At 61.7% G+C, this 53,291-nt stretch carries 45 protein-coding genes and 3 tRNA genes (1 of these 48 cut by a window edge); 21 read left to right on the forward strand and 27 right to left on the reverse strand.

The genetic code is table 11. The annotated features are described in order from the left end of the window. The 5 genes from JMJ54_RS04900 to edd all read right to left on the reverse strand — a co-directional run. Window positions 1-755, reverse strand: the 5' portion of a protein-coding gene (locus JMJ54_RS04900) for an ABC transporter substrate-binding protein (protein WP_238999857.1). The gene continues 490 nt to the left of window position 1, outside the view; the window shows 755 of its 1,245 coding nt (coding positions 1-755); it begins with the start codon at window positions 753-755; its stop codon lies off the left edge, out of view. Between the two features lie 227 nt (window positions 756-982). After that, the gene (locus tag JMJ54_RS04905) at window positions 983-2,047 is read right to left on the reverse strand and encodes a porin (protein WP_203536805.1); all 1,065 of its coding nucleotides are present in this window, start codon (window positions 2,045-2,047) and stop codon (window positions 983-985) included. Window positions 2,048-2,440: 393 nt separating this feature from the next. Continuing rightward, window positions 2,441-3,445, reverse strand: a complete 1,005-nt coding sequence (gene gap, locus JMJ54_RS04910) for a type I glyceraldehyde-3-phosphate dehydrogenase (protein ID WP_203536806.1) — start codon at window positions 3,443-3,445, stop codon at window positions 2,441-2,443. A 212-nt stretch (window positions 3,446-3,657) separates the two neighbouring features. Next, window positions 3,658-4,281: a bifunctional 4-hydroxy-2-oxoglutarate aldolase/2-dehydro-3-deoxy-phosphogluconate aldolase gene (gene eda / locus JMJ54_RS04915; RefSeq protein ID WP_203536807.1), complete on the reverse strand. Its 624-nt coding sequence runs from the start codon at window positions 4,279-4,281 to the stop codon at window positions 3,658-3,660. A gap of 66 nt (window positions 4,282-4,347) precedes the next feature. Next, complete coding sequence (gene edd, locus JMJ54_RS04920; RefSeq protein ID WP_203536808.1) at window positions 4,348-6,174, reverse strand: phosphogluconate dehydratase; 1,827 nt, start codon at window positions 6,172-6,174, stop codon at window positions 4,348-4,350. Window positions 6,175-6,545: 371 nt separating this feature from the next. Between edd and zwf the strand changes: the two genes are divergently transcribed. The 7 genes from zwf to lpdA all read left to right on the forward strand — a co-directional run bounded on the left by zwf (window position 6,546) and on the right by lpdA (window position 17,808). Next, window positions 6,546-7,997, forward strand: coding sequence for a glucose-6-phosphate dehydrogenase (gene zwf / locus JMJ54_RS04925; RefSeq protein ID WP_203536809.1), 1,452 nt, complete (start codon window positions 6,546-6,548; stop codon window positions 7,995-7,997). 99 nt (window positions 7,998-8,096) lie between these two features. After that, a complete protein-coding gene (gene pgl / locus JMJ54_RS04930) occupies window positions 8,097-8,795 on the forward strand; it encodes a 6-phosphogluconolactonase (protein ID WP_203536810.1) in 699 nt (232 codons plus the stop codon). Window positions 8,796-8,921: 126 nt separating this feature from the next. Beyond that, complete coding sequence (hexR, locus tag JMJ54_RS04935) at window positions 8,922-9,767, forward strand: transcriptional regulator HexR (protein ID WP_203536811.1); 846 nt, start codon at window positions 8,922-8,924, stop codon at window positions 9,765-9,767. A 73-nt stretch (window positions 9,768-9,840) separates the two neighbouring features. Continuing rightward, window positions 9,841-11,487: a glucose-6-phosphate isomerase gene (gene pgi, locus JMJ54_RS04940; protein WP_203536812.1), complete on the forward strand. Its 1,647-nt coding sequence runs from the start codon at window positions 9,841-9,843 to the stop codon at window positions 11,485-11,487. Window positions 11,488-11,551: 64 nt separating this feature from the next. Continuing rightward, window positions 11,552-14,209: a pyruvate dehydrogenase (acetyl-transferring), homodimeric type gene (gene aceE, locus JMJ54_RS04945; RefSeq protein ID WP_203536813.1), complete on the forward strand. Its 2,658-nt coding sequence runs from the start codon at window positions 11,552-11,554 to the stop codon at window positions 14,207-14,209. Window positions 14,210-14,299: 90 nt separating this feature from the next. After that, window positions 14,300-15,940 carry a dihydrolipoyllysine-residue acetyltransferase gene (gene aceF / locus JMJ54_RS04950; protein WP_203536814.1) on the forward strand — a complete coding sequence of 547 codons (1,641 nt, stop codon included), beginning with the start codon at window positions 14,300-14,302 and terminating at the stop codon, window positions 15,938-15,940. Between the two features lie 83 nt (window positions 15,941-16,023). Further along, on the forward strand, window positions 16,024-17,808 hold the full coding sequence (lpdA, locus tag JMJ54_RS04955) for a dihydrolipoyl dehydrogenase (protein ID WP_203536815.1): 1,785 nt from the start codon (window positions 16,024-16,026) through the stop codon (window positions 17,806-17,808). Between the two features lie 82 nt (window positions 17,809-17,890). On the opposite strand, the gene JMJ54_RS19505 is transcribed toward lpdA, so the two are convergent. Next, a complete protein-coding gene (locus JMJ54_RS19505; RefSeq protein WP_203536816.1) occupies window positions 17,891-18,910 on the reverse strand; it encodes an autotransporter outer membrane beta-barrel domain-containing protein in 1,020 nt (339 codons plus the stop codon). Window positions 18,911-19,580: 670 nt separating this feature from the next. On the opposite strand from JMJ54_RS19505, the gene JMJ54_RS04965 reads away from it, so the two are divergent. From JMJ54_RS04965 to JMJ54_RS04995, 7 genes are all read left to right on the forward strand, one after another. Then, entirely contained in the window at window positions 19,581-19,979 is a 399-nt protein-coding gene (locus JMJ54_RS04965) for a hypothetical protein (RefSeq protein ID WP_203536817.1), read from the forward strand. 192 nt (window positions 19,980-20,171) lie between these two features. After that, window positions 20,172-21,899, forward strand: coding sequence for an ABC transporter permease (locus JMJ54_RS04970; protein ID WP_203536818.1), 1,728 nt, complete (start codon window positions 20,172-20,174; stop codon window positions 21,897-21,899). Window positions 21,900-21,913: 14 nt separating this feature from the next. After that, on the forward strand, window positions 21,914-23,203 hold the full coding sequence (locus tag JMJ54_RS04975) for an ABC transporter ATP-binding protein (RefSeq protein ID WP_203536819.1): 1,290 nt from the start codon (window positions 21,914-21,916) through the stop codon (window positions 23,201-23,203). A gap of 72 nt (window positions 23,204-23,275) precedes the next feature. After that, window positions 23,276-23,812, forward strand: coding sequence for a glutathione peroxidase (locus tag JMJ54_RS04980; RefSeq protein WP_238999858.1), 537 nt, complete (start codon window positions 23,276-23,278; stop codon window positions 23,810-23,812). An 80-nt stretch (window positions 23,813-23,892) separates the two neighbouring features. Then, on the forward strand, window positions 23,893-24,105 hold the full coding sequence (locus tag JMJ54_RS04985; protein ID WP_203536820.1) for a DUF4287 domain-containing protein: 213 nt from the start codon (window positions 23,893-23,895) through the stop codon (window positions 24,103-24,105). Between the two features lie 26 nt (window positions 24,106-24,131). Beyond that, a complete protein-coding gene (locus tag JMJ54_RS04990) occupies window positions 24,132-24,557 on the forward strand; it encodes an SRPBCC family protein (protein WP_203536821.1) in 426 nt (141 codons plus the stop codon). Next, the gene (locus JMJ54_RS04995) at window positions 24,554-25,084 is read left to right on the forward strand and encodes an NADPH-dependent FMN reductase (RefSeq protein WP_203536822.1); all 531 of its coding nucleotides are present in this window, start codon (window positions 24,554-24,556) and stop codon (window positions 25,082-25,084) included. Before JMJ54_RS04990 ends, JMJ54_RS04995 begins: the two co-directional genes overlap by 4 nt. A gap of 32 nt (window positions 25,085-25,116) precedes the next feature. Here the strand turns inward: JMJ54_RS04995 and def are convergent, their stop codons facing one another. The 3 genes from def to JMJ54_RS05010 form a co-directional block, all read right to left on the reverse strand. Further along, window positions 25,117-25,653: a peptide deformylase gene (gene def / locus JMJ54_RS05000; RefSeq protein WP_203536823.1), complete on the reverse strand. Its 537-nt coding sequence runs from the start codon at window positions 25,651-25,653 to the stop codon at window positions 25,117-25,119. An 88-nt stretch (window positions 25,654-25,741) separates the two neighbouring features. Further along, window positions 25,742-26,761 carry a threonine aldolase family protein gene (locus tag JMJ54_RS05005; protein WP_203536824.1) on the reverse strand — a complete coding sequence of 340 codons (1,020 nt, stop codon included), beginning with the start codon at window positions 26,759-26,761 and terminating at the stop codon, window positions 25,742-25,744. An 89-nt stretch (window positions 26,762-26,850) separates the two neighbouring features. Next, on the reverse strand, window positions 26,851-28,146 hold the full coding sequence (locus JMJ54_RS05010; protein ID WP_203536825.1) for a DUF445 domain-containing protein: 1,296 nt from the start codon (window positions 28,144-28,146) through the stop codon (window positions 26,851-26,853). Window positions 28,147-28,302: 156 nt separating this feature from the next. On the opposite strand from JMJ54_RS05010, the gene JMJ54_RS05015 reads away from it, so the two are divergent. From JMJ54_RS05015 to JMJ54_RS05030, 4 genes are all read left to right on the forward strand, one after another. Continuing rightward, entirely contained in the window at window positions 28,303-29,085 is a 783-nt protein-coding gene (locus JMJ54_RS05015; protein ID WP_203536826.1) for a 3-hydroxybutyrate dehydrogenase, read from the forward strand. A 28-nt stretch (window positions 29,086-29,113) separates the two neighbouring features. Continuing rightward, window positions 29,114-30,214 (forward strand): patatin-like phospholipase family protein, encoded by a 1,101-nt coding sequence (locus JMJ54_RS05020; RefSeq protein ID WP_203536827.1) that lies wholly within the window; start codon window positions 29,114-29,116, stop codon window positions 30,212-30,214. 100 nt (window positions 30,215-30,314) lie between these two features. Next, window positions 30,315-31,439 carry a Card1-like endonuclease domain-containing protein gene (locus JMJ54_RS05025; protein WP_203536828.1) on the forward strand — a complete coding sequence of 375 codons (1,125 nt, stop codon included), beginning with the start codon at window positions 30,315-30,317 and terminating at the stop codon, window positions 31,437-31,439. Window positions 31,440-31,504: 65 nt separating this feature from the next. Then, the gene (locus JMJ54_RS05030; protein ID WP_203536829.1) at window positions 31,505-31,861 is read left to right on the forward strand and encodes a RidA family protein; all 357 of its coding nucleotides are present in this window, start codon (window positions 31,505-31,507) and stop codon (window positions 31,859-31,861) included. A 71-nt stretch (window positions 31,862-31,932) separates the two neighbouring features. Here the strand turns inward: JMJ54_RS05030 and JMJ54_RS05035 are convergent, their stop codons facing one another. The 9 genes from JMJ54_RS05035 to JMJ54_RS05075 form a co-directional block, all read right to left on the reverse strand. After that, window positions 31,933-32,454: a GFA family protein gene (locus JMJ54_RS05035; protein WP_203536830.1), complete on the reverse strand. Its 522-nt coding sequence runs from the start codon at window positions 32,452-32,454 to the stop codon at window positions 31,933-31,935. A 115-nt stretch (window positions 32,455-32,569) separates the two neighbouring features. Then, on the reverse strand, window positions 32,570-33,550 hold the full coding sequence (locus tag JMJ54_RS05040) for an EamA family transporter (protein WP_203536831.1): 981 nt from the start codon (window positions 33,548-33,550) through the stop codon (window positions 32,570-32,572). A gap of 64 nt (window positions 33,551-33,614) precedes the next feature. Further along, window positions 33,615-34,742 (reverse strand): FAD-dependent oxidoreductase, encoded by a 1,128-nt coding sequence (locus JMJ54_RS05045; protein ID WP_203536832.1) that lies wholly within the window; start codon window positions 34,740-34,742, stop codon window positions 33,615-33,617. Window positions 34,743-34,752: 10 nt separating this feature from the next. After that, the gene (locus JMJ54_RS05050; protein ID WP_203536833.1) at window positions 34,753-35,991 is read right to left on the reverse strand and encodes an MFS transporter; all 1,239 of its coding nucleotides are present in this window, start codon (window positions 35,989-35,991) and stop codon (window positions 34,753-34,755) included. 82 nt (window positions 35,992-36,073) lie between these two features. Next, window positions 36,074-37,279, reverse strand: coding sequence for an ATP-grasp domain-containing protein (locus JMJ54_RS05055; protein ID WP_203536834.1), 1,206 nt, complete (start codon window positions 37,277-37,279; stop codon window positions 36,074-36,076). 10 nt (window positions 37,280-37,289) lie between these two features. After that, window positions 37,290-38,615 (reverse strand): ATP-grasp domain-containing protein, encoded by a 1,326-nt coding sequence (locus JMJ54_RS05060; RefSeq protein WP_203536835.1) that lies wholly within the window; start codon window positions 38,613-38,615, stop codon window positions 37,290-37,292. 15 nt (window positions 38,616-38,630) lie between these two features. Beyond that, window positions 38,631-39,968: an ATP-grasp domain-containing protein gene (locus JMJ54_RS05065; RefSeq protein WP_203536836.1), complete on the reverse strand. Its 1,338-nt coding sequence runs from the start codon at window positions 39,966-39,968 to the stop codon at window positions 38,631-38,633. 277 nt (window positions 39,969-40,245) lie between these two features. Beyond that, complete coding sequence (locus JMJ54_RS05070; protein ID WP_203536837.1) at window positions 40,246-40,998, reverse strand: iron-containing redox enzyme family protein; 753 nt, start codon at window positions 40,996-40,998, stop codon at window positions 40,246-40,248. Window positions 40,999-41,139: 141 nt separating this feature from the next. Next, window positions 41,140-41,427: a 2Fe-2S iron-sulfur cluster-binding protein gene (locus tag JMJ54_RS05075; RefSeq protein WP_203536838.1), complete on the reverse strand. Its 288-nt coding sequence runs from the start codon at window positions 41,425-41,427 to the stop codon at window positions 41,140-41,142. Between the two features lie 401 nt (window positions 41,428-41,828). Between JMJ54_RS05075 and JMJ54_RS05080 the strand changes: the two genes are divergently transcribed. Then, window positions 41,829-42,635 (forward strand): hypothetical protein, encoded by an 807-nt coding sequence (locus JMJ54_RS05080; RefSeq protein ID WP_203536839.1) that lies wholly within the window; start codon window positions 41,829-41,831, stop codon window positions 42,633-42,635. Between the two features lie 125 nt (window positions 42,636-42,760). On the opposite strand, the gene JMJ54_RS05085 is transcribed toward JMJ54_RS05080, so the two are convergent. The 6 genes from JMJ54_RS05085 to JMJ54_RS05110 form a co-directional block, all read right to left on the reverse strand. After that, window positions 42,761-42,836 (reverse strand) — tRNA-Glu (locus JMJ54_RS05085). Between the two features lie 12 nt (window positions 42,837-42,848). Then, window positions 42,849-42,925, reverse strand: a tRNA-Arg gene (locus JMJ54_RS05090). Window positions 42,926-42,966: 41 nt separating this feature from the next. Continuing rightward, window positions 42,967-43,060: transfer RNA gene (locus JMJ54_RS05095), tRNA-Ser, on the reverse strand. A gap of 69 nt (window positions 43,061-43,129) precedes the next feature. Next, window positions 43,130-44,353: an aspartate kinase gene (locus tag JMJ54_RS05100; RefSeq protein ID WP_203536840.1), complete on the reverse strand. Its 1,224-nt coding sequence runs from the start codon at window positions 44,351-44,353 to the stop codon at window positions 43,130-43,132. 150 nt (window positions 44,354-44,503) lie between these two features. Continuing rightward, a complete protein-coding gene (alr, locus tag JMJ54_RS05105; protein WP_203536841.1) occupies window positions 44,504-45,574 on the reverse strand; it encodes an alanine racemase in 1,071 nt (356 codons plus the stop codon). Window positions 45,575-45,605: 31 nt separating this feature from the next. Beyond that, window positions 45,606-46,235 carry a DedA family protein gene (locus JMJ54_RS05110; RefSeq protein ID WP_203536842.1) on the reverse strand — a complete coding sequence of 210 codons (630 nt, stop codon included), beginning with the start codon at window positions 46,233-46,235 and terminating at the stop codon, window positions 45,606-45,608. 174 nt (window positions 46,236-46,409) lie between these two features. Here JMJ54_RS05110 and lplT point away from each other — a divergent pair, with 174 nt between their 5' ends. Beyond that, window positions 46,410-47,702, forward strand: a complete 1,293-nt coding sequence (gene lplT, locus JMJ54_RS05115) for a lysophospholipid transporter LplT (protein WP_203536843.1) — start codon at window positions 46,410-46,412, stop codon at window positions 47,700-47,702. A gap of 113 nt (window positions 47,703-47,815) precedes the next feature. Here lplT and JMJ54_RS05120 read toward each other — a convergent pair whose 3' ends face one another. From JMJ54_RS05120 to JMJ54_RS05130, 3 genes are all read right to left on the reverse strand, one after another. After that, entirely contained in the window at window positions 47,816-49,459 is a 1,644-nt protein-coding gene (locus JMJ54_RS05120) for a tannase/feruloyl esterase family alpha/beta hydrolase (protein ID WP_203536844.1), read from the reverse strand. 79 nt (window positions 49,460-49,538) lie between these two features. Beyond that, complete coding sequence (locus tag JMJ54_RS05125; protein WP_238999859.1) at window positions 49,539-50,852, reverse strand: hemolysin family protein; 1,314 nt, start codon at window positions 50,850-50,852, stop codon at window positions 49,539-49,541. Window positions 50,853-50,936: 84 nt separating this feature from the next. Next, window positions 50,937-52,703, reverse strand: coding sequence for an ATP-binding protein (locus JMJ54_RS05130; RefSeq protein WP_203536845.1), 1,767 nt, complete (start codon window positions 52,701-52,703; stop codon window positions 50,937-50,939). A 123-nt stretch (window positions 52,704-52,826) separates the two neighbouring features. Between JMJ54_RS05130 and JMJ54_RS05135 the strand changes: the two genes are divergently transcribed. After that, window positions 52,827-53,165, forward strand: a complete 339-nt coding sequence (locus JMJ54_RS05135) for a hypothetical protein (RefSeq protein WP_203536846.1) — start codon at window positions 52,827-52,829, stop codon at window positions 53,163-53,165. Window positions 53,166-53,291: the final 126 nt, after the last annotated feature.

Raw genomic sequence — 53,291 nt, forward strand, 5'->3', positions numbered from 1 at the left:
ATCACCATCGACGTGACCAGATTCCACTCACGGCCAGCGCTGGCCTTGTCGGTGTACGGCTTGATCCGCTTGTAGGTCTCGAGCACCTTGACCATGGTCGGGCCCTTCAGCGTGGCCTGATCGAGCTGGACGAAGGCTTTCTTGTAGAAATCCGCGCCGCCGACGCCAAGGGCAACGGTTTCGAACACGGTCGCATCCTGCCACGGCTGGCCACCGTAAGCCACGGGCTGGATGCCCGCCTTCTTCAGGGCATCCGCCACCTTGAAGAACTCGTCCCATGTTGTCGGCGCCTTGACGTTGGCCTTCTTCAGCAGCACCGGATTGACCCACAGCCAGTTGACCCGGTGCACATTGACCGGCGCGGCCACGTACTGACCCTTGTACTTCATCACGTTGGACACGGCCGGCGGCAGCACCTTGTCCCAGCCATCCTTCTTGGCGACGTCATCGATCGACGCCAGAACGCCCTCGGCACCCCACTCCTGAATCGCCGGGCCCTTGATCTGCGCAGCCGCCGGCGGATTGCCGGACACGACGCGCGCCTTCAGCGCGGTCATCGCGTTCTCGCCCGCGCCCCCGGCAACGGCAAAATCCTTCCACTTGTCCCCCTTGGCTTCGAGCATCTTCTTGAGCTCGCCGGCAGCCTTGGCCTCGCCGCCGGAGGTCCACCAGTGCAACACCTCGACCTCGGCCGCATTCGCCGCAAACGCCATTGCCAGGACCGCTACCCCCACCGCCATACGCACAGCTTGCATTCTTATATCTCTCCTCGTCTCAGGCCGCCCATTGGCAGCCTCGCAAGCTAAGCGTAGGCAACATAAGTTATTGCTGATATCAGGTGATCGCCGATCAGGTGCCGAATGTAGGGCAAATACCGTAGGCTACAAATTCAAACGGCGCCCCAGACAGGGCGCCGTAGAAATGAAAAAAGGGCGACCGAAGTCGCCCTTTCTGAACTGGCAAATCGAATCAAACGAATCGATTAGAAGCCGGTCCAGGTACCGAACAGCAGACGGTAGCTGCTGGAATCAGCGTGACCGTTGTTTGCGTAATCAGCACCGATTACACCGTTCTTGTCGTTCCAAGCATAACGACCCTGAACGTAAGCCGAGGTGTTGTTCGACAGCGCGTAGTTCCACTGGCCGTAAACCACTTGGCTCGAGCTGTCTTCCAGCTTGCCCTTGCTACCATCAGCAAGCTTCACGCCATCGACATCGTCGAAGTAGTTGTAAGTCACACCAACGGTGTGCTTGCCAGCCGAGTAGATACCTTGCACGAAGTATTGGTTCTGGTCGCCAGTTTGGCCGCCCCACGAATTTTCCCAACCCTTGTAGCCACCCTTAAGGGTGAAGGCACCGAAGTTATAACCACCGGCCACGAACCAGAACTTGCTCGGGTCTTCTTGGTGAACCAGAACGTCAGCGCCGTTTTGCTTGACCAGCGAGTTTGCAGCAGCTTCTTGGTAACCTGCGTCGATCATGAAACCACCGCCCGAGTAACCGGCGGTCACGTCGAACATGTATTCTTGGTCAACACCGTCAACCTGGTTTTGCTGACCCAGGAACGAGTAGTAACCCGAGAACGAGAAACCACCCCAGTTCGGCGAGTCGTATGCAATCGAGTTGTCTGGGTTGTAAGCAACCAGACCCAGCTCAGCAACGTGCATAGCACCGCCGAGGTTGCCATACGGCCAGTCCAGCTTCAGGTACGACGGGGTGTAGATGCGACCGAAGCGCAGGGTACCCCAATCGCCTTGCCAACCACCCCAAGCTTCACGATTGCCCCAAGTCTTGTCGTTCTGGGCACGGTAGTTTTCAACACCGGTCCAGATCTTCCAGATCACCTTGGAGCCGTTGTCCAGCTTGTCGCTGCCCGAGAAGAACAGACGCGGCTCAACGTCGAGTTCGACTTCATCACGGATGCCGTCGGCATTCGAACCGTGGATATAGATGTCCGATTCGATCGAACCGCCGATGGTGACTTCGGCGAAAGCCGGAGCCGCGAAAGCAGCTGCCAGGGAAGCAGCAACCAGAGCACGTTTGAACATTTATAGGTCTCCTAGATACGAGAGTTGGTTTCTTTCTAATTAGATGAAGAACCAGCCGTAACAGCACGATTTGCGGTACGTCTGACGCAACCTTGCTCTACGGAGCCAGAATAAAAGAATCGACTTGCTACCGGCAAACCTGCTTGCCCTGCCTCCTAAAAACCGTTGCCCACATACAACACGACAAATAAGAAGTCCGCCGTACATGGCTGTTTTATAAGGAATTAGTTACTCCTTCACGTATTGCTTCGCATACAAAAAAGGCCAGATCATATTGCACAATACACCTCGATCGACCCCATCCACTGTCATGCTGCAACCATCGGACTGGCGCCACGCACCCAACAAAAAACCCGCCGAAGCGGGTTTTTTGTTGGGTGCGAAGGCCTGTGCTTACTTGGCAGCCATCACGCGGACCATTTCCAGCACCTTGCTGGAATAGCCCCACTCGTTGTCGTACCAGGCAACCAGCTTCACGAAGGTCTTGTCCAGTGCAATGCCGGCATCGGCGTCGAACGTCGAGGTGCAGGCTTCGCCGCGGAAGTCGGTCGAAACGACCTTCTCGGTGGTGTAACCCAGCACGCCCTTCATCGGGCCTTCCGACGCAGCCTTCACGGCGGCGCAGATTTCTTCGTAGCTCGCTTCCTTGTTCAGCTCGACGGTCAGGTCGACCACCGAAACGTCCGACGTCGGAACGCGGAACGACATGCCGGTCAGCTTGCCCTTCACTTCCGGAATCACCACGCCGACAGCCTTGGCTGCGCCGGTGCTCGACGGAATGATGTTTTCCAGAATGCCGCGACCACCGCGCCAGTCTTTGTTCGACGGGCCGTCAACGGTCTTCTGCGTTGCAGTCGCAGCATGGACGGTCGTCATCAGGCCGCGCTTGATGCCGAAGTTGTCGTTGATGACCTTGGCGATCGGAGCAAGACAGTTGGTGGTGCACGAGGCGTTGGAGATGATGTTCTGGCCGGCGTAGGTGCTGTCGTTCACGCCGTAAACGAACATCGGGGTGTCGTCCTTCGACGGCGCCGACATGATGACCTTCTTCGCGCCGGCGGCGATGTGCTTCTCGGCGGTTTCCTTGGTCAGGAACAGGCCGGTCGATTCGACGACGATATCGGCACCGATCTCGCCCCACTTCAGTTCGGCCGGGTCCTTGACGGCAGTCAGACGGATCGTCTTGCCGTTCACGACCAGATGACCGCCTTCAACCTTCACGTCACCCTTGAACTTGCCATGCACCGAGTCGTACTTGAGCATGTAGGCGAGGTAATCCGGCTCCAACAGGTCGTTGATACCGACGATTTCGATGTCGTCCGCAAAGTTGTAGACAGCAGCACGGAATACCATGCGGCCGATACGGCCGAAACCATTGATACCTACTTTGATAGCCATGGATCATCTCCAGAAATAGAGGATGGAACAGATTGGACGGTCAGAGCATACAAGCACCGGCATAGGGTGCCTTTGTGCCATGACAAGCATCGTACGTACATTAGGGACTTACGCGACCGTCATAGGTAGATGGATCATTGCGCAAGCCCCAGTTTACCAGTCGAAGGAGACGGACAAGGCACTTGCCCGTCCCTTCCGTTGACCTGCGGCGATCAGGGACGCAGCGCGGCCGCTTCGCGGGCGAGTTGGGTGATGCCGGCCCAGTCACCCTTGGCAACCATGTCTTTCGGCGCGAGCCAGGAACCGCCCACGCAACCGACGTTCGGCAGCGCCAGCAGCTTGGCCGCCGATTCCAGCGTCACGCCACCGGTCGGGCAGAACAGGATTTGCGGCAGCGGACCACCCATTGCCTTGAGCATGCCGAGGCTGCCGGCCTGTTCAGCCGGGAACAGCTTGAGCGCATCGAAACCTTCTTCGAGCGCAGCGATGGCTTCGGACGGCGTCATCACGCCCGGCAGCAACTGGATGCCGGCTTCGCGCGCAGCAGCGGCCAGCTTCGGGGTCAGACCCGGCGTAACGGCAAACACGGCGCCAGCGGCCTGCGCCTGGGCGAACTGCTCGGGGCGAACAACGGTACCGACGCCGACGATCGCACCCGGCACGTTTTCGGTGATTGCCTTGACGGCCGCGAGCGCGGCATCGGTCCGCAGGGTCACTTCCAGCACGCGAATACCACCTTCGACCAGCGCCTTGGCCAGCGGCACGGCATGTTCGACGTTCTCGATCACCAGCACCGGCATGACCGAGCACGAACGCATGATTTCACGAATTTGCATGGCAGAATTCCTATGAGTTAAGCGATAAGTGAACGCCGGCCCGATACGGGCCGGCTGGCAATGACATCAGTGCGCGAGGCCCAGGCTCAGCGCACCTTCTTCGGCACCGGTCGCCTGCAGGCGGAAACCGGCAAACAGTTCACGACCCATGCCATGACCGTTCTTGGCCATGTCGGCAGTCGCGCAATCGCGCTTGGCCCATTCGGCCGCGTCAACCTTGGCGACCAGGTCACCGGTCACCGCATCCAGACGGATGACGTCACCGGTACGCACCTTGCCGAGCGGGCCACCCGAGACGACTTCCGGGGTGATGTGGATCGCCGCCGGCACCTTGCCCGACGCGCCCGACATGCGGCCATCGGTCACCAGCGCGACCTTGAAGCCGCGATCCTGCAGCACGCCGAGTGCCGGCGTCAGCTTGTGCAGCTCCGGCATGCCGTTGGCACGCGGCCCCTGGAAACGCAGCACGGCGATGAAGTCTTTCTCGAGTTCGCCCCGCTGGAAAGCAGCCAGCACGTCATCCTGATCATCGAAAACGATGGCCGGCGCTTCGACCACGCGATGTTCCTCGGCGACCGCCGAGACCTTGATCACGGCACGGCCGATATTGCCTTCGAGCACCTTCAGACCGCCGTCCTTGCTGAACGGGTGGGTATGCGGACGCAATACGCTGTCGTCGGCCGACTGCAGCGGCGCCTCGCGCCAGACGGCCTTGCCGTCGTCGCCGAGGAACGGTTCCTGCGAATGGGTACGCAGACCGTGACCGGTGCAGGTCAGTACGTCGTCGTGCAGGAAACCGCCATCGATCAGCTCACGGATCAGGTAACCCATGCCACCGGCCGCGTGGAAGTGGTTCACGTCGGCCGAGCCGTTCGGGTAGACGCGGGCCAGCAGCGGCACGACTTCGGACAGATCGTGGAAATCGTCCCAGTTGATGTTGATGCCGGCCGCCTTGGCGATCGCAACCAGGTGGATCGTGTGATTGGTCGAGCCACCGGTCGCCAGCAGGCCGACGATACCGTTGACGACGGCCTTCTCGTCGATGACCTTGCCGACCGGAAGGAACTCGTTGCCGAGCGCGGTGATCTGCGCAACACGGCGGGCCGCAGCGGCAGTCAGCGCATCGCGCAGCGGAGTATTCGGGTTGACGAAAGCGGCGCCCGGCAGGTGCAGGCCCATCACTTCCATCAGCATCTGGTTCGAGTTGGCGGTACCGAAGAAGGTACACGTACCCGGGCCGTGGTAGCTGCCCTCTTCCGATGCCAGCAGCTCTTCGCGGCCGGCCTTGCCTTCGGCGAACAGCTGGCGAACCTTGGCCTTGTCCTTGTTCGAGATGCCCGAAGTCATCGGGCCCGCAGGCACGAAAATCGCCGGCAGGTGGCCGAACTGCAGTGCACCGATCAAGAGGCCCGGGACGATCTTGTCGCACACCCCCAGACAGAGCATGCCGTCGAAAACGTTGTGCGACAGGCCTACGGCCAGCGACATGGCAATCACGTCGCGGCTGAACAGCGACAGCTCCATGCCCGGCTGGCCCTGCGTGACGCCGTCACACATCGCCGGTGTGCCGCCAGCAAACTGTGCGGTGGCGCCGACTTCATGCACGGCCGCCTTGATGATCGCCGGGTAGGTTTCGAGCGGTTGGTGCGCCGACAGCATGTCGTTGTACGACGAAACGATCGCGATATTCGGCTGACGCATCTCGCGCATCATGATCTTGTCGCCTTCCGGCGCGGCCGCCCAAGCATGCGCCTGGTTGGTACAGGCCAGGCCTTTGCGGACCGGCTCCTTTTGCGCTGCGGCTTCGAGGCGCTGCAAATAGCGGGTGCGGGATTCACGGCTGCGTTCGACGATACGGGCCGTAACTTCGGTAAGACGGGGATGTAATGCCATGACGAACTCCGGTTTGACCGTACCCGATGCACGCGACTGCATAGATCACGGTAGTAAATGCCGCAAGAATTATGGCGTAGTTTTACTACAACCCCCTACCAAACTCAACCATAACTGCTTACCAAGCGGCAATGCCGCAACGCACCATTATCGTGCAACAGCGCGGGTTTGCTGGTTTTTTCAGCAATTGGAGTTCGGGAAATCCCGCAGACGGCCAAAAGCGTTTGCGCCGTTTTTTAGGCATGTAGTAACATTACGAAGTCTTACTACGCCCAGACCTCGGCGCGTACGTCGGCCCCGCCCAACAGGCGCAAGGCAAGCCCATGGACGCGCACGCAGCCGAGTTCAACGAATAACTCAGGAAGGATGCTATGACCCAGATCGACGCGTTCGACATGGTGCTGTTTGGCGGCACCGGTGACCTCGTGATGCGCAAACTGTTGCCGGCGCTGTACCACCAACACCAGGACGGCAACCTGCCCGCCGAAGGTCGCATCGTCTGTCTGGGCCGCAGCGTGCCCGACACCGCAGCCTACGTCGCCAAGGCGCACGCCAAAGCCAAGGATTACCTCGGCTCGCACTACAACGACGCCGACTGGACCGCCTTCGCAGCCCGCATCGAATACCTGAAGATCGACGCCAACAAGCCGGAAGAATTCGGCCTGCTCGCCGACGCACTGAACGAGTTCCCGAAGCGCGCCCGCGTGTTCTATCTGTCGACCGCGCCGGACCTGTTTGCGCCGATCTCGAAGAGCCTGGCCGGCGTCGGCCTGACCAAGGGCAATGCCCGCGTCGTACTGGAAAAGCCGCTCGGCCATGACCTCGAATCGTCGAACAAGATCAACGACGAGGTCGGCGAATACTTCGAAGAGCACCAGATCTACCGGATCGACCACTATCTCGGTAAAGAGCCGGTCCTGAACCTGATTACCCTGCGCTTTGCCAACACCCTGCTCGAACCGCTGTGGCGTCGTGAATGGATCCGCGACGTGCAGATCACCGTTACCGAGCAGGTCGGCGTCGAAACCCGGGCCGACTTCTACGACAAGACCGGCGCGCTGCGCGACATGATCCAGAACCACCTGCTGCAGCTGCTGACCATCGTTGCGATGGAGCCGCCGGCGTCGTACGACGCGGATGCAGTGCGTGACGAGAAGCTCAAAGTGCTGCGCGCCCTCAAGCCGCTGACCGTCGAAGACGTCCACACCAAGGTCGTGCGTGGTCAGTACCGTGCCGGCGCCGTAGGCGGCCAGCCGGTACCGGGCTACCTGAACGAGCCGGATGTACCGGCCGATTCGAAGACCGAGACCTTCGTCGCGCTCAAGGCCGAAATCCAGACCTGGCGCTGGGCCGGCGTACCGTTCTTCCTGCGTACCGGCAAGCGCCTGCAGGAACGCATGGCCGAAATCGTCATCAACTTCCGCGAAGCACCGCACTCGATCTTCGGCAAGATGGGCACGCCGAATCGTCTGGTGATTCAGCTGCAACCGGACGAGTCGATGCGTCTGTACGTGACGGCCAAGGAGCCGGGCAACCAGCTTCGCCTGCGCCCGGTTCACCTTGATCTCGACTTCAAGGAAACCTTCAAGACCCGCAGCCCGGAAGCCTACGAGCGCCTGCTGATGGACGTGATCCGTGGCGATCTGTCGCTGTTCGTCCGTCGCGACGAACAACGCGCCGCCTGGAAGTGGGTCGAACCGATCATCGACACCTGGGAAGCCAGCCCGGATGCGCCCAAGGCCTACACAGCCGGCACCTGGGGCCCGGCGGCCTCGTCGGCCCTGCTGTCGCGCGACGGCCTGTGCTGGCACGAAGAAAGCTGATCACATCCGCGCCCCTGCCACCGGCAGGGGCCTGTCGAATCGGCACACCTCGCCGCAACACTTGCGGCCTACCACCGAATACACGAAACCGAGGTCTCGATGTCCCTGCAATGGCATGAATTCGCATCGAAAGCACAGCTCGACACGGCGCTGGCAAACCACATCGCCGACCGCCTGAAAGCAGCGATCGATGCACGCGGCGCAGCCAGCCTAGCCGTATCCGGCGGGCGCACGCCAGCCGGCATGTTCGCCGCGCTCGCGCAGGCCGCCATCGACTGGCGCCGGGTCAACATTACCCTCGTCGACGAGCGCTGGGTGCAACCCGACCACGCAGACAGCAATGAACGCAGCGTTCGCGAACACCTGCTGCAAGGGCCGGCCGCTCAGGCCCATTTCATTTCGCTGGTCAACGGTGCGGCCACGCCGCACGAAGCGCTGACCGCGATCGAAGCCCGCCTGGCGATTTTCCCCTCCCCGATTGACGTGCTGATTCTCGGCATGGGCGACGACGGCCATACCGCATCGCTGTTCCCGAACGCCGCCGAGCTCGAAGCCGCCTGCGCATCGGAAGCGCAACTGGCTGCGGTGACCCCGCCGGTCGCGCCGCACCAGCGCATCACGCTGACGCTGCCGACGATTGCCAAGGCACGCGAAGTGATCGTGCACATTACCGGCGACAGTAAAAAAGCCCTGCTGCAGACTGCGCTCGGCGAAGACAAGCCGGTGCCGCTGCAGTACCCGATCCGTCGCGTACTCGACCGCGTCACCACGGGCAAGTCGGTGTTCTGGACGGCCTGAACCGTCTGTTACCTACAATGCGCGGGGCCGACAGGGCCCCGCGGCTTTAACCACGTTTGACAGAGACCCCGGCGAGGCCGGCCGCACAGCGCAGCCGAACCGCCGCATGAGTGAGACCCACCGACCATGCTCGAACGTATCAAGACCGTGATCGACACCCTGAGCAAGTCCGAGCGCAAAGTCGCCGAACTGGTGCTGGCTCAGCCGAATCTGGTCGCCAACGCACCGATCGCCCAGATTGCCGACCTCGCCGATGTATCGCAGCCGACGGTCATCCGCTTCTGCCGCAGCCTCAACTGTTCGGGACTGCAGGACTTCAAGCTGCGACTGACGCGCAGCCTCGTTTCGGGCGTGCCCTACGTTCACTCGATGGTCTCGGCCGACGACTCGGCCCATGATCTGGCCAAGAAGCTGTTCGACAACAACATCTCGCACCTGCTGCGCTGCCGGAACGAGCTCGACACCGAAGCCCTCGAGCGCGCGATCAAGGTGCTGGCCAATACCCACAAGATCGAAGTCTGGGGTCAGGGGCAGTCCGGCGCCGTCGCCATCGACGCGCAGAACAAGTTTTTCCGCCTTGGCGTGCCGACGGTCGCCTATACCGACCCGCACATGCACGGCATGAGCGCATCGATGCTCAAGCCCGGCGACGCCGTCGTTGCCGTATCGAACTCGGGCCGTACGCTCGACATGCTGCGCTCGGTCGAAATCGCCCGCGATGCGGGCGCCGACGTCATCGGCATCACCCATTCGAAGTCGCCGCTGGCCAAGCGCTGCAACATCTGCCTGTTCGCCGACACGATGGAAGACCCGGATCTGTACACGCCGATGATCACCCGCATCGTCCATCTGGTGATCATCGACGTGCTAGCCGTCGGCGTCGCGCTCAAGCGCGGCCCGGAACTGATCGACCAGCTGGAAAAAATGAAACGCAACCTGAAGGAAAAACGGGTTCGCGGGCATGACAACTGAACAAGCAGCAGCAAAGACCGCGGCCCACCGCGGCTCCCGTACCGTGAAGAAAAACGTGAGAAGGAAAGAGTCGATGTCGAAGTTGACCCAGTCGCCAGCGTGGCTGGCGCTTGCCGCGCATTACCAGGAAGTGGCTCCGCTGCACATGCGCGAGCTGTTCGAGCAGGATCCGCAGCGCTTCGAGAAATTCTCGATCGAATCCGGCGGCCTGTTCTTCGATTACTCGAAGAACCGCGTCACCGAGCAGACCATGTCGCTGCTGTTCAAGCTGGCCGAGCAATCGGGGCTGAAGGCGCGCATCGAGAAGATGTTCTCCGGTGAAAAGATCAATATCACCGAAGGTCGTGCGGTACTGCACACGGCACTGCGCAACCTCGACAAGAACCCGATTCTGGTCGATGGCGAAGACGTGATGCCCAAGGTCAATGCGGTCAAGGAGAAGATGTTCCAGTTCTCCGACGAAATCCGCTCGGGCGAGCGCACCGGCTACACCGGCAAGGCCTTCACCGACATCGTCAACATCGGCATCGGCGGCTCCGACCTCGGCCCGGTGATGGTCTGCAACGCGCTGAAGGACTTCGGTCACCAGCGCTTGTCCATGCACTTCGTTTCGACCGTCGACGGCGACCAGATCGTCTCGACGCTGAAGCAGCTGAACCCGGAAACGACGCTATTCATCATCGCGTCGAAGACCTTCACGACGCAGGAGACCATCACCAACGCCCGCACCGCGCGCGCCTGGTTCCTCGATCGCGTCGGCAACGAGTCGCACATCGCCAAGCATTTCGTCGCCGTCTCGACCAATGCCAGCGCCGTTGCCGAGTTCGGCATCGACACCAACAACATGTTCGAGTTCTGGGACTGGGTCGGCGGCCGCTATTCGCTGTGGTCGGCCATCGGTCTGCCGATTGCGATCTACCTCGGCAAGCACGATTACCAGGATCTGCTCCACGGTGCCTACACCATGGACGAGCACTTCAAGCACAAGCCGCTCGAACAGAACCTGCCGGTGATCATGGGCATGCTCGGCATCTGGTACGTGAACTTCTTCGGTGCCAATACCCAGCTGATCTCGCCGTACAACCAGTCGCTGCAACGCTTCCCTGCCTATTTGCAGCAGCTGGACATGGAATCGAACGGCAAGAGCGTCGACCTCGACGGCAACCGCGTCGACTATCACACCGGCCCCGTGGTCTGGGGTGATGCCGGCATCAACGGCCAGCACGCCTATTACCAGATGCTGCATCAGGGCTCGCAACTGGTGCCGATCGACTTCATCGCCAGCATCGAGCACCCGGAAATCCCGGAACCGCACAGCACCATCCTGATGGCCAACTACTTCGCCCAGACCGAAGCGTTCATGCGTGGCAAGAACGAAGCCGAAGTGCGCGCCGAGCTGGCTGCCGCCGGCATCACCGGCGAAGCGCAGGACGAGCTTGCACCGCACAAGATTTTCGAAGGCAACCGCCCGACCAACTCGATTCTGGTCCAGCGCCTGACGCCACGCCGTCTCGGCGCACTGATCGCGCTGTACGAACACAAGGTGTTTGTCCAGGGCACGATCTGGAACGTGAACTCGTACGACCAATGGGGCGTCGAACTCGGCAAGCAACTGGCAAAGAAGATCGAAAGCGATCTGGTCACGCCGGGCCTGACCGCGAGCCACGACGCGTCCACCAACGGACTCATCAACTACTACAAGCGGAACGTGCCGCGCTGATCGCGCAGCGCCGAACCGCGACTCACCACTACTAACCTCTTCAGTTTAAAAGGTAGAGACATAAATGGCAGAGCAGCATCACGATCTCGATCCGCAGGAAACACAGGAATGGCTGGAGGCGCTTGACGGCGTCCTGGCCAACGAAGGCGCCGAACGCGCGCATTTCCTCGTCGAGCAGCTTGTCGATCACGCCCGTCAGGATGGCGTGAACATTCCGTATACCGCCACCACCGCGTACATCAACACGGTGCCGGCGCATCTGGAAGCCAAGAGCCCGGGCAACCATGCGTTCGAAGAGCGCATCCGTTCGTACACCCGCTGGAACGCGGCCGCGATGGTCGTCAAGGCCAACAAGCCGGGCAAGGGCGATCCGGGCGGCCACATCACCTCGTTCGCGTCGGCTGCGACGCTGTACGACGTGGGCTGGAACCACTTCTGGCACGCACCGTCTGATAACCACGGCGGCGATCTCGTCTACTTCCAGGGTCACTGCGCGCCGGGCATGTACTCGCGCGCCTTCCTCGAAGGCCGGATCACCGAAGACCAGCTCGACAAGTTCCGCAAGGAAGTCGACGGCGGCGGTCTGTCGTCGTACCCGCACCCGTGGCTGATGCCGAACTTCTGGCAGTTCCCGACCGTGTCGATGGGTCTCGGCCCGATCATGGCGATCTACCAGGCCCGCTTCATGAAGTACCTGGGCGATCGCGGCTTCGAACAGAAGGGCGACCGCAAGGTCTGGTGTTTCTGCGGCGACGGCGAAATGGACGAACCGGAATCGCTCGGCGCGATTTCGCTGGCCGGCCGTGAGAACCTCGACAACCTGATCTTCGTGATCAACTGCAACCTGCAGCGTCTCGACGGTCCGGTGCGCGGCAACAGCAAGATCATCCAGGAACTCGAAGGCGATTTCCGCGGTTCGGGCTGGAACGTCATCAAGGTCGTCTGGGGCTCGGGCTGGGACTCCCTGCTCGCCAAGGACACCAAGGGTCTGCTGCAGCGCCGGATGATGGAAGTCGTCGACGGCGAATACCAGACCTACAAGTCCAAGGACGGCGCCTACGTGCGCGAGAACTTCTTCAACTCCCCGGAGCTGAAGGCACTGGTCTCGAACATGTCCGACGACGACATCTGGCGCCTGACCCGCGGCGGCAACGATCCGCACAAGGTCTACGCCGGCTACAAGGCTGCGGTCGAGCACAAGGGCCAGCCGACGCTGCTGCTGGTCAAGACCGTCAAGGGCTACGGCATGGGCGCGGCGGGCGAATCGCAGAACGTCGCCCACCAGACCAAGAAGCTGTCGGAAGACGACCTGCTGCACCTGCGCGACCGTTTCAAGATTCCGCTCACCGACGAAGAAGCCAAGGCGTGCAAGTTCTACGCACCGCCGGCCGATGCGCCGGAGCTCAAGTACATGCACGAACGCCGCGCGGCGCTCGGCGGCTACCTGCCGGCGCGCAAGCCGGTCGACGAGCCGCTGCAGGTCCCGGGCCTCGATGCGTTCAAGGCGCTGCTCGACTCGTCGGGCGAGCGTGAAAGCTCGACCACGATGGCCTTCGTGCGTCTGCTCGGCACCCTGGTCAAGGACAAGAACATCGGCAAGCGCGTCGTGCCGATCGTGCCGGACGAATCGCGTACCTTCGGCATGGAAGGCATGTTCCGCCAGCTCGGCATCTGGTCGCACGTCGGCCAGCTGTACGCGCCGGAAGACGCCGACCAGCTGATGTTCTACAAGGAGTCGACCACCGGCCAGATCCTGCAGGAAGGCATCAACGAAGCCGGTGCGATGAGCGACTGGATCGCCGCGGCCACCGCCTACGCCAACCACGGCGTGACGATGATCCCGTTCTACATCTACTACTCGATGTTCGGCTTCCAGCGTATCGGTGACCTGGCCTGGGCGGCCGGCGACCTGCGCGCCCGCGGCTTCCTGCTCGGCGGTACCGCCGGCCGGACCACGCTGAACGGCGAAGGCCTGCAGCACCAGGACGGCCACACCCAGCTGTTCGCCGAATACATCCCGAACTGCGTGTCGTACGACCCGACCTTCGCCTACGAACTGGCCGTGATCGTTCAGGACGGCATGAAGCGGATGTATCAGGACCAGGAAAACATCTACTACTACCTGACGCTGATGAACGAGAACTACGCGCACCCGGCGATGCCGGAAGGCGCGGAGGCCGGCATCCTCAAGGGTCTGTACAAATTCCGCCAGGGCGAAGCCGGCAAGCTCAAGGTCCAGCTGATGGGTTCGGGCACGATCTTCCGCGAAGTCATCGCCGCGGCCGATCTGCTCAAGGCCGATTTCGGTGTCGACGCCGACATCTGGTCCGCCACCAGCTTCAACGAGCTGCGCCGCGACGGTATCAACGCTTCGCGCTACAACCTGCTGCATCCGACGGCCGAGCAGCACGTGCCGTACGTGACCCAGTGCCTGAAGGGCGCGGAAGGCCCGGTGATTGCCGCGACCGACTACAAGCGCACCTTCGCCGACCAGGTCCGCGAATACGTACCGAACCGCTTTGTGGTACTCGGCACCGACGGCTACGGCCGCTCGGACAGCCGCGACGCGCTGCGCAGCTTCTTCGAAGTCGACCGCTTCCACGTTGCCGTCGCCGCACTGAAGGCGCTGGCCGACGACGGCAAGATCGGTTACGACAAGGTCGCCGAAGCGATTGCCAAGTACGGCATCAACGCGGATCGTCCGGCCCCCTGGACCGTCTGATTGCATGAGTGAGGCGTCCGGCCGGTGGCCGGACGTGTTTGATCCGAGGCAGGGTCGCGCCCTGCCCCCAACCCCTCACAGGGAACAACAATGAGCAACATCATTGAACTGAAAGTCCCCGATATCGGTGGCCACGACAACGTCGACGTCATCGAAGTGCTGGTCAACGTCGGCGATACCGTCGACGTCGAGCAGTCGCTGATCACGCTGGAAACCGACAAGGCGACGATGGAAGTGCCGGCGACCCACGCCGGTGTCGTCAAGGAAGTGAAGATCAAGGTCGGTGACAAGGTCTCCGAAGGCAGCGTTGTGCTGGTCCTCGAAGTGGCTGCCGCCGCATCGGCACCTGCACCTGCAGCCGCACCGGCCCCGGCAGCAGCACCCGCACCGGTTGCCGCTCCGGCGGCAGCACCGGCCGCTGCGCCTGCAGCAGCCCAGTCCATCGAAGTCCGCGTCCCGGACATCGGCAACTTCGATGTCGTCGAAGTGATCGAGGTCACCGTCAAGGTCGGCGACACCATCGCCGTTGACGACAGCCTCGTCACGCTCGAATCGGACAAGGCCTCGATGGAAGTGCCGTCGACCGCCGCAGGCGTGGTCGAATCGGTCGCCATCAAGGTCGGCGACAAGGTCGCCCAGGGCGCGCTGATCGTCACCGTCAAGGGCGCCGCAGCTGCGGTTGCCGCCCCGGCTGCGGCCGCACCGGCGCCTGCCGCTGCTGCACCGGCACCGGTCGCCGCGCCTGCCCCCGTACCGGCCGCTGCTGCCGTTGCCGTGCCGGCTGCAAAGATCGATGACGCGAGCTTCAGGAAAGCCCACGCCAGCCCGTCGGTGCGCCGTTTCGCCCGCGACCTCGGCGTCGACCTGTCGCGCGTGACGGGCACCGGCCCGAAGGGCCGCATCCTGCACGAAGACGTGCAAGGCTTCGTCAAGTCGGTGATGTCCGGCGCCGCCGCTGCCCCGGCTGCTGCTGCAGCCACCGGTGGTTCGGGCGCGGGCCTGGATCTGCTGCCATGGCCGAAGGTCGATTTCGCCAAGTTCGGCCCGATCGAGACCAAGCCGCTGTCGAAGATCAAGAAGATCTCCGGTGCCAACCTTCACCGCAACTGGGTGGTCATCCCGCACGTCACGTTCAACGACGAGTGCGACATCACCGAGCTTGAGGACTTCCGCAAGACCATCGGCAAGGAATGGGAAAAGGCCGGCCTGAAGCTGTCGCCGCTGGCCTTCATCATCAAGGCCGCCGCCGAAGCACTGAAGGCGTTCCCGGAAATGAACTCGTCGCTCGACGGTGACAACCTGGTGCTGAAGCAGTACTACAACATCGGTTTCGCTGCCGACACGCCGAACGGCCTCGTCGTCCCGGTCATCAAGAATGTAGACCAGAAGGGCCTGAAGCAGATCACCAAGGAGCTGTCCGAACTGTCGGCTCTGGCGCGTGACGGCAAGCTCAAGCCGACCGACATGCAGGGCGCGACGTTCACGATCAGCTCGCTTGGCGGCATCGGTGGCACCAGCTTCACCCCGATCGTCAATGCACCGGAAGTCGCGATCCTCGGCGTCTGCAAGAGCCAGATCAAGCCGGTCTGGAACGGCAAGGAATTCGCGCCGCGCCTGATGTGCCCGCTGTCGCTGTCCTTCGATCACCGCGTGATCGACGGCGCGCAAGCCGGTCGCTTCACCGTGCATCTGGGCAAGCTGCTGGCCGACATCCGTCGTCTGGTCCTGTAATACCCGCTGCCGGCCCACAAGGCCGGCGCCCCTCTCTCTGGCCGGTCGGGTACACCCCGGCCGGCAACTGAATGGAAGCAACCATGAGCACGATTGAACTCAAGGTTCCGGATATCGGCGGCCACGACAACGTCGACATCATCGAAGTTTTCGTCAAGGTCGGCGATACCGTCGCCGTCGAAGACAGCCTGATCACGCTGGAAACCGACAAGGCGACGATGGAAGTCCCGGCAACGCACGCCGGCGTCGTCAAGGAAGTGAAGGTCAAGGTCGGCGACAAGATCTCCGAAGGCGGCCTGATCGCCGTGGTCGAAGTCACCGCAGGTGCGGCAGCGGCAGCACCGGCTCCCGCTCCGGCCCCTGCCGCAGCTGCACCGGCACCCGCAGCGGCCCCGGCCACCGCACCGCAAGCCGGCAGCCACAGCGGTGGCGCCGACATCGAATGCGAAGTGATGGTTCTGGGCGGCGGCCCCGGCGGTTACTCCGCCGCGTTCCGCGCTGCCGACCTCGGCATGACGACCGTCATCGTCGAACGCTTCGCCACACTGGGCGGTGTCTGCCTCAACGTCGGCTGCCTGCCTTCCAAGGCACTGCTGCACAACGCTTTCGTCATCGACGAAGTCGCCCACCTGGCCCAGAACGGCATCAAGTTCGGCGAGCCGGAAATCGATATCGACGCGCTGCGCGGCTACAAGGAAAAGGTCATCGGCCAGCTGACGCGTGGCCTTGCCGGCATGGCCAAGACCCGCAAGGTCGAGACCGTTCGCGGCATCGGTACCTTCATCGATCCGCACCATATCGAAGTGCAACTGACTTCGGGCGCGGGCAAGGAACTGACCGGCGAGAAGAAGATCGTCAAGTTCAACAAGGCCATCATTGCCGCCGGTTCGTCGGTCTTCAAGCTGCCGTTCGTGCCGGACGATCCGCGCGTGGTCGACTCGACCGGCGCGCTCGAGCTGAAGTCGGTACCGGGCAAGATGCTCATCCTTGGCGGCGGCATCATCGGTCTGGAAATGGGCACCGTGTACTCGACGCTGGGTTCGCGTCTGGACGTGGTCGAAATGACCGACGGCCTGATGCAGGGTGCCGACCGCGATCTCGTCAAGGTCTGGACCAAGTGGAACAACCACCGCTTCGACAACATCATGCTCAACACCAGAACGGTTGCGCTGGAAGCCAAGGAAGACGGCATCTGGGCAACCTTCGAAGGTGAAAACGCACCGAAGGAACCGGTCCGTTACGATCTGGTCCTGCACGCCACCGGCCGCGTGCCGAACGGCAAGAAGATCGGCGCCGAGAACGCCGGCGTCATCGTCGATCAGCGTGGCTTCATCAACGTTGACAGCCAGCAGCGCACCAACGTGCCGCACATCTTCGCGATCGGCGACCTCGTCGGCCAGCCGATGCTGGCCCACAAGGCCGTGCACGAAGCCCACGTCGCAGCCGAGAATGCCTTCGGTGAAAAGGCCTACTTCGACGCACGCGTGATCCCGGGCGTCGCGTATACCGATCCGGAAGTGGCATGGGTCGGCATGACCGAAGACCAGGCCAAGAAGGACGGCAAGGCGATCAAGAAGGGTGTGTTCCCTTGGTCCGCCTCGGGCCGCGCCATTGCCAATGGTCGAGACGAAGGCTTCACCAAGCTGATTTTCGACGCCGAAAACGGCCAGATCCTCGGTGGTGCCATCGTCGGCCCGCACGCCGGCGACATGATCGGCGAAATCTGCCTGGCGATCGAAATGGGTGCGGATGCCGTGGATATCGGCAAGACCATCCACCCGCATCCGACCATGGGCGAATCGATCGGCATGGCCGCCGAAGTGGCCAAGGGCGTTTGTACCGACCTGCCGCCGCAACGCAAGCGCTGATCACGCAAGCAGCCAGTAAAAACGCCGCATCTTTCGGATGCGGCGTTTTTTTATGCCCGATACCGGGGGCGGCCAGGGTGGATCAGAAGCCGTGCGACAAGTAGAGCCGGCCGCTCCAGATATCCAGATCGCCCTGCCCCAGGCTTTCATAGCCAACGCTGGCCTCAAGCATCGTTGCATTCGACCACATCATGCGCACGCCGGCGTGCGTGGAGCCCGACCATGGGCTGGCTTCGGCATAGCTGAGGTTGCCGGTCAGGATCATCCCGTCGTTCGCACGTTCGAACTCGTACTTGAGCGCGACATCGGCATACGGCATCCAGCGCATGCCGTTGTCACTTTCGAAGGTCCGATTGAACTCCGAGCCGAATTCGACATAACCGTAGTTTGCGCTGCTGCCGTCGTTGTCGAATACCCACTGGCGATCCTTCAGCCATCCCTGCATCTGGTAACTCGCCGAGCGGGTATGGCCGTAATACAGCGACATGCGCGGACGCAGATAGACGTCGTCGTAGCGGAACTGCCCGGTGTTGTTGAGCGAGAAACCCCACGTCGTTGTGGTGTAGTCACCGGAGAACATCAGTATCCGCTGTTCGTTATTGTTCTGGCCGAACGTCACCGATGCATCGGCCACCCAGTTCTCCGCATAGGGATACGCAACATAGGGGCCGAGGTTGTAGCCGTTGGACTTGAGCTGCATGTCACCGTCGAACTGCTTGCTGCGGCTGTTCTGCATGCCAAGCATGCCGCCGACGATCAGCCCGTTGTCGAGCAGGCGATCCGCGCCCAGCGTCAGGCCATAGCTGCTGCCGTCCAGATCGAAGCCGTAGCGCCGATCCGAAATGTCCGTGTAATTGTTGTCGACCCAGACATTCCAGCCACTGCTGGCATCCACTTCGCGTCCCGGCGTTGGCGGCAGCGCCTCGCCGCCATTCAGATTCTGTGCGGCACGATCGTCCGTCCGAATGCAATCGAGCGGCTGCTTGACGACCACCGACGGCACCTGATCCGGCGAGGCAGGACAAGGCCGGCGATATGCCTGATAGCCCTCGGTATACGTCCGCGTCCGGTTGGCCTGATCCGCAGGCAGATCGGAAGGCACGATCGTACCTGGACGGAATCCATCGGGATCCACATTTGGCACGGGACGCGGAGCCGGGCCAGGGGCTGGGGCTGGGGCTGGGGCCGGAGCTGGGGCCGGAGCTGGAGCCGGAGCCGGAGCCGGAGCCGGAGCCGGAGCCGGAGCCGGAGCTGGGGCCGGAGCTGGAGCCGGAGCCGGAGCCGGAGCCGGAGCCGGAGCCGGAGCCGGAGCCGGAGCCGGAGCCGGAGCCGGAGCCGGAGCCGGGGCCGGGGCCGGCGCTGGCGTGCTGCCACCACCATCAGTACCGCCACCGTCACCACCGCCATTGTTACCGCCACCACCGTTGTCCGGCTTCAAACGATCCGGAATGTGGTCGGGCAAGACCGGCTTGAAGCCCGGCGGAAAGGTAATCCGGCCGGGTTGCTGATTGGCAGAGTCGACAAAACGGCGATCATAAATCGACGTCTGCGCATTCTCGTAGTTGTACAGGATATGGGTGCCGCCCCATTCCGCCTGCTCGGGCGAAACAGTGACATGCAGACCTCGCCGTGTCTGCGTCCAGCGGTCATAAGGCTGGTTGGTCATTGCCGAGCTGACATCGAACTCACCGGGCGACACTCTGGAAAGCCACACCGAATGCTTCAAATCGGATGTACGTCCGAGAAAATAAATCCGCCCGCTGATATCGCCTATGCAGTTGGTACAACTGCCCGCCCATGCCGATGCCGGAATCACTGCCATTGACAACGCCAATGCGGTTGTCGGCGCCAATCGGGCAAGCGGGGCACCCATGCTGCTTCGGTTCACTGCCACTCAATACTCCCTGTCATTTTCATGTCATCACCGTCATATACCGGGCATCAATACACATCAATTCTCTATTGATCCGGAATATCGTAAAATTCTAACATACAATTATTTACGCCTGTCCACAGGAAAGTCGGCGGATATGCGAAATCGGTATACCAGGGTTAATCAATCGCGATGGTCAAGCAGATATACAACGCATGCCCATTGGGTAAATCCAATTCCCAATCCTTTCGCCAAAAACAAACAGCCGGGCATTAATCCAGTTAAAACAGCACATTGAATGGCCAGGTCTTTCCATTTCGCGCTGGCGTTCGTCCAGGCCGCGTGATCACGGCACACATACGCCTGCAATCAAACGCAGCCAATCTGGCCAGTACCGCACACCGGATGCCAACCGGATTGCGGCTGGTGCGTTATACCGAACAAGCAAGTCGCCCTGTCGCGGCCCCCTCACCTCACCACGTTGTTACGTATGATCCGATTCCAATATTTCCCCCGTCAGGTCGTCGACGCCGGCGGCAACCGCTGGGACTGGGCGCTGCTGCCGCTGGTGCTCGCCGCACTGGTGCTGCTTGCCTACGGCGCACGGCAGATGGTCGCGCCCTACCAGATCGGCGCGGTGCTGCCGATCTCGCTCGACCCGACCTCCTTGCCCTACTACCTGTTGCGCACGACGCTGCGGATGTTCATCGCGCTCGCAGCATCACTGCTGTTCAGCTTCGTGTTCGCCGCGCTCGCCGCCAAGATCCGGGCCTGCGAGAAAGTTCTCGTCCCGATGCTCGACATCCTCCAGTCGATTCCGGTGCTCGGCTTCCTGTCGATCACCGTTACCGGTTTCATCGCGCTGTTTCCGGGCAACCTGTTCGGCGTCGAATGTGCCGCGATTTTTGCGATCTTCACGTCGCAGGCGTGGAACATGGCGTTCTCGCTGTACCAGTCGATGCGGACGGTGCCGAACGAGCTGTCCGAAGCCGCACGCGTGTTCCAGCTTTCGGGCTGGCAGCGCTTCTGGCGGCTGGAGCTGCCGTTCGCGATGCCGCAGCTGTTGTGGAACATGATGATGTCGATGTCCGGCGGCTGGTTTTTCGTCGTCGCGTCCGAAGCGATCTCGGTCTCCGGGCAGGACATCAAGCTGCCAGGCATCGGCTCCTACATCGCCGCCGCAATCGAAGCGCGCGACATGGGCGCGATCGCCTGGGCGATTGCGGCGATGGGCATCGGCATCCTGTTGTACGACCAGCTATTCTTCCGGCCGCTGCTTGCCTGGGCCGACAAGTTCCGTTTCGAGGCCACCGGCGGTGATTCGGCACAGTCATCGTGGCTGCTGACGCTGGCGCGCCGGACCGACGTGATGCAGAAAGTCGCGCTGTCGGGTATCGCAGTGTTCGAACGCAGCTTCACCTGGTTCCGCAAGGCGCACGACGGCACGTCGATTCTGGCGCGCGCCCGGCCTGCGCCGGTCTGGCAGTCGCGCGCGGCCGATGCGGTCATTGCCGCACTGGTGCTGATTGCGCTGTGGCAGCTGTTCAGCTTCATTCACGCCGAAGTCGGCTGGGGCGAGACCGGCCGCGTGTTCGTGCTGGGCTTTTACACGCTGGTCCGCGTACTGTTGCTGATCGCGCTGGCTGCACTGGTCTGGGTGCCGATCGGCATCTGGATCGGCCTGAACCCGCGCTGGGCCGACCGGCTGCAGGCCATCGCCCAGTTCCTCGCCGCCTTCCCGGCCAACCTGATGTTCCCGATCGCCGTGATGGCCATCGTCCATTTCGGCCTGAACCCGAACATCTGGCTGTCGCCGCTGATGGTGCTCGGCACCCAGTGGTACATCCTGTTCAACGTCATCGCCGGCGCATCGACGGTACCGACCGAACTGCGCTATGCCGCACAGAACCTCGGCCTCTCCGGCTGGCTCAAGTGGAAGCGCTACCTGCTGCCGGCAATTTTCCCCAGCTTCGTCACCGGCGCCATCACCGCCAGCGGTGGCTCGTGGAACGCCAGCATCGTCGCCGAATTCGTCTCGTGGGGCCCGACGACGCTGAAGGCACAGGGCCTTGGCAGCTACATCGCACAAATGACCGCCGCCGGCGACTTTCCGCGCATCGCACTGGGCATCGGCGTCATGTGCGTCTTCGTGATGGGCCTCAACCACTTCGTCTGGCGCCGCCTGTACCGGCTCGCCGAATCGAAAATGCACTTCTGAACAGATCGAAAACCATGACCGAAAAACTGATCGAACTGAAAAACGTCGGCAAATCGTTCCACTCGGCCGATGGCGCCGCACGCAACGTGCTGTCGGGCGTCGACTTCACGCTGGCCGACGGCGAGATCGTCGCCCTGCTCGGCCAGTCCGGCTCGGGCAAATCGACGCTGCTGCGGATCATGGCCGGCCTGATCAATGCCGACGGCGGTGACGTCAACTATCGCGGTCAGCCGCTGTACGGCCCGGCGCGCGGCATCACCATGGTGTTCCAGTCGTTCGCGCTGTTTCCGTGGCTGACGGTACAGCAGAACGTCGAGCTCGGCCTCGAGGCGCAGGGCATTGCGCCTAGCGAGCGTGCGCGCCGCGCCGAAGCGGCGATCGACATGATCGGTCTGTCCGGCTTCGAGGGAGCGTTGCCGCGCGAATTGTCGGGCGGCATGCGCCAGCGCGTCGGCATCGCCCGCGCGCTGGTGATGGAGCCGGATGTGCTGCTGATGGACGAAGCGTTTTCGGCGCTCGACGTGCTGACCGGCGAGCAGCTGCGCGACGACATGCTCGAACTGTGGGAAGGCAAAACCACGCCGATGAAGGGCATCCTCGTCGTGTCGCACAATATCGAGGAAGCCGTGATGATGGCCGACCGGGTACTGATCTTCGCCAGCGACCCGGGCCGGGTGCGCGCCGAGCTGCGCATTCCGCTGCCGCGACCGCGCGACGCCGACAGTCCGCAGGTGCGCTCGCTGATCGACCAGATCTACGCACTGATGACCGCCAAGGCGCCACGCCGCGCCGCCGAAACGCGCCTGACACTGGCGAGCCGCCTGCCCGCCGCCGACGTGCACCGGATGGAAGGCGTGCTCGAACGCCTGATGGAAACGCCGTTCAACGGTCGCGCCGACCTGCCGAAACTGGCCGAAGACACCGAGCTGACCGACGACGAGTTGCTACCGTTGACCGAAGCGCTGCACCTCTTCGGACTCGCGCAATTGGCGCACGGCGACATCGTCGTCACCGCACTTGGCCAGCGCTACACCGGCGCCGACAACACCGAGCGGCAACGGCTGTTCGGCGAGCAACTGCTGGCGCACGTTCCCCTCGCTGCGCACATCCGCCACAGCCTGCAACAGGAAGACGACGGCGAGCTGCCAGAGGAGCCCTTCCTCAAACTGCTGCGCGAGTCGCTGCACGCCGAGGAGGCCGAACAGGCACTGAAAACCGTGATCGAATGGGGCCGCTACGGCGAGGTCTACGAATACAACTATCACACCGGGATGATCCAGCTCCCCGAGGCCGATGCCGGTTGACCGGTTCGGCTGGCGCGTTTGCCGCGCGCATGACGACGGCGTAGGCTGGATCAATCGATTACGGAGATCGCCATGATCCGCCTTGCTACCGCCCTGCTGCTCGGTCTCGCCCTCGGGACCGCGCAGGCCGCCTGTCCGCCGCTGCTCAACCATCGGTTCAAGACCCTGCAGGGCGAGCCGTTCGATCTGTGCCAGGCTGCGGGCAAGCCGGTGCTGGTGGTCAACACCGCCAGCAAGTGCGGCTTTGCGCCGCAGTTCGACGCGCTGGAAAAGCTCTACGCCAGGTACAAGGATCGGGGGCTACTGGTCGTCGGCTTCCCGTCGAACGACTTCAAGCAGGAACTCGAGACCAACAAGGAAATCGGCGACTTCTGCAAGCTGACCTATATGGTGCAGTTCCCGATGATGGAAAAATCGGCTGTGCGCGGCGATGACGTCAATCCGTTCTATCGCGACCTGATCAAGGCCAGCGGCACCAGCCCGAAATGGAACTTCTACAAATACCTGATCGCCCCGGACGGCAAGACCGTGACCGCGTTCACGCCGATGACCAAACCGGACGACCCGGCCATCGTCGCCCCGATCGAACAGTGGCTGAAATCGCACTGACGAAAATCTTGCACTTATAGAACCAACGTTCTATACATCAGCGGTCGCTGGCATCGCCAGCCCTTCCCGAGGAAAGCAGAATGGATGAAAAGGTCAAAGGCCCCGCCTCGTATTTCCCGTCAATCGAGAAAAAGTACGGCCACCCGATCCAGCACTGGCTGGACCTGCTGGCAAAGGCAGGTGACAAGAAGCACAAGGAGCTGGTCGACTGGCTGAAATCGGAACACCTGCTCGGCCATGGCCACGCCAACGCACTGGTCGCCCACTTCCTGAGCCAGACCAAACCGCGTTGACCGGCCAACAAGCCGAAGCATTCGCCATGTGGACTCACGAACACAGCATCGACGCCTCGGTCCCGGCCGAACGCGTCTGGCCCCTGTTCACCAATACCGGACAGTGGCCCCGCTGGAATGCCGGCGTGGCTGCGATCGAACTGCACGGGCCGTTCGCCGATGGCTCCACCTTCACGATGACCCTGCCCGACGGCGCTCAGTTGACCAGCACACTGCGCGACGTTCACCCGAACCGCAGCTTCAGCGATGAAACTACCGTCGACGGCACCCTCGTCGTCGTCATCCACAGTCTCGATCCGTTGCCGGGCGGCGGTACGAGAATCCGCTATGCAACCGAAATCACCGGCCCGGCTGCCGCCGATATCGGCCAGGCCGTCACCGCCGACTTTCCGGATGTGCTGGCGGCGCTCAAGCAACTGGCCGAATCCGGCGCGTACAGGACTCACGAATGAAGTTGCTTGCACTATCCGGCAGCCTGCGTGCTGCCTCGCACAACACCGCGCTGCTTCGCGCCTGCGCCTTGCTGGCACCTGCCGGCATGCAACTGACGCTGTATCCGACGCTGGGCCTGCTGCCGCTGTTCAACCCCGACTTGGAGGCGATACCGCCTGAACCGGTCGCCGACTTGCGGGCGCAAATCATCGCCGCCGATGCCCTGCTCATCGCCAGCCCGGAGTATGCACACGGCGTGAGTGGCGTCATGAAAAATGCCCTCGACTGGATGGTGTCCAGCGAAGCCTTCGTCGACAAACCGGTCGCACTGCTCAATGCCTCGCCGCGCGCCACGCATGCCCAGGCCGCATTGCGCGAAATCCTCTGCACCATGTCGGCCAGACTGATCGAAGATGCCTCGCTGGCCGTCCCCATCCTGGGAAGCAAGCTCGATATACAGGGCATCTGCGCACATCCGGCGATTTCGTCCAGCTTGCTGGGCGCGCTAACCGCGCTGCAGATGCACCCCGTCAGCCTGAGCGCCTGAGCGCCTAAGCGCCTAAGCGCCTAAGCGGCAGATTATTCGTCCCGCAGGTCGTTCAAACCGGGGAACAAGACCTCGGTAAACCCGAAGCGCGTCATGTCCCGTATCCGCTGCGGATAAAGCACGCCCCACAGATGGTCGCATTCGTGCTGGACGACGCGGGCGTGAAAGCCGCTCACCTCCCGGGCGATCGTTTCACCGTACTGGTCGAAGCCGCGATAGCGGATCCGGACATGGCGCGGCACTTCGCCGCGCAGGCCGGGGACCGACAGGCAGCCCTCCCAGCCCAGTTCCTCGTCGTCACCCAGCAGCGTGATTTCCGGGTTGATCAGCACCGTCTGCGGCACCGGTGCGGCGTCCGGATAGCGCGGGCTGGCATCGAAGCCGAAGATCACGACCTGCAGGTTGACACCGATTTGCGGCGCCGCGATGCCAACGCCGTTGGTCGCGCGCATGGTGTCGAACAGGTCATCGATCAGTGCGTGCAGCTCGGGCGTATCAAAGTCGGCCACCAACTCGGATCGCTGCAGCAGGCTGGGCGAACCCATTTTCAAGACGGGGCGAACGGCCATGATGTTTTCCTTTTTACCGCCAGCGCACGCCGACGACGCGGCGCGTGTGGCGCAGATCCCGAAATGGCCGATGCACCGGCCCGCCCCTTCAGTGCAGCAGGGCCTGTCCGAAGGCCTGGGCGACACGCTCGACTTCGGCGGGGCCGGTTTGCCAGTGCGTCACGAAGCGCCACAGCCCGTCCTCGGGCGGATTGGCCTTGATGCCCTGCGCGAGTAGCTTGGCGACGAGGTCATCCGGGTTCTGATGGATGTCGAGCAGCTCGAAAAACACCATATTGATCTGCAGCTGGTCGCGATGGACAACTACGCCAGGCAGCTTTTCAAGCAGTTCGGCCAAACGTCGGGCATTTGCGTGGTCGTCACCCAGCCGTGCGCTCATGTCGTTCAGCGCGATCAGCCCCGGTGCAGCCAGTACGCCAGCCTGACGCATCCCGCCCCCCATCAGTTTGCGCTTCTTGCGTGCCTTTTCGATGAAACCGGCCGGACCGGCAAGAATCGAGCCGACCGGCGCCGCCAGCCCTTTGGACAGACAAAACATCACGCTGTCGGCGTACTGCGCCAGCTCGCGCGCTTCGACGCCCAGCGCCACGGCGGCGTTGAACAGCCGCGCGCCGTCGAGGTGAACCGGAATCCCCGCATGGTTCGCCACCTCGTGGATCTCGCGCATCGTCGCCAGCGGCATCACGCTGCCGGCGCCGCGGGCGTTCTCGACACAGACAAGACCGGTGCGCGGCAGATGGATGTCGCCGCCGGGGCGGATGCGCGTGCGTACCGCATCACCGTTCAGTACCGGTACCGGCCGCAGGTTGACGCCGGCGATGATCGCCGCGCCGCCGACCTCGTGCCAGACGATATGGCTGTCTTCGGCGACAATGACTTCGTCCCCGCGCTCGCAGTGCGTGAACATCGCCAGCTGGTTGCCGAATGTGCCGGTGGGCACGAACAGCGCCGCGGCCTTGCCAAGCCGTTCCGCTGCGGCAGCCTCAAGCGACGCGACGGCCGGATCATCGCCGTAAACGTCATCGCCAACGACGGCCTCCGCCATCGCGGCGCGCATCGCCGGCGTCGGCTGAGTCACGGTATCACTGCGTACGTCGATCCATTCCATTTCTGCTTCCCCTGTATCTGGAAAAGTGGCGGCCAAAGTACGGCCGGCAAGCGGGTGCAACGCAGCCGGCAGCGCTTGCGCCGCCGTGCTTAAACGCCGGCGAGTTGCCGCGCGGTATAAATCAGCAGGCCGATCAGTCCGCCGACCAGTGTGCCGTTGACGCGAATGAACTGCAGGTCGATGCCGACATTGAGCTCGAGCCGGTCGACCAGCACCTTGTCGTCCCAGCCCTTGAGCTGGTCGGCGATGAACACGCCGATCTCGCCGCGGTAGCGTGCCAGTGATTGTGCGGCAAAGGTGCGCAGCCGCGCATTGAGCCAGTCGACGAAAGCCGTATCGTCGCGCAATCGCAGGCCGAACTGCTTGACCGCCGCACCGACCTTGGCGCGGATCTGCGAATCGTCGCGCTCGAGATCGCTGCGCAGCCAGCACACGGCATCGCGCCACAGCTGTTCCAGCCCGCTCTGCAGGCCTGCGTCATCAAGCAGCTTGCGCTGCCATTGCGCCAGTTGCTCGCGCGTTTCCGGATCATGCCCCAGCGCACCGATCCAGTCGCCAAACTGGCGGTCGAACGCCTGCCGCAACGGGTGGTCCGGCTCGGCGAGCGAGCGCTCGAGCGCCTGCGAGGTCGCGCCGATCAGCTTGCGCGCCAGATAGCGCCCGCCGGCTTCGTCAAGCGCGACCCAGCGCAGCACGTTGAACTCGCTGGCGATCACGCCGGCCAGATAGTCATGGGCATTCGGTGTATCCAGCCTTGAGATCGCGGCTTCGACGACGCCGTCGAACACTTTCTGATGCTGGCCGGAATGGCGAACGATCTGCAGCAAGGCGGCACCACGGCTACCCAGATCGATCTGGCCCAGCCGCTTGACGGCGAGATCGCGCAACAGCCGCGACATCTTCGGGTCGTCGAGCATGTCGAGCACGAAGCGGAACAGCTGGGTCCCCTGCTCGGTCAGCTGACGCGCATTGGCCGGCCGGGCCAGCCACACCGCCAGCCGTCGCGCCGGATTGAAGGCATCGATGCGTTTGGCCAGCACCTCGGGCAGCAGGAAGTGCGTTTCGATGAACTGCCCGAGGCTGTCGGCGATCCGTACCTTGTTCTGCGGCACGATCGCCGTGTGGGGAATCGGCACCCCCATCGGATGCTTGAACAGCGCGGTGATCGCAAACCAGTCGGCCAGCGCGCCGACGACGGCCGCCTCGGCAAACGCGGCCAGATAGCCCCAAGCACCACGGCCGTGCCCCACGAACAGCGCGAGCAACGCCAGCGAAGCCATCAGCAGCAGCAGCCCGGTCGCGCCTGCGCGTGCACGGCGCAAACGCTGGCGCTTCTCGGCCTCGCGGTCGGCATAAAGATCGGGAGTGGAATCGGTCAAGTGCATCACGGCTCGTCAAAATGGCGTCAGCCGTAACGATAACAGCGGCGGCGCCCCGCACCAACGCCAGCTTTGCCTGCGCGAGCCCCTGGCTGCGCCATCCGGGCGACATGATTCGGTGCTATACCTCATCGATGCACCCTTCATTGATCGAGGATCACCATGCTCAAAGGAAAAGTGGCTCTGGTAACCGGTTCGACCAGCGGCATCGGTCTCGGCATTGCCCACGCACTGGCGCGCGACGGCGCAACCGTCGTGCTCAACGGCCTCGGTAACCCGGACGAAATCGAAACGATCCGCGCGCAACTCGCGGCGGAAACCGGTACCGAGGTCACCTTCGTCGGCGCCGACCTCAGCCGCGCCGATGCCGTGGCCGAGCTGATCGCCAGGGTCGAGGCCGATCATGGCCGGCTCGACGTGCTGGTCAACAACGCCGGCGTCCAGCACGTGTCGCCGATCGAGGATTTCCCGCCCGAAAAGTGGGACCTGATCATCGCGCTGAACCTCACCGCCGCGTTCCACACCATCCGGCTCGCCGTGCCCGGCATGAAAAAACGCGGCTGGGGCCGGATCATCAACGTCGCTTCCGCCCACGCCCTCGTCGCCTCGCCGTTCAAGTCCGCCTACGTCGCGTCGAAGCACGGCATCCTCGGCCTGACCAAGACCGTCGCGCTCGAACTGGCCGAACACGGCGTGACCGCCAACGCCATCTGCCCCGGCTACGTGATGACGCCGCTGGTGCAAAAGCAGATTCCGGATACCGCCAAGGCACGCGGCATCACCGAAGAAGAAGTCGTCCGCGACGTGCTGCTCGCCTCGCAAGCGACCAAGCGCTTCGTCGAAGTCGACGAACTCGGCGCACTCGCAGCCTTCCTGTGCAGCGACGGCGCCGCATCGATCACCGGCATCGCACTGCCGGTCGACGGGGGCTGGACCGCACACTGAACCGTTTTGCCAGGGAGAAAACACAATAATGAACAAACGACGCATTGCCATCGCCTGCCAGGGCGGCGGCAGCCAGACCGCCTTCACGGCAGGGGCCCTGAAAGCACTGTATGACGGCGGCTTCAGTGATCATTTCAGGCTGACCAGCATCAGCGGCACCTCCGGCGGCGCACTGTGCGCCACGCTGGTCTGGTACGCCCTGCTCAAGGGCGATACCGACGTCACGCAGCGCCTGATGGATTTCTGGGCCGACAACACGGCCCAGACGCAGGCCGAGGAGCATTTCAACCGTTACGTGACCGAATCGCTGCGCGCCACCAACAAGGGACAACTGCCGCAGTTCAACTTCAGCCCGTACTCGCCGCTGATACAGACAATGATGAGCCTGTCGACGTCGACGCTGAGGCCGCACTTCACCGACTTCCACGCTTTGCTGACCAAGCACATCGATTTCGACGAACTGGCCGCTACCGGCCCGCGTCCCGACCTGCCAGCCCTGCTGCTGGGCGCAGCCGAGGTGCTGTCCGGTCGGCTGGTCAAGTTCAACTCGCGCGAACAGGCGATCCGCATCGAGCATCTGCTGTCGTCGTGCGCCGTACCGAACATCTTCCCTGCCGTCGAGTTCGATGGCGGCGCCTACTGGGACGGCCTGTTCTCGGACAACCCGCCGGTCGACGAACTGGCCAAGGCCGCCTATGTGGGCCCGGACAACCTGCCCGAGGAAATCTGGGTCATCAAGATCAATCCGACCGGGTGCAAGCAGGTGCCGCGAGCCCCGGAGCAGATTGCAGACCGGCGCAACGAGATGGTGGGCAACATGTCGCTGTTCCACCAGTTGACCAATATCGGCTTCCTCAACAACCTGTTGCAGCGCGGCGCCTTCAGCAGCGACTTCCTCGACCAGTTCCACATCACCCACCCGGTGATGATCCCGCGCTGCTTCGACGACGAACCGGCCCAGCCCTACCACATCCCGTTCATCGAAATGTCGCAGCCGTTGCAGGATGATCTCGACTACGAAACCAAGATCGACCGCAGTCCGGAAAACCTCGGCCGGCTGATCCGCGACGGCGAGGCCCAGGCCAAGCAGTTCCTCGGCGAACGGATTGCGGCACTGAAACCGGGCTGAAATCCGGCGGGGATGGCGGGCGCACAACACCGTCATCCCCCGTACACGCGCGCCCTGACGGCGCTGCTAGACTCGGGGGCCGTACCCGCCTGGAATGGCCATGCACCTGCTCTGCCCGCTGGACACCGTTCAGTCCGACATCATCACTCCGGCACTCGATCGCGTGTTCGGCATTCGCCACATGACGATCGCCGCCCAGCCCCACCGGCTCGATGCGGCAGCAGCCGTGGCCGAAACCGCCGCCGCGGCGCAGATCGGCTGCGATATCGTCGAGCTTTCCAGCGAAGACTCGCCCAGTGTGCTGCGCGGCACGCTGGCGCAGATCATCAACGATGCCGGCATGCCGACGCTGATCAACCTGAGCGGCGCCAGTCCCATCCTCGCGGCGCTGGCTCAAGAAGTCGCCTTGCTGCGTCAAGTGCCGAGCTTCGTCATCCATCCCGAGCGCGATACGCTGGTCTGGCTCAATCACCTGCCCAACGTTGAACCGGCGCAGGGGTACAACATTGCCGACCGGCTGACGCTTGACGGCTATTTTGGCCTGTTCGGCTGCAACATCATCGAGGTGTCCGTCGACCTGAAACACCGCGATCCGCCGCTGGAAAAACTCGCGCGCCACATGGCCTGGTTCGCCAGCCGCGATTCGCGCCAGCTCTATTCGCTGATGCAGCACGTGATCCGTGCCGACGAGAACGGCCTGACCGCACCGCTGCCGCGCGAGCTGCAACCGTACCTGATGCCGATCGAACAGGCCGGCCTGATCACGCTGCTGCATGGCGGTGAACTGAAACTGCGTGACGCGCAGGCGCTGCGCTTCCTCAACGGCGGCTGGCTCGAGTACTGGCTGTTTGCCGAGGCAGCCAGCCTGATCGGCCAGTGCCCGATTCACGACCTCGCCTGCGGCGTGCAGATCATCACCCAGGACGGCGTGAAGAACGAGTACGACCTGGCCCTGCTCTGCAACAACCAGCTCTACCTGGTCGAATGCAAGACCCAGCAGCCCGAAAACCGCCAGACCGGCCTCGGTGTTGGCAACAACGTGCTGTTCAAGCTCGACAGCGTCTCCCACCTGTCCGAACTCGATGCCCGCGCCATGCTGGTCAGCGTCAGCCGGCCGACCGAGCACGAAGTCCACCGCGCCGACGAGCAGGATATCGAGATCGTCTGCGGCCATGACCTCGTCAAGCTGCGCGAACGGCTGCGGGACTGGCTCAAGGCAAGCTGAAGCCGGGTGGCGCATAATGGCGGCTTGCCGGTCCGCCGGCAGCCCGTCATCGATTGGACCCAGCCATGAGCAACAACGACATTCACCGCCACAATCCGACCTCGCTGTGGTCGGATGCCGTGGTCTTCAACCGCATCGCCTGCTTCGTCGAAGTACCGGAAAGCGGCAACACGTTTGCCGAGCAGACCCGTGCACTGCTGGCGCAAGCCGACCGCACGCTGGCCGCCATCAACTCGGACAAAAGCCGGCTGATGATGGTCACGATCTATCTGCCCGACCTCGCCAATCGCAAGGCGCTGAATGAAATCTGGGCCGAATGGCTGCCTGAGGGCAGCGCGCCGTCGCGTGCCTGCGTGAGGGCCGAGCTGGCGTCGCCGGACCTGCAGATCGAAATCGCCTTCACCGCCGCAACGCGGAGCTAAGACGCCGAAACAGCTGCTGCCTAGCTTTCACCGCTGGGTAGCAGTATCGGCAGCCGCAGGCTGCTGACGGCCTAGCGGGTCCGGCTGAACAGCATCGCGGCCCGGGCCAGCATGAGCTTGCCGATGAACCATAACGGATACGTGCTGTAACTGCGAACATCGTCCGGAATCGCCGGCCCTTCGGGCTTGAATCTGGTTTGAATCCGCACCTCTGGCGGCGGGCCGTCGCCGCCCAGTCTGGCCCGATAGACCGAGTACCAGTGACCTTTCTGAAAATCGAGGAACATCGCGGTGTTGCAACAGCCGGCGACCACCCTTCTCGTCGGAGACGCGTCGCGAAGCTTGTAGTCACACAGTTGTGCCGCACCCTTTACGCAGCGGAAGCGGTCCTTCCGGTACAGCACGTATTCGGTACCACCGTACGGATCCAGCACTGGCGAGGCTTGCGGCAATCCCTCGATCTGACGAGCGCCACGCTGGCAATCGTCACAGTGGCAAACCGCACTCAGGATCGGCTCGCCCAGTGCTTCAAACTCGACGCTGCCGCATGAACATCGCACGGTGACCGGATGCTTTGACAAGGCCGGCATCATCGGTCTCCGTGATTCGTCAGGCATGGGAAAACGGCTCGTCCATCACCGCGAAGCAAGCATCGGCCCGTTTGCACATCGCCCAGCCGGAGCCGCGCAATGACACTGGTGCAGAACGCTATGCGGTGCTGGTTCTGGTGAACAGGCGCTTCACTTTGTCACCATACAAAGCAACCGTCAGACCGGACAGAATCAACAGACTGGCCGCGATTTTCTCGCTGCCGATCACCTCGCCGAAAATGACCGCACTACCCGCAAAGCCGAACACCGGCACCAGCAGCGATAGTGGCGCAACGCTCGAAACCGGGTATTTGCTCAGCAGCGAATTCCACACCCAATAGCCGATCAGTGTCGTCGGATAGGCCTGAAACAGCACCGAGAACACGGCAATCGCGTTGAGGTTGTCGCCGAAATTGGCATAGACCCTGGCGCCTCCGGCGAGGTAGGCCATGACGAAGAGCGGTAAAGGTGCGAACAGGCACGCCCAGACGAGGAAGCCGAAAACGTTCTTGGTCCGCGACTTTTTCATCACGATATTGGCGAGACTCCAGCTCACCGCACCGAAAAGGACCATCGCCAAGCCCAATGGCGTCACCGAACCGTCAGTCAGGCTCATGATCACGATCAAACCGATCAGCGCCATGGAAAAGCCGGCCAGCTTTTGCCTGCCAATGGGCTCTTTGAGGAAAACATAACCCATGAAGATGGTCAGGAAGGCGCTGAACTGCAGTACAAGCGACGAAACCCCGGCCGACGCCCCCAGCCGGACCCCGAGATTGACCATCCCCCAGAGGCCGACACCGAAAATCAGGCCGTACAAGGCAACGACCTTCATCGGCACGTCCGGCTTGCGAATGAAGAACACCGCCGGAATGGCGCAAAAAAGAAAACGCAAGCCGGCCAGCACGAACGGATCCAGCGTATTCAAACCCAGCTTGATGATACTGAAATTGACGCCCCACACGCCCGTCACAAGGATGGCGGCTAAAACATCTCTGAATTTCATGACATTCACCTTTGTCCAATTCATTGCCGCTGCAAACGCACACACCCGGAAAGGCACAATATCCGGATGAATCGCGCATTCCTGTTCGGCCATCAAACTACTCTTTAAGCAGATGCCAAAACCTGGCATTGCCTATCCGTTCCGGAGCCCGTACGGCTCACGCCAGCTCGACGACCAGCGCATTCATCTGTGCCAAAGCATCCCCGGTGACGGCGAAACCGCACAGCTGGCCGTCACGATAACCACGCGCAATCATGCCATCCGCTGTTTCTTCGGTTTTCCACTCCGTTGGCTTTTCCTTCAGCATGAAACGCGTTGGCGATTGCTGGATTTTTATTTCGACGGGATAAAAAGTCAGATTGACGGGCGTGGCCTGCCCGGTCATCGTGGCGGCCAGCGCCCGGGCGCAGACCTGTATCGGTGCAATATATTGATGCAACTGTCCGTCGATTTGCGCGCAATCGCCAATGGCGTAAATATCGTCAACATTGGTCTGCAGATATCGGTCCGTGAGAATCCCGGAGTCGGTGGCAATCCCCGCCTGTCCGGCCAGCGCGGTATTCACCGACAGCCCGGCGCAATTGACCACCACCGTTGCTGCCTCGCGCTTGCCGGAGGACAAGTCGATGCCAAATACAGCTTCGTCACGTGTCATATTGACGACAAGCTGGCGATCAACAAACCGCACGCCAGCTTCAATCATTTTTCCCTTGATGAACTCGCTGAAAACGCGGGGCAGCAAACCATGAAACGGATAATCACCTGACGAGACAAGCGTCGGCTGATATCCGGCATTGGCCAGATCACTGGACAACTCGCAGCCCACAAGACCCGCACCAATGATCAAGGGCTGGCAATCCTGACTTTTCAGCTTTTCATACAGGAGTCGGTAACTTTGCAGTGAATTCACGTTATCCAAAGCACCATCCGCATCGACGCTGGACGTGATCGCTCTCGGCGACGCGCCAAATGCCAGAACAAGTTTGCCGTAGCTGAAATCACCCCTGCTGGTGTGTACCGTTTTTGTTTCAGGCGAAATGCTTGTCACGACGGTGTCGTTCACCAATGTGACATCGAGTTTGTCCGCCCATGCCCCGCTGTCTTCGGTAATGTGGTCGTCGGGGTGAAGGGCATCCGAGAACCCCGTGGACAATTTGGGCTTATAGTATTGATGCCCGTCGCAGCGGCTGATCACGCGAATTTCACCGTCATACTTGCGTTTGCGCAGGAATGTAACCAGCTTGTAGCAGGCAAGGCCCGCACCGATAATTGTGATATTCATCATCAGATCGTGCCTAGGCCGGTTCTGCCGCCAGCTGGGGCGACAGGATTCTTGAGGTTGTTTTCAGTTTCTTGAAACAGAGCACCACGATGCCACTGGTCGCCAGACCGATGACCCAGAACATCGCCTTGGTATCCGATTCATGAATGCTCAGACTGACAATAATGCCGGACAGCGGTAGTGTCAGTTGATTCAGGAAAACGATGAAGCCGATGGTCTTGCCCAGGTGAACCTTGGGTATCCAGAGCACGCGCTCCGACCGGATATACACGTTGAAAAGATCACCAGCGGCCAGAATCGTGGCATAGGCCAATACGTAAAATGAAAAATGCGAAGTCACGCCGATGACGACCGAGGACAGGCAAATCACGGCATATGCAATGATGCCGACCCAGAACACATTGATGCGATGGACCACAAAGGGCAGAATCATCAACACCGCCAGTGTGAGGCCGCCGGTAAAGCTTTGCTGCAGTCCGAACTCTGCTTTGCTGGCACCGAAATAGCCGGTCGCCATTGCTGCAGCGGTCGCCATGCACATGCCGATAATCAGGTTGATGCTGACGCTGAGTGCAGTCAGCAACAACAGATTCGGACGCAGGCGCACGATGGTCGCCGCTTTGACAAAGTCCAGCCTGACTTGCTTGATCAAGGCCAGAACCCCGCCTTCCGCACGCCTGGATATCGGCATGCTCGGCAGTTTTATGGTCAGCGTCCCCAGGTAGCCAACAAGGAACATGCAGGCACCGATCGGTATCAGGTAACGGGCATCGGCGTACAAAACGACGAATGACCCGATTCCTGGCCCGAGCATCAACGAGGCTTGCTCGATTCCCTGCAACCAGCTTTGCACTTTGGGCAATTCTGCTTTGCTGGCCAGTTTCGGCACGATGGATTCCAGAGCAATAAATGACTGGGCATAAAAAAATGCGCTGATTGCCATCAGCCCGCTCAATACCACAAACATGTTGGCATTGACCGACAGCAAATAGAAGGCGCTGAAGGCAGCAAGAGCCCGGACAATATCTGCAGTCAGATAGACGAACCGGCCACCGATGCGATCGCTCAACGTACCGGCAATGGGCAACGATAGGACCCGGGGAGTCCATTCGATGAAGAAAGCCAAGCCCGTCAGGCTGATCGACTTGGTTTCGGTATAAATGATGAGTGGTACCGCGAACAGCAGGATCTGATCCCCGAGCGCGGCTGAAAACCGGGAAATGATAAACCGGACAAGCAAGGCCGTTTGCATTACTAGTTCACTCGCAAGAATCCGGCGGGGGGCACCCTGCCGGCAGAATGACCAGCCCGACGGAAGCCGGGCTGATCACGGATTAATGCACTTCAACGGTGGCGAAAATGTCCGACATGAAACTGGCCAAGCGTGTGCTGCACTCGGCACCGACGATCCCGGCGACCGGCACTTCCACCGACTGATAGGTGATGCGCTTGGTCAACGGCTGATCATGCGCCAGCTCGTTCCAGCGCACGACCATCTCGTCCTGCCTGAATTGTCCGGAATGCTTGACGACGCAAAACTCCTGCTCCAGGTGATGCCCCGGAAAAACGAACCAGCCGAATTTCTTCGCAAACAACGTTTCTGCAGGAGCATCCACCGCCTCGCCGAGGTAAGCCTTGAGCTCGGCAGACGGCAAGTGAACGCCGGTCGCAAGTTCGACCGCGGCCACGACTTCGGCACCGCCGACGCGATTGGCGATCTCCAGGAAAACCAGGCCACGCTCCGACTGGATGGCTTCGAGGTGGAAACTGCCGGAGCTCAGCCCGATCGCGCCGAGTACGGCCAGGCTCCAGGTGCGCAGCTCGTCAGTGGTGTCGATTTGCACCGAGCCCAAGGGCTGCCCTTTGGCGAAAGCGAGGCAGTTGCCCACATATTTGCTCGAGACGATGAGTTTCAGCTGGCCATTCAGCATCAGGCCGTCAATGTGCAGAATGTCGCCGCTGACAAACTGCTCCACCTCATAAGCCTCGTAGTCGCCGGCATCGACCGATGTAATGCCAATGCGGCGATCGACCAGTGCGTCCTTCAGCTGTTGTGGCGATTCGAAAACCAATACGTTCTCGCTTGAAGCACCATCAACCGGTTTGAGCACGGTTTTCCCTGACCATTTAAGATGTGCTGAAGCGAAGAACTCGCTCAAGCTCAGGTTTTGCGGCACGGCAATGCCGGCGGCATCGACGATGTGTTTCATCAGCAGCTTGTTGCGTACACGCTCGATTTGCGCAACGCTCGCGCCGGCAATGCCGAAGTGCTCCCGCACGATCGCCGCGCTCATCAGCTCGTACTCGGAAAGAGACAGCACGGCATCAAAACGGGTGTGCCTTTCGCTGATGGCATTGATCGCTTCAACCTCGGTTTTATCCACGCCGGGACGCAGCCATTTTTCGCAGCGCAGCTCGGCGGGGATGTTGCTCAACGCCGCCTCGGTGCCGAGGTAGACAACGTGATGCGTGCCGTGATCGATACCGCGATCGTATTCGATTTTGTGATAGGGAATGCGGTGCAAGATCAGAATGTTCACGACTTTGTCCTTACGCAACCAGCGTCAAATCAGCATTCATGTACTCGTTCAAAACCGTGTCCCAGCACAGCTGAATCCGCTCGAGATAGGTCTTCATCACGCCCGAATCCCAATCGGCACTGACCGTGATCAGCGCGACGAAATCACTGTTGTCACGGGCAGGCACATGAACATACTGATCGGTGGCGGCAATGATTTCGCAACTCATCCAGCGCAGCACCCCGACGGCTTGGGGATGGTCCTTTGCAACCTGGCGCTGCAGCTGCGAAAACAGGAAATCCATGTTCCGGATGATGTTGTTGACATACCCGGGCTGGGCCGGGGCGAGCATGATGCTCATGGCCGAGCCCTTCGGCGTGAGGCGCAGATTGGTCCGTTTGCCGGTCACCACGGAATCCACCCACAAGCCGTGCAGATCCTGGCCGAATACCTGGCTCGCCAAAGCCCAGATTTTCATCCCGGCCGGACGGCGGTTCGCTTCGATCACCGCCGCTTGCCGAAGATCGTCACTGATTCGAATTTCATTGTGAAACGGGCCGAAACTCTGTCCGACAATCAGATTTGCCAGCTGGCCCGTGCGACGAATCAGGTCCGCCTGCTCGGTACTGACGTCGGCCGGTACCAGTTGGGCAAACTCGACCGGATACCGGCCGCTGACGTTGAATTTTTCGGTAATGAAATCGGCGCTGCCGATGCCGTCATAGGAATACTCCTTACGGAACGGGATCATCTGCTCGACGATCACACCGGCTTGAACATAGGCCGAGACTTCCTTGAGGACGGCATGCAGATCGGCTTCCGCGGGGTTTTCCAGCAGAATCACCCCACGGTTGTTGCCCTCGGTGGTCGGCTTGATCACAACGCCACCGGGGTTGGCCTGAATGAAGGAGGCCAGGGACTCAACGGTGTTGACCATCTGGATGTTCGGCAGGAACGTCTGCTGCGCCTCGAACATGTCCTTGCAAGCTTGTTCCTTGACGCGGTACTGGTATTTGCAAAACGCGTTTTCGGCCAGTACCGGGCAATCTCCACGCAATCCCAGATTGCGCAGCAGCTCGGCGCCGAATTGAACGGCATTGTCGGAAAAGACCAAACCTGCTTGTAGATCAACGGGGAGCTGCGCAAGCTGCCGCATCGCTTCGTGCACGAAGCCCGGCGCCAGCGGATTGAGGTCGATGACGTGGTCTGCCAGCAGCCGTTCCGCCACACCTGGATTCGGGCGAATCAGGACGGTTTTTTGTCCGTAATGGGCCCTGGCATAATCGCGAATATGGGCGACCTCGGCGCGACGGGAAAGATTGAAATCGATAACCAATAATGCTGCGGATTTGTCCATTTGCATTGTCGCTTCTCAGTAGGTTTCAACCAAAGACGGCGCATTTTGCGGCCGATACGTCAATTCGATCAGACTCGTCGATTGACGACTGACGCTCGCATAGCTATCGAGCAAATTGTGGAAATCCAGTGTCCATAGCGCTTGACCTACAAAATTTTCTTTACTGGCACTGGAAAAAACGCTGCCGGGCTTGACGAAGACCTGTGAAAGAATGGGTTTGTGCTCACCCGGCTTCTGGTCGACGCGCTCAATAATGCCCACATTGCCAAAAAACACCCTGAAAAAAGTTGCCTTGTTTTTGGGTGACGGGTTGCCGCCGCTGAGCGACAGAGCACTCAGCAATTGGCTGACGTTGGCATCGCGACGGGTACTTTGCAAAAGGAGCTTGATCCAGAGATTGAGCAAAGAATACCCTTCGGTCAGATGCTCCACGCTCTGCGAAATCAGCGAGCCACCCACTCGGGGATTGACCTCGATCAGCTCCCAGCGCTTTCCATTGAATTTGGCCTCAAGATGGAAGCAGCCGGTACGGATATCCAGCAGCTGGAAAACCGCATCAAGCCACGCACGTCCTGCATCGATATCCGCAGCGGTCAAGCTGACTGGCGGACTGACGCATGCATTTTCGAGCGTCGTCATTTTTTCAAATGACACTTCGGTTTTTTCGTGAATGGCGACGATGAATAGCCTGCCCCCTTCGACCAGAATCTCGAAGCTGTACTCTGTGCCGGCGATGTAATCTTCGATGATGAACGGATCTTGCTCGGCAAAGATGCCCTGAAAAACCGTATCACTTTGCAATTCGTGGTGAAGTGCCTCGATATCCGACCAGCGCACATCGGGCGTCAGCCGGAATGCACCAAACGAAGCGATGCCACGGTAGGGCTTGATGAATTTGATGGCGTTTTGCGACTGATAGGCCAGCAGCTTGTCTTCCGTCAGCGGTTCGACCGTGACTTCACTCAGGCCATGTTCAAACAGCAAGCGACGCAATGCATATTTGTCCGTCAGCACGTTGACGGTGTCGGGGTGGATATCCGTCACTCCGAGGTATGCATTGGCCTCGGCCATGATGACGCGATAGCCCTCCCAAACGCACACGCAAGCAACTATCGTTTTTCCTTCGGACTGGATATCGGCAATGGCCGTCTGTACGTCGTTCCAGCCCAACTCGTGATGCCGAGTGTGCCTGAACCACTCTGCCTGATCTTTCAGGTCATCGAGACGCTTGAGATTATCCGGCTCCGGTAGCGACGAAAGTATGTATCGCTCGACGCCTTCATTCGCCACTTGCGTCGCCAGTTGATCGACAAATGAAAAACCGACATGACTCAATATAAGAATACCTTGCATGATCATGCTTTCCTTCAACCATTTTCAATCGAATTCATTCACGCGCACGACGTCAAACCCGGAATCATCCGGAAAATCATCATCCGGTGATTGCCGCACTTTCTTTCAACCATGCTTGCTTCGATCCCCACCCGCAGCGGCGCACAGCTTGCGATGGTAGGCGGGCATCCGCGGTGGCCAGTGGAAGGACGATTGAACGGAGACCGTCAACGCCCGACCACAAGCCACGCACTTCACAACCATGGCCCGACTCGACCCTCGCTGGGCCGGAGCGCGATCAAGCCACCGCTTTTACTTTTTCCAGTTTGAATTCATTGTTGATTTCAACGAAATACATGGCCAACAGGTCCTGGAATTCGCGCAGATACTTCTTCAGTGCCGCTTTGTCCTCTTCCTTGTTGATCAGGTAACGCAATGCGCCCCAGACCATTCCCGGGTGATCGTGGTTGATATCGGTATGGGAGTGTGCGATTTGCCCGGCAATCTTGTCTTTTCCAAGAATGGCCTCCAGACCCTTCAGCTTTTCCGGCTCGAGCTTGACGTTGACGTACTCGACCAGATAGGAATAGGCCACAACGCCAAGCGGACCTTCGTGATCGAGCAGATAGGAAAAGAAGCCGACCAGCAACTTGGTCGACATGTACGGTTCAATTTGCAGAAATTCTTCACGACTGGTGCCTGCTTTTTCCAGATCCTGAATGAACATTTCGTCATGAAGCATTTCATCGCACTCGTACTCAGCCCAGATTTTTGCGGCTTCCGGGCTCAGCTTGGCGATATCGGAAATTGCCTTTGACTCGATCACACGCAGAAGGCGAATGCGAATTGCTGTCTCGGCAAGGCCGCGGGCATACATCGGGTGATTGAAATCGTTTTTACGATGATGCTGATCGGTGGCAGGAACGTTGGCATTCCACTCCGCGATCTGATTTTCGATCAGCGCGTCGATTTCCTGCCGAAACAGGACTGACTGCACAGGGTTCAGGTACGGCTTGCCACGACCGAGACCAGTGTTGATGCAACGATTCATGTTTGACTCCTTCCAGAAATTATCCAGCAGTTAATAAACCAAACAATACACATCCATTAGATCGAAAACATGCGCTACCAGGATGAAGACAAATCGAGGTTCGATTCATGACCGGCGGATTGCCACTCACCAAAATCCGGTTTACGGTTCCGTGTTGATCGATATCGGCCCGAACAATTTACATTGGCACGCCAAGCGATACTGGTCCTCGGCAAAACCGAGGCTGGTCAGAAAGGTGCGCTCGACAGGTTCGGCTTCACTCAGGTTTTCCAAACCGCATTCCACTTCGATAACGCATGACCCGCATATGCCGGAAAGGCAACTGAAAGGGATGACGCCTTCTGCCAGCTCCGACAAATCGGTCAGTTTTGACTTGTCCGGTAACTGCAGCGTTTCCGCAGAATTGGTAAGCACGATGGTATGCAGCATTACTTTCACAATTCCATTTCGATGGAAATCAAAAGAATCCGGTTTGCTGTCGATGGCTGCCGGAGCGTCGGCTTTACCCGGGGGCCCTCAACCGAAACCGGAAGTCGCAACAAAATACTTACATTAAAATTTGAAGATCTAAAAACAAGCAAACAAATAATTACACGAACACAACTCCATTAGTAAATAATGAAATGTTGTAATCAAGTAACCGGACATTATATGAGTTATATTTCTTACTAATTACATACAAATAAATTTATGACGAGACTGAGGGGTTGGTTTGTAAGAACATGGCCACCGCCTGCAGCCCGTCCGACTCACCCAGGCACCACAGATGCCGCACGGGAGCGACACTTGATCCAAGGGCGGCAAACCGATGGCCCGCTTGGTGCATTCATGTGGCCCGCATGCTGCGGCGCCCCATGTTGCTGGCCATGCGCATTGCTCGTTCGTTCGTCTCGACCTGTTCGCTATCAGAGAATGCAGGCACTGCCTTGCAGCGCTGCAGCGGGTTTGGCAACCCCAGCGATTCGAAGGTACGGCAATACCGGTTGAATACCCCCTTCGCTGACGGAGAGAGCGGCAGTGCAGATGAGTGCATCCTTGCCGCTGCCCTCCTCCGGCCTCATCCGACGGCCCCATGCAAACGCGGTTTCTCCGTCACCGCCTGCCCGGGCGACTGCTCGACGTTGCTGTCTTACCGACTGAAGAACGCCGCTGTCGCAGAACTTCGGTTGCATGCGCAGCGGCTTTTCTGTGGGTACTTGAGGTGGGATCGGGGCCGGGCGTCAGCGCAGTATCACTTCGCGGTCTCGCTACTGACCCGGCGTTGCGTGGTCGACTGTGAGGCACCCATCGAAGCGACCAAGGGAAAGCAAGCCCGACCGACTCAGCCCGGCATCAAGGAGGACTGGCTTTTCGTATTGCGATGGTACGTGTGGTGCGCACAAGGCCGACCGGTCAAGCCGTTCGCGCAGCGCAGCCCGGACATCGACCAACAACACGGTCCGTGCGCTGATACCAGCCGCAGGCCTCGCGAACGTGGTCCGTCTGCCTTGCCGGTGCTGCATAATCCGGGCATCGTGGTTCGCGGCCATCGGAGATGTAGTACGAACGGTGACTACAGTCGGATCGAGCTGTTCGGCGCGAAATATGGGAAGGATGCGGACATTGCAGCGCACGACGCAACAGTCGAGGCTTGGTGAGGCTGTATAACCGGAACGAAGGAAAACAGAAGGGGAGAAATGTGGCTGGAATCAGCTTTGAAACTGGAAGAATGTCTGCAGGTGCTACCTGCGTTACCGACAACCGATCCTAACTGGCGTTAAGATGGCGTCCCCACGGGGATTCGAACCCCGGTAGTCACCGTGAAAGGGTGGTGTCCTAGGCCTCTAGACGATGGGGACTGAAGCAGGTAATGGTGCACCCGGAGCGATTCGAACGCCCGACCCTCTGGTTCGTAGCCAGATACTCTATCCAACTGAGCTACGGGTGCACTGTTACTTTCTGCTGTTACTACGGTACTGCTGGGTCCGCTGGCGGAGACGGAGGGATTCGAACCCTCGATAGAGGTTTTGGCCCCTATGCTCCCTTAGCAGGGGAGTGATTTCAGCCACTCATCCACGTCTCCGTCAAGGGAGGCTGGATATTACCTGCGGGCTGAAATCCCGTCAACCGCCTTGGCTAATTTTCTCGAAAATCAGCCTTTGTCGAGGCCGAATGCCTTGTGCAGCACGCGCACGGCCAGCTCGAGGTACTTCTCGTCGACGATGACCGAGATCTTGATTTCCGAGGTCGAGATCATCTGGATGTTGATGCCCTCTTCGGCCAGCGTGCGGAACATGGTCGCCGCAACGCCGACGTGCGAGCGCATGCCGACACCGACGATCGAGATCTTGCAGATCTTGTCGTCGCCATCGATCAGCGCCGCGCCGATGTGCGCCTGTACGCCTTCGAGTACCTTGATCGTGCGGGCCAGATCCGGCTTCGGCACGGTAAAGCTGAAGTCCGTGGTACCGTCCTTGCCGACGTTCTGGATGATCATGTCGACGTCGATGTTGGCATCCGAGACCGGGCCGAGGATCTGGTAGGCGATGCCTGGCTTGTCCGGCACGCCGGTCACGTTGATGCGGGCTTCGTCACGGTTGAAGGCGATGCCGGAGACGACTGGCTTTTCCATGTTCGGGTCTTCCTCGAAGGTAATCAGCGTGCCCTCACCCTCTTCCTGGAACGAGGACAGCACGCGCAGTTTCACGTTGTACTTGCCGGCGAACTCCACCGAGCGGATTTGCAGCACCTTGGAGCCAAGGCTGGCCATCTCGAGCATTTCCTCGAAGGTGATGGTCTTGAGCTTCTTGGCTTCGGGCACGACGCGCGGGTCGGTGGTGTACACGCCGTCGACGTCGGTATAGATCTGGCATTCGTCGGCCTTCAGCGCCGCGGCCAGCGCCACCCCCGAGGTGTCCGAGCCGCCACGCCCCAGCGTGGTAATGTTGCCTTCCGGATCCACGCCCTGGAAGCCGGCGACGATGACGACCCGGCCGGCGTTCAGGTCGGCACGCATTGCTTCGTCGTCGATCGACTGGATGCGAGCCTTGGTATGGGTGGAGTCGGTCAGGATCTTGACCTGGCCGCCGGTGTACGACTTGGCATCGACGCCGGCTTCCTTCAGCGCCATCGCCAGCAGGCCGATGGTGACCTGTTCGCCGGTCGAGACGATCACGTCGAGTTCGCGCGGATCGGGATTCGCCTGGATTTCCTTGGCGAGTGCGATCAGCCGGTTGGTTTCACCGCTCATTGCGGAAACGACGACGACGATGTCGTGGCCCTGGGCCTTGAACTTGGCGACGCGCCGCGCGACATTCTTGATGCGCTCGGGCGTGCCAACCGAGGTGCCGCCGTACTTCTGGACGATCAATGCCATGATGCAACCTGCAGGTTGAATGAAATGAGAAATCTGGTCTGGTCACGCGACAGCCGTCAGCAAAAACGCAACGGACTGGTGCGGGAAAAGTGCCAAAACGAAAGATTGTAATGAAAGCCGTGCGCGTTTACGAGACCGATCAACAGGCCGTTACAGCGTCCGGACCGGCACTCGCAACGCCACGGCACACATCAACTCGTAACCGATCGTCCCTGCCGCATTGGCGACCTCGTCGATCGGCAGATTCTTGCCCCACAATTCGACCGGTGTACCGATTTGCGCTTGCGGCAGATCGCTCAGGTCGACCGCCAGCATGTCCATCGATACGCGCCCCAGCAAACGGGTCCGTACGCCGCCGACAAGCACCGGCGTGCCGGTCGGCGCATGGCGTGGATAGCCGTCGGCGTAACCGCAGGCGATAACGCCGATGCGCATTGGCCCGGACGCGGTGAATGCAGCAGCGTAGCCGACCGCATCGCCGGCCTGCAGCGTTTGCACACCGATGATTTCGCTCTGCAAACTCATCGCCGCGACCAGCCCCAGCGATGCCGCGCTGCGATGCGCGAACGGCGTGGCGCCGTACAGGGCGATGCCCGGGCGGACCCAGTCACGATGCACTTCGGGAAAATCGAAAATTGCGGCCGAGTTCGCAAGCGTCATCGGCAGGCCGAGACCGGCAGCCGCCGTGTCAAAACGGGCCAGCGGCTTCGCGATGCCACGCTCTGGATCGTCGGCAGTGGCGAAGTGCGTCATCAGGGTGATGCTGCCGACGTTCGGGCAGGCCTTGAGGCGCGCGACCACCGCACCGGCGGCCTCGGCGGCAAAACCGAGCCGGTTCATCCCAGTGTTGAGCTTCACGTAGATGTCGACCGGTCTGGGCAAGGTCAGCGTTTCCAGCCAGACCAGCGCGCGTTCTTCGTGCACGGCCACGGTCAGTGCGTGGCGTGACGCCCCCGCCATCTCGTCGGCACTGAAAACGCCTTCGAGCAACAGGATGGGCTGCGTCACCCCCGTTTCACGCAACGCAACAGCCCAGTTGAATTCAACCAGGGCAAAGCCGTCGGCATCGGGCACGGCGGCGGCGACCCGTTCCAGTCCGTGGCCGTAGCCGTTGGCCTTGGCCACCGCGTAAACCTTCGCATTCGGCGCCAGCGCCTTGATCCTGCGGTAGTTGTGGGCAATGGCTGCGGAGTCGATCAGGACCTGAATGGGGCGTGACATGGCAAACGGCCGAGCATAGTAAAAAGGGAAATCAGTCCTGCGCGGCCTGCGTCGGTCGGCTGCAGCGACGATGTCGCCAGTACCAGACGCCGACGATGACGGCGATCAGTGCAACGAGCACCAGAATGCCGGTCTGCCCACGCTTGATCCACAGCAGCAGCCACTCGTGGTTGTAAGCACCGTAGTAGCCGAGGTAGACCCAGATGGGGACACTGATCAGCGCAGCCAGACCGTCGAGCAACAGGAATCGCCAGTAGGAAATACAGTGGCTCATGCCCGCGGTGAGAAAAATCGGCGAGCGCAGCCCGGGCAGGAAACGGGCGACAAACAGCACACGGTTGCCGTAACGGGAAAATTTGTCCTGAACGGCGGAATAGCGGTCGGGGGTCATGATCCGGGCGACCCAGCGCCAGCGGAGCACATGCGCACCGTAATAGCGGCCGAGCAGGAACATGACCGAGTCGCCGACGAGCACGCCGGCCATACCGACAAAGAACATCGTATGCACATTGGCATAACCGAGGCCGGCGATGATGCCGCCAGCCACCAGCGTAATGTCTTCCGGGATTGGCACGCCGAAACCACAGGCGAGCAATACAAGAAACACGGCCAGATAGCCGTAGTCGGTGAAGACGCTCACCAGCAGAGACAATGAATCCATATCGGCGCGCGGGAGCGTGTGCAGAAACGGCCCCCATCTTAGCATGCACCCACGGCAGATCGGCGCATTGTCGCGGTCATATTGCCGCCGCCCGCCTCCCGGGCCGGAACATGACGGCCAATCGGGCAAACGTGCTATAACCCCGGACGTCTCCGCACCGGCACCGATCACCGAATGGACCGTGGATTTTTCCTGATACTGGGCGCGCAGTTCCTCTCCGCGCTCGCCGACAACGCGCTGTTCATCGCCGCGCTGGCCCTGCTGAAGCAGCAGCTTGCCCCCGAATGGCATCTGTCGATGCTGCTCTGGTGCTTTACTGTCTCCTACGTCGTGCTGGCGCCGTTTGCCGGATCGTTCGCGGACTCGATGCACAAGGGCCGGGCAATGATGATCTGCAACGGCATCAAGCTCGCCGGCTGTGTCGGCATGCTGGCCGGCGCGCCGCCGATCCTGGCTTACGCCGTGGTCGGTTTCGGCGCGGCGGCGTACAGCCCGGCCAAATACGGACTGATCACCGAATACCTGCCGCACGAAAAGCTGGTCGAGGCCAATGGCTGGCTGGAGGGGGCGACGGTCGCGGCCATCATTTTCGGCACCGTGCTTGGCGGCTTCCTGACTGGCGGCCAGATGGCGGCGTTGCTGCACCGGATCGATCTACCGTGGCCCATGACCACGGCGGAGCTTGCCATCCTGGTCATCGTGGTGATCTATCTCGCCGCAGCGTGGCTGAATCTCTACATCCCCAAGCTCAACGTCCAGCTCAAACCGCTGGTCCACGGCCCGGTCCAGATGACCAAGGACTTCATCAGCTGCGCGCGGCGGCTCTGGGTCGACCCGCAAGGCCAGTTGTCACTGGCGGTCACCACGCTGTTTTGGGGTGCCGGCGCGACGATGCGGCTCGTCGTGCTCAACTGGGCAGTGATCTGGCTGGCGTACAGCATGGAAAAGGCGACGATGCTGATTGCCGTGGTTGCGTTCGGTACTGCGTTCGGCGCGGTGATTGCAGGCCGGTTCGTACCGCTCAAGCGCGCGTTTTCGGTACTGCCAGCCGGCATCGCGATGGGCGTGCTGGTGATGAGCATGCTGCTGATCTATGACGGCACCCTCGCCGCGACGCTGATGTTCATCGTCGGTGCGCTGTCCGGTTTTTTTGTCGTCCCTCTGAACGCGATCCTGCAGCATCGCGGCTATCTGCTGATGGGCGCCGGCCATTCGATCGCGGTGCAGAACTTCAACGAGAACATCGGCATTCTGGTCATGGTCGGGCTGCACGCCTTGCTGGTGAAATATCTGAGCACCCCGCTGCCGGCGGATGCTTCCGCTCTGCTGATCAGGCAGTTCGGTGTTGGCGGCCTGCCGCCGATGCACGCGATCGTGCTCGGCTTCGGCCTGTTCGTCGCGGTGATGATGGTACTGATCACCGTGCGCTACCGGCGCGGTGTACGCGCCGGCGTCATGCACGACTGACCCCCCATCGGGGGCGCATCGCCAGTATGCCCCCCGCCTCCATCCCACCGATGTCACGCCGGCACCAACTCGGGCGGAGACGATGAGTCCACCCGAGTTGTCGAGGTCGGGACCTAGTCCCTGACGCAGGCGAAGCTCGAGGCCGCGTTGACATCGCCGCTGCGATAGCGCGGCCACGCCGGATACTCGCACAAGGGCCTGCTGCGGCCACGGGTCGCCGAATTGGCGTCGGCAACGATCTGCTGCGCTGGCACCACACCATCAACCACCCACCGGTCCAGCGCCGTCAGCGAATCCCACGACGCCAGGAATGCGCCAAAGACATGGCCATAACCGGGCACCACGTAGAAACGCGAAAACTCCGTAGCTGTCGGCTCGCCCATTCTGGCCCTGACCCGCCCCATGTAGTCGATCGTTGCCCGGGTGCTGACGAGCGCGTCCGCGGCACCATGCAACACGATCAGCTTGCCCCCGCGTCCGGCGAAGCGGCTCAGATCCGTTTGATTGACATCCTGCAGCCCGGTCAGGGCACTGATCCTTGCCGTCCGCGACCCCGGCTGCGCCGGATCGAGCGACAGCGCGTCGAAGCCCGGATCGCGCGTGACGGCGTACCGGACCCAGCTATCCCAGAACTGCGCCATGTACGGCTGCCCCAGCTGCCCCGGGCTTGTCGGCGCCTGCTCGCCCCAGCCGAGGAAACCGCGCAGGTCGGCGCCACTCAGCACATTGAAGCCCGGATAGCCCTTTTCACCGCTGGCGACCGGGTAGCGCAGCGTCAGCGGCGTCGCCATCGTCGTCACAGCCGCGATCTGCGCATCACTCAGGCACTGCGCGCCGGGCGTCTTGCCGCGCGCGCAGCGAAGCTTGATCGGCGTAAAACGGCACGCTTCCGGATGGCTGATCAAACCGTCACGCACGCCGTCGTCGGCATCGCAGGCACTGATCTGCGCCTGATAGAGCAGCGCCTGTGCCGCCGGATCGAGATAGGCACCGGGGCGCGCCATCGCGCGGGAGATCCGCCCGAAAGCCAGATCAAGGGTCGCGGCATTCCACGCCGGATAGGCTGAAATGGCGCCGTCGTAATCATCGGGCCAGCGCTGGACCACCGCGAGCGCCTCGCGCCCGCCGGTCGAACCGCCGGCGAAGTAGCGGCGGGTCGGCGGCTTGCCGTAGAACGTGATTTGCAGGGCCGTTGCAACGTCGCGGGTTTTCTTCAGTGCGTCACCGGCGAAATTGCGCAGCGCTTCGTCGTTTTGCAGAAAGCGGCCATCGAGCGAACGTGTCGCCGGGTCTGCGGTATACGGCGGCGCGGCTTCGTGGCCGCTGTCGCTGCCGAATACCGCATAACCCCGCGCCAGGGGCGAGGGCATATCGAGTGGCGGCGCCGGCACATCGCCGGTCGCGACGATGACGGTGCCGTTGTAGCCGCCGCCGCCCAGATGCAGCGATTTGCCGTTCCAGCCGGCCGGAAGCCCGAGATCGAAACGGATCGGTGGCGCAGCAGGGTCAACCGGCAGGATGCGCCCTTGCACCCGGCAGTAGTCCCCCTGCCCGGCCGGCACCGTCAGCCAGTCCGCGCTGTCGACCTTGGCGCCACTTGTCGGCAGACCGACGTCCGCCGCGGCAAGCTGCCAGCCCTGCAAGGCTGTGCAACCCTGCTTGTCCGGCTGCGGCACGGTGGAGGACGGCACACCGGCGCAGGCGGCCAGCAGCAGAACGCCAGACAGCGGAAATACTTTCAATGAAAGAAATTTCATGACAACCTCTGAGTTGGATTCGGTTCAGCATAGCCAAAACCATCTCCCTCCAAGGGGCTGTTCTTCGGTCGCCCAGTCGTTACTGGCCCGCCGGATGGGTCGGCATGACCCGTACACTGACGATGCGCGGACCATGCATTTTCTTGACGACCACGCTGAAGCCGTCGAACGGCAGCCGCTCGCCCTCCTCCGGCAGCCGGCCGAGCTTTTCCTGAATCAGCCCCCCCACCGACTCGACCTCGGGACTGTCGACGTCGATGCCCAGCGCACGCGACAGCGTGAACAAGGGCAATGACCCCTTGCCGATCAGGCTGCCGTCGTCCAGCCAGAGCCAGTCGTTGTGGGTCTGGCGGAATTCGTCGCGAATTTCGCCGACCAGCACACCCAGCAGGTTGTCGAGCGTGATGAAGCCGTAAGGCGGCTCGCCCTTGGGGCCGACGACGGCAAAGTGCACCGCCCCGCCACGGAAGCGCCGCAGCAGCTCGTCGGCCGGCATGTCTTCGCTGACACGCAAGGCCGGGCGCAAATGCGCATCAAGGTCGGGCTCGTCCTCGTCATTGCTCAGCAGCAGCAGATCCTTGACGTGGACCATGCCAAGAACATGATCGTCGTCGCCGATCACCGGATAGCGGCTGAAACGGTGCGCGCGGATCGTCGCGAGCTGCTTGCCCCACGGATCGTCGAACTGCAGCGTCACTGCCTCCGAAAACGGCCGCATCAGATCGGCGACGGTGAGTTTGCCGAAGTCGAGCGAATGCGCGAGCACCCGCATCGCATCGCTGTTGTACGACGGATCATCGCGGTTGGCGCGCAGGATCAGTTTCAATTCTTCGGCCGAATAGTGGCTTTCGTGACCGTGGCCGACATCGAGCCGGATCATCCGCAGGAGCCAGAACGCGCTGTTGTTGAGCAACCAGATCGCCGGGTACATCGCCCAGTAGAACGCGAACAGTGGTGCCGCCGTCCATAGCCCTACCTTCTCGGCCATGCGGATCGCCATCGACTTGGGCGCCAGCTCGCCAACGACGATGTGCAAAAACGAAATCGTGCTGAAGGCAAAGACGAAGGAAACGGTATGCACCATTGCCGGGCTGCCGATGCCGACCCAGCCGAACACCGGTTCGAGCAAGGCAGCGAAGACCGGCTCGCCGACCCAGCCGAGGCCGAGCGACGCGAGGGTGATGCCGAGCTGGCAGGCGGAAAGATAGGCGTCGAGGTCGTGATGGACCCGGGCGAGCATGCGGCCGCGAAAGCCCCAGGCCTTGGCGATAGCCTTGACGCGGGTCGGGCGAAGCTTGACGAGGCTGAATTCGGCGGCGACGAAAAAGCCGTTGAGGAAGACCAGGAGCATGGCCCCGGTGAGCATGAAGAACTGACTAAGCGCAGGGTCCATGTGGTCGAGGCAGCGCCTCGTGGAGAACGAAAACGGTTACGGAATGTACACGATGGTCAGCCCGTTGTCTGCCCCGCCGCCCGGTCAGTGCCCGGCGAATTCGCCCGCCGCCACGCGCGCGAGCAACCGGGCCAGCGCCTCCTGCCGCAACGGTTTCTCGAGGAAATCGTCCATCCCGGCAATCAGGCAGGCGGTTTTTTCCTCGGCCATGCCATTCGCCGACAGGGCGACGATCGGTACGCGCGGCCTGCCGGTCACCTCCTCGGCACTGCGGATGCAGCGGGTCGCCACCAGACCGTCGAGTTCGGGCATCTGCAGGTCCATCAGGATCAGATCCAGCCCGCCAGCGCGCGCCGCCCTGATCGCCTGCTGGCCGTTGGTGGCCAGAAAGACCTGATGGCCCTGCGCCTGCAGCAGCCGTTCGGCAACCAGCCGGTTGACCGGATTGTCCTCGGCCACCAGCACCGACAGCGGCCGCGCGGCCGGAGGCTGGCTTGGCAAGGCGCCGGCATCGCAGTCGAGGAGCATCGCAGTGAAATGGAATACGCTGCCGCCGCCCGGATTGGCCTCGACCCACAGCTCGCCCTGCATCATCCGCACCAGCCGGCGCGAAATCGACAAACCGAGGCCGGTACCGCCGTACTGGCGCGAAATCGAGCTGTCGGCCTGCGAAAACGCCTCGAAGATGCGCCCGGTCTGGGCCGAGGGCACGCCGATGCCGGTGTCGGCAACGCTGGCATGCCATTCGACGATGTCAGCTTCCCGTCGCGTCAACGCAAGCCTTACCTCGATCCGTCCTTGCGGCGTGAACTTGAGTGCGTTGCCGATCAGGTTGACGAAGATCTGCTTCAAACGCACCGGGTCGCCGTACAGCGCAGGGGGCAGCGCTGCTTCGGGCCAGTGCAGGGTGAGTCCGCGCAGTGCCGCCTGCGGTCCGAACATGTTCGCCAGGGTATCGAACAGCTCCTGCGGCGAAAACGGTACCGGCGCCAGATTGAAATGTCCGGCCTCGATCCGCGACAGATCCAGCACGTCGTTGACCAGTGTCAGCAAGGCGTCGGTCGACGCGCGGATCACGGTGACCTGCTCCCGGCTGGCGGTATCGAGCGGCTGGTGCTCGAGCAGCTGTGCCATGCCGACGATGCCGTTCATCGGCGTACGGATCTCGTGGCTGATGTTGGCAAGAAACTCGCTTTTGGCCCGGCTGGCCGCCTCGGCTTCCTGCGTTGCGGCCCGCAGCTCGTCGTTCAGGCCTCCTTTTTCGATCTCCAGCTCGATCGCCTCGGCCAGCATTTCATTGAAGAACCCGGCACTGCGCAACACCGTATAGAGAAAGAGCAACGACATCACCGCAATCAGCGGGTCGTAGGCTTCGCCGTTGGCCAGTGCCGTCACCGTCACCGGCAACACCAGCATGGCGGCATAAAACTGCAGGGCGGGCAGTACCGGCGCGAGAATCGGTACCGCACCGGCGACCATGCCGCAAACGACCAGCGACACGACCAGCCTCGGTGCCGGCGGCATGCCGAACATGAAGGCCAGCGCACCGCCACCCCACCACAGCGCCACCAGCACCGTACCGACCAGATAGCGGCGGCGCCACAGCAATGCGCTGGCCAGATCGTCCGGCGCATGCCGGTAACCCCGGGCCAGGCCGATCCGCAGCAGCGACATCAGCAAGACAGGCAGCAACCAGCCCAGCAGCTCGGCCCCCGGCAGTGCATCGCGCAAGCCGAAACACAGCAACGACGCGATCACGATGCTCATAACCTGACCGATGACGGCATTGCGGTAGAGCAGTCGGGTCGTGCGGATCAACACGTCGGGGTGTTGGCGAAGAGCGGAAACCATGGCCGGCATCATGAACGGAGGGAGGCCAGTATAGCGCCGCAACGGTGTCAGGCCGGCGACCGCCCCGTCAGCGACGTCGTTTGCCAACACGCGGGCTGCAACATACACTGGAGGGGTATGCAAATGTTTTCCCTTGCTCTCCGCCCCCGACTCGGCCGCTGGCTGCTGCTGGCGCTGATGTGCCTGTTGCCGCTGCAGTCGCTGTATGCGGCGACGGCGGTGCAGCCTGCCGCGGCACACCACGCCGTGGCCGAAACGGCGCAAGGGCACGAATGCCATGGCGACAGCGGCATGGCCGGCAAATCGCAGTGCGACTCCATCCACTGCGCCGCATGCACGCCCCCCATCGTTTTCCGGCACCTCCCGGATTTGGCGATCATTGCCCCGGTCCGGGTTGCCGTCGTGTCGACGCCCACGCTCGACATCACCGCCGCCCCCGCCCTCAAGCCGCCCCGGCGCTGATTCGCCCGGGCGGGACGCCTCGCGTCCGGGGGGGGGCCCGGGGGGGGGGGGGGGGGGGGGGTGGGGGGGGGGGGGGGCGGGGGGGGCGGGGCGCGGGGGCCCCCCCGGGGGGGGGGGCGCGGGGGT

The organism is Jeongeupia naejangsanensis, assembly GCF_016865585.1.
In the GTDB taxonomy this organism is placed as follows: Bacteria; Pseudomonadota; Gammaproteobacteria; order Burkholderiales; family Chitinibacteraceae; genus Jeongeupia; species Jeongeupia naejangsanensis.

Excerpts from the sequence above, each read along its gene's own strand:
- JMJ54_RS05025 (WP_203536828.1), top strand. The coding sequence starts at position 30,315 with ATGCACCTGCTCTGCCCGCTGGACACCGTTCAGTCCGACATCATCACT.
- JMJ54_RS04990 (WP_203536821.1), top strand. The coding sequence starts at position 24,132 with ATGTGGACTCACGAACACAGCATCGACGCCTCGGTCCCGGCCGAACGC.
- JMJ54_RS05020 (WP_203536827.1), top strand. The coding sequence starts at position 29,114 with ATGAACAAACGACGCATTGCCATCGCCTGCCAGGGCGGCGGCAGCCAG.
- JMJ54_RS05075 (WP_203536838.1), bottom strand. The coding sequence starts at position 41,427 with ATGCTGCATACCATCGTGCTTACCAATTCTGCGGAAACGCTGCAGTTA.
- JMJ54_RS05110 (WP_203536842.1), bottom strand. The coding sequence starts at position 46,235 with ATGGATTCATTGTCTCTGCTGGTGAGCGTCTTCACCGACTACGGCTAT.
- lpdA (WP_203536815.1), top strand. The coding sequence starts at position 16,024 with ATGAGCACGATTGAACTCAAGGTTCCGGATATCGGCGGCCACGACAAC.
- JMJ54_RS05070 (WP_203536837.1), bottom strand. The coding sequence starts at position 40,998 with ATGAATCGTTGCATCAACACTGGTCTCGGTCGTGGCAAGCCGTACCTG.
- edd (WP_203536808.1), bottom strand. The coding sequence starts at position 6,174 with ATGGCATTACATCCCCGTCTTACCGAAGTTACGGCCCGTATCGTCGAA.
- aceE (WP_203536813.1), top strand. The coding sequence starts at position 11,552 with ATGGCAGAGCAGCATCACGATCTCGATCCGCAGGAAACACAGGAATGG.
- pgi (WP_203536812.1), top strand. The coding sequence starts at position 9,841 with ATGTCGAAGTTGACCCAGTCGCCAGCGTGGCTGGCGCTTGCCGCGCAT.
- JMJ54_RS04965 (WP_203536817.1), top strand. The coding sequence starts at position 19,581 with ATGCAGTTGGTACAACTGCCCGCCCATGCCGATGCCGGAATCACTGCC.
- JMJ54_RS05065 (WP_203536836.1), bottom strand. The coding sequence starts at position 39,968 with ATGCAAGGTATTCTTATATTGAGTCATGTCGGTTTTTCATTTGTCGAT.
- JMJ54_RS05130 (WP_203536845.1), bottom strand. The coding sequence starts at position 52,703 with ATGGTTTCCGCTCTTCGCCAACACCCCGACGTGTTGATCCGCACGACC.
- JMJ54_RS05030 (WP_203536829.1), top strand. The coding sequence starts at position 31,505 with ATGAGCAACAACGACATTCACCGCCACAATCCGACCTCGCTGTGGTCG.
- pgl (WP_203536810.1), top strand. The coding sequence starts at position 8,097 with ATGTCCCTGCAATGGCATGAATTCGCATCGAAAGCACAGCTCGACACG.
- JMJ54_RS05060 (WP_203536835.1), bottom strand. The coding sequence starts at position 38,615 with ATGGACAAATCCGCAGCATTATTGGTTATCGATTTCAATCTTTCCCGT.
- JMJ54_RS04970 (WP_203536818.1), top strand. The coding sequence starts at position 20,172 with ATGATCCGATTCCAATATTTCCCCCGTCAGGTCGTCGACGCCGGCGGC.
- hexR (WP_203536811.1), top strand. The coding sequence starts at position 8,922 with ATGCTCGAACGTATCAAGACCGTGATCGACACCCTGAGCAAGTCCGAG.
- JMJ54_RS05050 (WP_203536833.1), bottom strand. The coding sequence starts at position 35,991 with ATGCAAACGGCCTTGCTTGTCCGGTTTATCATTTCCCGGTTTTCAGCC.
- JMJ54_RS04975 (WP_203536819.1), top strand. The coding sequence starts at position 21,914 with ATGACCGAAAAACTGATCGAACTGAAAAACGTCGGCAAATCGTTCCAC.
- JMJ54_RS04905 (WP_203536805.1), bottom strand. The coding sequence starts at position 2,047 with ATGTTCAAACGTGCTCTGGTTGCTGCTTCCCTGGCAGCTGCTTTCGCG.
- def (WP_203536823.1), bottom strand. The coding sequence starts at position 25,653 with ATGGCCGTTCGCCCCGTCTTGAAAATGGGTTCGCCCAGCCTGCTGCAG.
- JMJ54_RS05040 (WP_203536831.1), bottom strand. The coding sequence starts at position 33,550 with ATGGCCGAACAGGAATGCGCGATTCATCCGGATATTGTGCCTTTCCGG.
- JMJ54_RS05005 (WP_203536824.1), bottom strand. The coding sequence starts at position 26,761 with ATGGAATGGATCGACGTACGCAGTGATACCGTGACTCAGCCGACGCCG.
- eda (WP_203536807.1), bottom strand. The coding sequence starts at position 4,281 with ATGCAAATTCGTGAAATCATGCGTTCGTGCTCGGTCATGCCGGTGCTG.
- JMJ54_RS05015 (WP_203536826.1), top strand. The coding sequence starts at position 28,303 with ATGCTCAAAGGAAAAGTGGCTCTGGTAACCGGTTCGACCAGCGGCATC.
- JMJ54_RS05100 (WP_203536840.1), bottom strand. The coding sequence starts at position 44,353 with ATGGCATTGATCGTCCAGAAGTACGGCGGCACCTCGGTTGGCACGCCC.
- JMJ54_RS05120 (WP_203536844.1), bottom strand. The coding sequence starts at position 49,459 with ATGAAATTTCTTTCATTGAAAGTATTTCCGCTGTCTGGCGTTCTGCTG.
- JMJ54_RS05035 (WP_203536830.1), bottom strand. The coding sequence starts at position 32,454 with ATGATGCCGGCCTTGTCAAAGCATCCGGTCACCGTGCGATGTTCATGC.
- alr (WP_203536841.1), bottom strand. The coding sequence starts at position 45,574 with ATGTCACGCCCCATTCAGGTCCTGATCGACTCCGCAGCCATTGCCCAC.
- JMJ54_RS04985 (WP_203536820.1), top strand. The coding sequence starts at position 23,893 with ATGGATGAAAAGGTCAAAGGCCCCGCCTCGTATTTCCCGTCAATCGAG.
- aceF (WP_203536814.1), top strand. The coding sequence starts at position 14,300 with ATGAGCAACATCATTGAACTGAAAGTCCCCGATATCGGTGGCCACGAC.
- JMJ54_RS04980 (WP_238999858.1), top strand. The coding sequence starts at position 23,276 with ATGATCCGCCTTGCTACCGCCCTGCTGCTCGGTCTCGCCCTCGGGACC.
- JMJ54_RS04995 (WP_203536822.1), top strand. The coding sequence starts at position 24,554 with ATGAAGTTGCTTGCACTATCCGGCAGCCTGCGTGCTGCCTCGCACAAC.
- zwf (WP_203536809.1), top strand. The coding sequence starts at position 6,546 with ATGACCCAGATCGACGCGTTCGACATGGTGCTGTTTGGCGGCACCGGT.
- lplT (WP_203536843.1), top strand. The coding sequence starts at position 46,410 with ATGGACCGTGGATTTTTCCTGATACTGGGCGCGCAGTTCCTCTCCGCG.
- JMJ54_RS05125 (WP_238999859.1), bottom strand. The coding sequence starts at position 50,852 with ATGGACCCTGCGCTTAGTCAGTTCTTCATGCTCACCGGGGCCATGCTC.
- JMJ54_RS05045 (WP_203536832.1), bottom strand. The coding sequence starts at position 34,742 with ATGATGAATATCACAATTATCGGTGCGGGCCTTGCCTGCTACAAGCTG.
- gap (WP_203536806.1), bottom strand. The coding sequence starts at position 3,445 with ATGGCTATCAAAGTAGGTATCAATGGTTTCGGCCGTATCGGCCGCATG.
- JMJ54_RS05135 (WP_203536846.1), top strand. The coding sequence starts at position 52,827 with ATGTTTTCCCTTGCTCTCCGCCCCCGACTCGGCCGCTGGCTGCTGCTG.
- JMJ54_RS05010 (WP_203536825.1), bottom strand. The coding sequence starts at position 28,146 with ATGCACTTGACCGATTCCACTCCCGATCTTTATGCCGACCGCGAGGCC.